Source organism: Dyella flava (assembly GCF_016904955.1).
Lineage (GTDB): Bacteria > Pseudomonadota > Gammaproteobacteria > Xanthomonadales > Rhodanobacteraceae > Dyella_B > Dyella_B flava.
The window spans coordinates 57,055-112,474 of record NZ_JADIKE010000030.1; the positions used below are offsets into that span (position 1 = coordinate 57,055).

Below are 55,420 nucleotides of genomic sequence, written 5' to 3' on the forward strand. Positions count from 1 at the left end.
GGATGCGCTTACGGGTTATACCAATCAATACGGCATTGGCCCGAGCGTTAGTTGGGACCTGAACAGGAAGGCAGTGCGCGCTCGCATTGCCGAGGCTAACGCCGAAAGCCGTGCAAGGCTCGGCATCTTTGACGAAACCGTGCTTGAGGCGCTTAAGGAGGTGGAAACCTCGCTCGACAACTACGCCGCAGACAGGGATCGCCGGACACAGCTGCAGGCCGCCCTGAATGGCGCAGTCAAGCGTGAGCAGGAAGTGGAAGAGCTATATGGGGGCGGGCGGATTGATGCCCTCACCATGCTGGCGGCCCAACGAGACAGTTGGACGGCTGAACTCGCGCTTGCCGATATCGAACGGACACTCAACCACGATCAGATCGACATCTTCCTCGCATTGGGAGGCGGATGGCAGGGAACCCCTAAGTCGTAAACGCCAGAAGGCGAGCTTGTGAGCTTGCGACTTCTTTCGGCCCACGTTTCGTCGTTATGTAGGAAATCAGACGCTACGCCAAGGCCGGCTCCAGCCGAGGAAGGACATCTCCACGGTTAGAACCAGCGTGTTGGGTCGAATAAGGCGATAGCGCGAGGACGGCGCTAGCCTCGATCTTGCACAAAGGTTGTCAGTCATTGCTGCATTCGGCAGCCACCATCTGACGTGGCCGATTGCACGATCGGGGCGCCGCGGAGATGTGTTTCGTTGGACCCAACAAAAAGGGCCCACTCTTGCAGAGATGGGCCCTTGTCCAAGATCAGCGGATGATTGGATTACGCTGCGCTAACCCAGCCTGCCGCGATCTGCGCGTTGACTAATCGAAAGCGTTCACGGAGCCTTCAGTGAAGAAGCCATCGCGCTGTCTTCGCTGCCCGCCATATTGGTGTGGATGATCTTCGCGATATTGGCATCGGCATTGGCCAGCTCCTTCTGGAATACATCGGTGCTGTAGCGAGGTGCGACTTGCGGTTGCTGGGCCAGCATGGCGCCGTTCTGATCGCGAAGGTTGACTGACGCGTCCATCGACATGCCGATGCGCAGCGGATGCTGGTCAAGCTGGTCCGGGTCGGTGAAGACGACACGCACCGGCATACGCTGCACGATCTTGATCCAGTTGCCCGTCGCATTCTGCGCCGGCAGCAGGGAGAACGCGGCACCGGTGCCCACGCCCAGCTCAAGGATCTTGCCCTTGTACTTCACGGAAGAACCATAGACATCGGAGGTGATTTCTACCGGCTGGCCGATGCGCATGTCGGTGAGCTGCGTTTCCTTGAAGTTCGCATCCACCCATATGTCATGCAGGGGCACCACGGCCATCATCGGCGTGCCCGTCTGCACGCGCTGGCCGACCTGCACCGTACGCATGGCGACATAACCGGTGACCGGCGCCACGATGGTGGTGCGCACATCGTCCAGATACGCGGCGCGGTAAGCGGCGGCGGCGGCCTTCACGTCCGGATGGGAAGCCACCACCGTGTCGTCAACCAGCACCTGGTTGGTCTGCAACTGTTGCTGCGCGTCGCTCAACGCGTTTTGCGCGGCGGTCAGTGCATCCAGGGCGTGGGACAGTTCTTCTGCCGAGATCGCACCGGTTTTGACCAGGTCGCGGCGGCGGTTGTAATCGAGTTGTGCCTTTTCCACCGCCACGCGACGCACAGCCACGATCGCCTGCGCGCCGGACACCGTGGTGTAGAGGCCGCGTACGCGGCGCACGGTGTTGGCGAGATTGGCCGAGGCATGCTGCAGAGCCACGTCGGCGTCATTGCGATCCAGCGTGACCAGCACCTGGCCCTGCTTCACCAGATCGCCGTTGTCGGAGCTGATCGACACCACCGTGCCGGGAATCTGGGGCGTAACCTGCACCACGTTGCCATTGACGTAGGCGTCGTCGGTACCTTCATACCAGCGGCCATCGAGGAAATACCACGCGCCAAAGGCGATTACGCCTACCAGCGTGACGGCGCCGAAGAGCTTCATCATGACCGCGCGCTTCTTGCCGTTGCTCTGCTCTGCCGGGCGCTCGGCTTCAGTTGTCGTTTGAGTAGACATTGGGGGTGCCTCAGGAATGATTGATAAGAGAACGGGAATTTGCTTCGGCCGCGGACGCTGCTGCGTCCGGTGCGGCCTGGTTCGGGCGGTAGCCACCGCCAAGAGCCTGGATCAATTGAATGTCGGTATCCGCTTGCTGCGCGTGCAGTTCGGCCATGCGCTTTTGAGCAACCAGTAGCTCCTGACGCACGCTGAGTGCTTCCAGATAGCTGCCGATACCCGCCTGATAGCGTTGCTCGGCCAAGGTCCATGCGTCACTGGCGGCGTCTACCGCGCGCTGCTGCGCCCCGATCTGAATCCGGACCGAAGCCAGGGCGTCGTTGTCGTCGGAAACTTCGTTGACCGCGCGCACCAGCGTTTCGTTGTACTTGGCGACAGCAAGGTCGTATTCGGCGTCTTTGCTATCCAGGTTGGAGCGGCGGCGGCCGCCATCAAAGATCGGCAGGCTGAAAGCCGGGCCAGCGTCGTAGAAGGTCGACTTGCCCTGGAACAGATTGCCGCCACCCACCATCGCCATCCCTGCCAGCGCGCTGATGTTGACGTTCGGCAGGAACTGGGTCTTGGCGGACTTGATGTCCTTGGCGGAGGCCTCTACACGCCAGCGCGCAGCGACCAGGTCGGCGCGATGACCAAGCAGTTCCACCGGCAGATCAGCCGGAATATCCAGCGCATTCGGCGGCAGCAGGGTCGGACGGGCGATATCGATGCCGCGATCGGGGCCCTTGCCGAGCAGTACCGATAGTGCCGAGCGGGCGGCGTCGATCTCGCGATCGGCAAAAGCCTTCTCACCCTGCGCAGCGGCGACTTCCGAGACGCTCTGCTTGAGCTGCACATCATTGTCGATACCGGCATTCACCCGCTGCTGGGTCAGTGCAAGCACGTCGCTCGCGCGCTTCAGTTCCGCCGCGGAGACGTCCTGATCTTCATAGGCGTAGCCGAGCTGCACATAGGCACGCGCAACATTGGCCGACAGTTCGATCCGCGCCGCCTGGGCATCAACTTCGGTGGCGCGTTGCTGGCCCAGCGCCGCTTGCCATGCGGCACGCTCACCGCCCCACAGGTCGAGGTTCCAATTGAAACTGACATCGGCGTACTTGAAGGTTTCGTTGTGCCCGTTGCCAATTTTGGGAATGGTGGTGGGGATGCGCGCTTCCTGCACACTGCCGCCGACATTCACCGTCGGCTTGCGTGCCGAGTCGGCAATACCCGATTCGGCCTGCGCTTCGCGAGCGCGTGCATCGGCTTCGGCCAGGGTCGGATTGTCCTGCAAGGCTTCAGCGATCAGGCTGTTGAGCTGCGGATCGCCGAGCGACTTCCACCAATCGTTCTGTGGCCAGGCTGCCGGCGAAACCGTCACATTCGGCAGGCTTTGTTCGCTCTTGAGGGAGTTCGGATTGATCGGCGTGCCGTCCGGACGCAGGCCACCGCTGCTGGCGCAAGCCGCCAGTGCGAGGGTCATTCCGACCGCAGCCGCTAGGAGATGTACACGCATAAATTTCAATCTCTGGTAGTTAAAGGAATGAGTGGTTCGGTGAAGCACATCGGCGATGCGCTTCATGGTTGAAATAAATGTTGCGAGTGGTGCGTCTTGAGACCTGGCCTTACTCGCTGTCACCGATGAATTTGCCGAGCAGACGGATAAGCTCCTCAAATTCCTCCTTGGTGAAGTTCTTCAGCCGTGCATTGAGCACATGTGGCGAGATCTCGGGTATGCGATCGGCGATCGCGTTGCCTTTGGCGGTCAATTTGAGGTTGACCACGCGGCGGTCGTCGACGCTGCGGAACCGCTCCAGCAATTGCTTCGCTTCGAGCTTGTCCAGCAGGCGCGTCATCAGGCCGGTATCGATGCTCAGCAGCTTCGACAATTCAAACGGCGTCGAGGCCATGCCACTTTTCATGGAGAACAGCACGCCCATCTGCTGAGCGGTGATGTCGACTTCCTTGAACGCCGCGTCAATCTCGGTCACGACCAGGTTGCGGGCCTTGTTCAAGAGAAAGCCGACACTCTTGGTGAGTGCGAAATTTTTGCTGGTGTAGTGGTTCATGGGATGTCCTCGATGCTTTTGAATATCGGTTCGCGGGGATCAGTGACCGCCAGCCGTCGAAGCTTCGGCCATGGCGTCCTTGCTTGGATGGGTGATCCAGATCAACGGAATGATTACGACAAAGATGATCGCGGAAAGCCAGAAGATGTCATTCAGTCCAAGCATGGCCGCTTGTGCGGTCAGGCCTTGCTCGAAGAAGGCCAGCGCATTGGAGGTAGCGACATGCAGCGTCGACTGAACCTGGGCGATTCCGCTCGTGTAAATCGGGTTGTAGGGATTGGCCTGCTCGATGAGCCGGGCGTGATGCAGGATCGTGCGGTCGCTCCAGCCGGTGGTCAGCAGGGACGTACCCACCGCGCCGGCAAAGATGCGAACGAAGTTGGACAAACCGGCCGCAGCGGGGATCTTGTCGTGCGGAAGCCCCGAGAGAATGATCGCGGTCAGCGGCACGAAGAACAGCGCCATCGGAATGCCTTGCAGCAGCGTCGGCAGCACCAGTGTGTACTCGTCAATATTCGGTACATAGTTGGCGCGCATGAAGAACACGGCCGAGAAGCCCAGGAACGCCAGCGTGGCCAGTACGCGTGGGTCCGACTTGGGCATGATCTTGCCCATCACCGGGGCGAGGATCACCGCAAAAATACCCAGCGGCGCCGTCACCTTGCCTGCATCCATGGCGCGGTAGCCCAGGAATTCCTGAATCCACTGCGGCAGCAGCACCAGGTTCGCAAAGAACACGCCATAGGCCACGGAAATCGCCACGGTGCCACCGAGGAAGTTGCGACTTTCGAATAGACGCAGGTCCACGATCGGCTTTTCCGCGGTCAATTCCCAGATCAGGAAGAACACAAAACTGAGCAGGGCCACCACCGCCAGCGTGCAGATCACCGGCGAGTTGAACCAATCCAGATCCTTGCCCTTGTCCAGCATGACCTGCAACGAGCCGACCCAGCAGACCAGCGAGAGCAGGCCGACGGTGTCGATCGGCAGCTTGCGCGAGGGTGTTTCGCGGTCGCGATAAAGCGCCCACACCACCGCGGCGGTAAAGATACCGACTGGCACATTGATATAGAAAATCCATGACCAGCTGTAGCTATCGGTGATCCAGCCGCCAAGCCAGGGGCCGGCGATCGGGCCCACCGTGGCAGTCATCGCCCACAACGACAATGCACTCGCACTTTTGTTTTTGGGGAACGTGGTCAGCAGCAACGCTTGCGACAGCGGCACCAGCGGACCAGCCGCGGCACCTTGCAACACGCGCGCGAGCAGCAGCACCGGCAGGTTGGGGGCGATACCGCACATGGCCGAAGTAATCACGAACAACAGGATCGCCGCCACAAACAGCTTCACCTGACCCACGCGCTGCGTCAGCCAGCCGGTCAGCGGGATCGAGACCGCGTTGGCGGCGGAAAACATCGTGATCACCCAGGTGCCGTCGTCCACCGATACGCCCAGGTCGCCGGACAGGGTGGGGATAGCGACGTTGGCGATGGAGGAGTCCAGAACGTTCATGAAGGTGGCGAGCGCCACCGCGAACGCGCCCAACGCGAAACGCATGCCCGTCAGGGGAGCCGGTGCCGCGGGGGTGGTTACCGAGTTCATAGAGTGCCTACTGCGTCGATGGGGATGAGGGGTCGGGGGTTTCGACTATTTATCTGACATGTCAGATAAATAGCTAAAAAATAACGGCAAAACACATGGTTGGGCAAAGGAGGGTGGTCCTCGATTGACCGGTTGCCAGGGTGGGTTGCCGTATTGCTGACAAACACAATATCTGATTATGCAGATAAATGCAATAGCCCCTAATAAAAATTTTTGACCCGGGTGAGGGGCGGGTTCTGAGGCATCCGGGCGCCTCTGCTCGAAGCGTCCAACGGAATTAGGAAGCCATCCAAGTCAGCTGCGCCGCTTCAAACCACCTCACCGTCGTCCCGGCGCGCGCGGGGGCACATGGATGCGCCAGCTTTGAGGAGCGAGGAACACCGGGACCCAGTGACTTGGATGTAGCAAAGACACTAGGTCCCGGCCTTCGCCGGGACGACGAGCAGAGCGCGAAATGCGCTCCATGATGACTTCCACCACAAAGTCGTCTTTACGTGGGAAGTGATTGAGCGATGTCCCTCTCGCAAGACCAGCTTCTTTGGCGATGCCTTCGCTGATCGCTTTTGCTTTGGAGAAGGCGCTCGGTGATCTAAACAAAATGTTTACGAGCGCACGCATCAGCGCATGCGTGAACACCCGCTCAAATCAGTAATGGCCACGGAGCCCCCCTTTTCATCGGCCTCTTGATGATGGTACGGTAACGTACATTACCAATTCCCAATGGCCTCCCCAGCCATGACTCAACCCCCCAAAAAGCGCCAGACCAAGGCCGAACGACGCTCCGCCATTCTGCAAGCGGCCGGCGAAGCGTTCTTCCTGCAGGGCTACGCCGCGACCAGCATCGACTCGATCATCGAGCGCCTCGGCGGATCGAAACGCGCGATCTATCAAGAGTTCGGTAGCAAGGAAGGGCTGCTCGTCGCCTTCGTGTCGGAAGGCTCCAACCTGCTGCTGGCTTCGTTGGACGATGCGTACGTCGAACACCACGATCTGCGCGAGACCCTGATTGAATTCGGCTGCGCGATGACGAGCGCATTACTCGGCCCCGGCTTCATCGGTGCTTATCGATCCGTCCTCTCCGAAGCGTTGCGGTTTCCGGAGCTGGCCCAGGCGTATTACGTCAACGGACCGGGTAAAGCGCAACACCGCCTGGCGCAGGTTTTAAACAGCGCCAAAGATCGCGGCGAGATCCGCCTGGAAGACTGCGACGCCGCTGCGTGCCATCTGCTCGGCATGCTGCGCGACAACGTGCATCTGCGTGTTGTCCTTGGTCTTAGCCCGCGGCCCAGTCAAAAAGACATCCGCAAGCATGTGACGTCGGCCGTCGATCTCTTTCTGCACGGCGCCAGTGCCTCCGCGCCAGTGGTCGTACGTAAACCGCGCCCCGCAACGAAAACGGCGGAAAAGAAATGACACAGGCCAACCCGTACGCGCTGAATAGTATGAGTGCACCTTCTTCATTCTCCATGAGCTGCGCTCTCGTGCTGGAAGACGACCTGATGGTCGCGGCAGGGCTGTGCGATGTGATCGAGTCAGAGGGCTTGCCCACCCTGCTTGTTTCCGGCAATGACTCCATGGGCGCCGAGGCACTGATCCGGCACGGCCACTTGTTGGCGATCGCCGTGGTGGATGTGAGCCAACCACGCGACATGACCTACGCGCTGCTGGATTTGCTTCGCGGCCACGGAATACCGGCCGTATGCGTCTCCACGACGCCATCGATCGAGTTGCCGGCTCCATATGCGTCATTGCCGCTCTTTATCAAACCGTTTGACATGAACAGCTTTCGGCAGGTCTTGCGTGAAATGGCAGCCGAAGGGATCCATAGCACGCACGAGCGCGGGATCTGATTCGTATCTTCACGGATCCCACCACACCACCCATCGCAAAAAAAGCGTTTGATTGGAGTAACGATGATGACGCTATTACGAATCGCCGACCTTGCTTCTGACCAACCGCAAAGCCTGGCGCATCTTACAAGTCGGGCCAACATGGCCATCTGGTTGTTCATCACCCACCATACCGAAGCGCTCGGCGGCATCACCGGCATGCAGGCCAGTGTGCTCCAGCTGGTCACCAGCTGCAGGGGTGTTACGTCCATTGAAATCGCGCGGCTCTACAAGTTGCAGCCGAGCTCGATCACCGGACTGGTCGACCGCCTGGTCAAGAAGGGCCTGGTGCTGCGCGTTCCCAGCGACGACGACCGGCGTGTCGCTTATCTTCGCGCCACCAGTGAAGGCGAAGCCTTGGCGGCTCAATTGCAGGCTGTCTTTGATAAATCGATCGGGTCGCTGACCGATGGCATCAGTGACGGCGATCTGGCCATTTTTCGACATTGCTTGAAGCACATCGCTTTGAACGCACGCGCAGCCGAAGAGGCCGGCAGCCCAGGCGCGAATGATCTGGTCTATTGAAGCGCGCAACGTCATTCAAAAAAAGCGCCACATTTCAAACCGCCTCACCGTCGCCTCCGCGCGACGACAAGCGAGCAAACGCGTAGGTTGGGTAGGTTGGGTTAGCGCAGCGTAACCCAACGGAATCCGATCGAAGCGATGAACATCGTTGGGTTACGCGGAGCTAACCCAACCTACGCACTGCAGCATGTCACTCACTTTGGTGTGGCAACCGGCCGCCGGCCCCGCGATACGTGCCCTGCCATAAGCCGCTGAAAGATCAAGGCCAGCGCCAGAAAGTACAGCGTATGTGCTGCTGCAAACCATGCAACGCCGATAAAACCAAGGTGAGCCGTGCCGGCAAACCCCTCACCGGTTAGCGGCAGCACGACCACGGCGTTCAACAGCCAGACCACCAGCGCGTACCACAGCCCCTTCACCCAGGCCTTGGCACGCCACCACGGCTCGATCGCAAACGCATAGCCCAGTGCCATCAGCATGCCGATAAAAAAATGGAAGCCAACCTGAAAGTAGGGATCGGCAAGTAGATGCCACGGCTTCTGCAGCGACCCGCCAGACCGCTGCATCAATAAACCAAACCAGGACGTCAGCAGTCGAAGCAGCCCGCCATGCGCCGTGGCAATCGAAAAGCAATCCGCCAGCTTCAACGCGCCGGTATTCAGTGAAATTGCGATGAGCCCGGCGATCAGGGCGAATTTAAGCCTCGCCACGCCATGGTAGAAAGGCGAGCTCATCCCGGCGCCCACCACATTCAAATAACACGCTCCAGCGCTTGCGCCACCAGGCGCTTGTCCGTGCCATCAACGCGGCTGACCATCGCGTAGTTATACGACCGGTCAGAACCGTATTGCGCCAGCAGGTCTCCGTCAGCGCGTTGTCCGGAAGGTAGCAGATCGCGCATCGGTCCCGGTGGGCGCACGTAAAAACTGATCGCGTGCCCTTCCGCATCCTTGTACAGCACCATCGCCGCCGGTCCCTGATCCGTGGCGAACAACCGCCCACCAATCGGGTGATACCCGGCATCGTGCAGGTCGGGGAGACGTGCCGTGCGTTCGATGTGTTTGTCGAGCCACGCCTGCAACACGCTGTCTTCTTCCGATACCACATCGAGCGGAACGCTTTGATTCACCGCCACCATGCGATACGCCGCCATGGCGTCGCCCATCGGCGGCATCGCCCGTGCAAATCGCCAGCCATGGACTTGCCAGCCGCTGAGACCACCTACGCACAGGCTGAGTACCAGCATCGCGGCAATCGCCAGTCGTGCGCGGAAGCGCTGCCAGCGTCGCGCGCGGATATGCGCGGGATCCAGCGCCGGGTTATCCGCCATCGCGGGCAAGGCACCGTACAGCGCCCTCAGCCGCTGCGTATCACGCTGCCAGGCACGCACTTCTTCCGCGCGTTCCGGATGCTGCGCCAAATAGAATTCCACCGCCTGCCGGCGCGACTCATCAAGGCGGCCGTCGATGTAAGCGTGGATCTCGTATTCGCTGGGTATTGTTGTATTCATTTGAGCAACCGTAAGACAGGGGTGGTTGTTTCACCATCGTTGAGCCGACGCAGCGCCTGCCGTGCGCGCGACAGGCGAGACATCACCGTACCGATGGGCACATCGAGTATCTGCGCGACTTCCTCGTAGCTGAGACCTTCCACCGACACCCATAGCAGCAGGTTGCGCTGATCGGGCGGAAGACGCTCCAACGACCAGAGCACCGACTGCGCGATCACCTCGCGCTCCACCGACGGGTGCTCCTCCTCATCGCCGAAGCGAAAGCGCTCAAGCATCGACGCATAGCGTTTGGCACTGCGACGCGCGTCCAGAAACTGGCGGTACAGAATCGTAAACAGCCACGGGCGCAGCGCTGTGCTGTCGCGCCGGCTATCCCAGCGCGACAGCGCACGCTCCAGCGTGGACTGCACCAGATCGTCGGCGCTGGTCGCTTCGCGGGTCAGCCAAAGCGCAAAGCGCCGCAGGCGCGGCAGCAATTCGCGCAGTTGGGCGTCAATGGCGTGATAGGGCATGGTCGAAGCCTTTCAGGGACAGTCCTGCAGGAGGACGCCGCTCGGACCCAGATATTCCCTCCACCGGCGATGGAATAAAAGCCGCCACCACCCGTCTGCCAGCCACTAGACCACCTGTGGCCGCACGGCCAGGAGTTGCTTATGAACAATCCACCCTCGGCCATGGCGCCGGCTGATCACTTTGTCGCCTGGGCATTCATTGTCGGGCTAGTTGTCGTGGTGGCCTTCGCCTTTGGCTACGTCGGCGGCTGGCTGGCGCCGGATCGGCTCACCTCCGGACGCATCGTCAACCAGTTCCAGAAAAACGCCGGCGTCTTTCCAGGCTACCGTCGCAATCACGCCAAGGGCGTCTGCATCTCCGGCTACTTCCAGAGCAGCGGTGGGGCCGCGCCGTATTCGGTGGCCGAGGTCTTTGCCTCCGGCCAGCGCACCCCGGTGGTTGGCCGCTTTGCGATCCCCGGCAGCAACCCCTACGCGCCCGACAGCAGCGTGCCGATCCGCAGCATGGCGCTGCGCTTTGCCCAGGCCAACGGCCAGCAATGGCGTACCGGCATGAACGACACGCCGGTATTCGCAGTGTCGACCCCGCAGGCCTTCTTCGCGCAGCTGCAAGCCGGCCAGCCTGACCCGGCCACCGGCAAACCCGATCCGAAAAAGTTGGCCGCCTTCTTCGCCAGCCATCCGGAAACCGCCGCGTTCCGCGCGTGGGCGAAAACGGCACATCCCTCAGCCAGTTTCGTTGACCAAAATTATTACAGCCTCAACGCGTTCGAGTTCGTCGACGCCGCCGGCAAGCGTCATCCGGTGCGTTGGGAAATGATGTCGGAGACCACCGATGCCGACGGCACGCCCACGGCACCGGCCGGCAGTAAAAATTACCTCTCCCCCGATCTGGAACAACGCCTTGCACAAGGCCCTCTGCGCTGGAAATTGATGGTAACGCTCGCCAACCCGGGCGATCCCACCAATGACGCCACCAAGGCATGGCCTGCCGACCGCACCACCATCGACGCCGGTGAACTCGTCGTGGATAGCACCGAGCCACAGGCAAGCGGCCCCTGCCGCGACATCAATTACGACCCCACCGTGTTGCCCGACGGTATCGAGATTTCCGACGACCCGCTGCTTCCCGCGCGCTCGGCCGCCTACGCCACTTCCTATCTGCGCCGCACCAGTGAAGAAGCCCATCTGCCCGGCAGCGCCGAGGCGTCCGTGAAGAGCAAGTCGGAGATCAAGTCATGAAGCACACCCCCGTCATGAAGGAAAAAACCGGCGCCTTCAGCTTTGCCGCCCGCGTGCTGCACTGGCTGATGGCGGCCATGATCCTGGCCATGTTGTTCATCGGCGTGGCGATGGTGGCATCGGTATCCGCGCTGCACGAATGGCTATTGCATATCCATAAGCCACTCGGGATCGCGATTCTGATCCTGGCCATCGTGCGATTCGCCATACGTCTGCGCCGTCCGCCGCCGCCGTTGCCGGAGGACCTGCCGATGATTCAACAACTGGCGGCCCATGCATCCCACTGGGTGCTGTATGGCTTGATGATCGCGATGCCGCTGATCGGTTGGGCGATGCTGTCCGCCGGTGGTTTTCCCGTCATGCTGAGCGAATCGCTGCGCCTGCCGCCGATTGTTCCCGTCAATCCAATCGCCTTTGCGGTATTGCGTCAGCTGCACACCTACCTGGCCTTCCTGCTCTTCATCACCTTCCTGGCGCACATGGCCGCCGCGCTGTACCACGGCCTGATTCGCCGTGACGGCGTGCTCGCCAGCATGGTGAGCGGAAAAAGGGCGCCGACCTTTAGCTATCCCGCCATTGGCACGTCAGAAGCGGATCGTCACCGGTCAAAGCAAAAACAAGCTGTCCGCATCGGCAAATGATGAACTGGCGTGTGGCTTGGGTTACCCCGGACGTGATCCGGGGTAACCCAACAGAAGGTCCATTCGAATGCCATGTTGCATACCGTCGTCCCGGCGAGGGCCGGGCCCAAAAGTGCGAAGCAAAGCGACTTCCCCTCCCTGCGCTTTCGCTCCACCCCAGCCACTGGGCCCGGCCCTCCCCAGGACGACGGCAAGCGAGCACATGTGCCGGTTGGGTTAGCGCAGCGCAACCAATGAGCCCCACTCGTGCATAAAGCCACATCCTGGGTCCATGCACGATACGGTTGCGCTGCGCTAACCCAATCCACACGTCAGATGCGTAGGTTGGGTTGCCCCGGACTTGATCCGGGGTAACCCAGCAAAAGGGCGCATTCAACCACCACATTTCAACCGCCTCACCGTCGCCCCGGCGAAAGCCGGGGCCCAGTGACTTGGATGTAGCGATGAGGCTGGACCCCGGCTTTCGCCGGGGCGACGGAAAGCGAGCAAGTCAGGAAAAAAGAAGGCCCCGCAAGGGGCCTTCAGTGTCACCGAAAGACACTCAGTTCGAGGCAACTTCCACGCTCTTGGCAGCCTGTTCAATCAGCGCCGCAACCACCTTCGGGTTCGACACATAAATCGCGTGACTACCCTTGGTATTCATCACCGTCGCATGCGCACGCTTGGCCATCGCACGCTGCGCTTCCACTGGAATCATGTGATCGCCATCGACCACCAGATAGAAACTCGGCTTGGATTTCCACGCCGGTGTCGAGATCGTGCCGGCGAGCGCCGCCACATTCCACGGCACCTGCGAGTCCGCCATGAACTGCGCTTTCTTCGGCGGCACGTCGGCGGCAAACGAAGCCGCGAACTTCGCGTTATCCAGCAGCAACCAGCCATCCTGCGGCGGAAGGATCGGCGGCACCGGTGCACCCGGCGGCGGATCCTTGATCAAGGTCTGCACCGATTCACCGGCATCCGGCGCAAACGCCGTGATGTACACCAGTGCCTTCACATTGGGCGCATTACCCGCCTCGGTAATCACCGCACCGCCATACGAATGGCCAACCAGCACGACCGGGCCGCTCTGCTTTTCCAGCACGCGCTGGGTAAAGGCCACATCGTCCGCGAGTGAGCTGGTCGGATTCTGCACGATGCTCACCGCATAACCATCGTGCTTGAGGATGTCGTAGACACTCTGCCAGCCCGAGCCATCGACGAATCCACCGTGCACCAACACGACCGAGGGACGCGTACCGGCGGCGTGAGCCCCACCATTCGCCATCATCGCGCAACCGACGATACCCACCGCCAGATACTTACTTAGATTCATATGCCAAGCTCCCACAGCGCGACAAGATGCACGCGGCCAACGGCGCTGTTGCGCTGTCCGCATGTGGCCCATGAAAGGCGCCCCGTTACCCCTTGGCGTGAGCGCAAGCATGCGGGGCAGGGCGCTTGTGCGGCATCGGTCAAATATCCGATGCCGTCGCGCCGCGCACGCCCCATAGACTTTTCAGTTCCATTTCGTGGGGCTATAACCAGTTGAATGAGCACCCTATCCGCAGTGCCACTTCTTGATGCGATCCAGGCGATTGCCTTCGTGGGTGACCTGGCCATGGGTCAACCGACCGATCACTCCTTACGCACGGCATGGCTCGCCAGACGACTCGCCAGCGCGACCAAAGACGATGCGGAGCTATGCACCGAGGCATTTATCGTCGCCATGCTGCGCTGGTCCGGTTGCACCGCCAACGCCCACGAATTCGCACAGACCTTCGGCGACGACATCGCCCAGCGCAAATCGCTGCTGGCCATGCAGTCCTCCGAAAGCGGCTTCAGATACGCCAGCCGGGAAAAGGAGACCGCCTTCTTCTCGCTATCGCAGATTCACTGCGAAATAGCCGGTGACGTGGCTGGGCTGCTCGGCCTAAGCGCCGATGTGCAATTTGCATTGCGGCATCTCTTCGAGAGCTTCGATGGCAGCGGCGCACCCGATGGCCTCGCCGGCGACGCCGTCCCACCCTCCGTCTACCTCGCCACCCTCGCCAGCGACCTGGAAATCTTCACGCGCCTGTACGGCGTTGAGCGCGCCCGCGAATTACTGCGCCAACGCGCCCAACGCCAATATCCGTTGCACATGGTCGAGCAAGCCATCGCCCATGCACGCGCATGGTTCGAAGAACTCGAAGCCATGAAAATGGCCGAATGCATCGACAGCGTCAGCCGCATGGGCTTCGAACACACCGCGCCGCTGGAAATTCTCGCCGACGTCATCGACCTCAAAATGCCCTGGATGACCGGCCACTCCAGACTCGTCGCCACCCACGCCAGAAACGCCGCACGACAACTCGGCTTGGACAAACGCACGCAGGATCGCCTCTATCGCGCCGGCCTTATTCACGGCATCGGCCGCGCCGCCGTACCGAACATGATCTGGGACACCCCATCCACGCTCACCGAATCCGCCTGGGAACGCGTACGCCTGGTGCCCTACTGGACCAGCCGCGCCGGCCGACTGCTGCGTTCCCTCGAAAGCGAAGTCAGCCTCGCCTCACTCGCCTACGAACGGTGTGACGGTTCCGGCTATTACCGCGGCCTCACCGCCGACGAAACCCCACTCGAAGCACGCGTGTTAGCCGCAGCCATCACCAAAACCGCACTCTCGCGACATCGACCCTGGCGAGCCGCCATGAGTGATCACGACGTACGCGAGTTCATGTTTGAAGAAGCAAGAAAAGGACGCCTGGACAACACCGCCGTCCGCGCGCTCTTCCCGTTCGACGTGCGGCGCTGCGCAGTGCAAGCCAACACCGTCGTCACCAACGCCTGCCCCCTCACCGATCGCGAAAGAGACGTCCTACGCTGCATCAGCATGGGCGCAAGCAACAAAGCCGTCGCCCAACAACTAGCCATCAGCCCCAGCACCGTCCGCACCCACGTCGAAAGCGTCTTCCGCAAACTGGGCTGCACAACCCGCGCAGCTGCAACACTCAAAGCCGTGCAACTCGGCCTTCTGGATGCAACGGAATTTTCGTAGAGCTTGAAATCTAGCGTGAGCCCCAAGCTTTTCCTCCTCTCCCCTAGGGGGAGAGGACCGAGGTGAGGGGCCAGCCTCGCGGAGAACCAACAGAGAAACATCAATGCAGTTCTCAATCTCCCCACAAGCCCAGCCCCTCACCCCAGCCCCCAGATCAAGTCCGGCGCAGGCCTTCTCTCCCAGAGGGACTAGCTTTGCGTCACCCGGAAGGGAGAGCGAGCCAAAGCGGCGCAGGTAAATTGTGCGGCGCAAACACGGCAAATTTTCCGTTGCCAGAAATTTCGCATCCTTTCGCACCACCCAGGTCGTACATATGCGATCTTGGATGCGTTGAACGTGCCCATCCGGCAAGATGAAGCCGACACGTCCGACAGGAGTGAAACAGCGCGGATCGCCTGGGCGGCAACCCAAACGATCCGCTGGCCACAACCAACTACCAGAGAGTTAGCCATGGTTATCCCCGATCTTACGGCACGCACGCTCACGCGTGCCCCCGCCACGCCGACATTCAACCTGTTTCACCGCCGCTCACACTGCGCGGCGTCGGGCCCAAGTGGGTAATCGTTCGGTCAGAAGGACAGATTCCGACCAAGCGAGCAGGATTCTTCCTGCAGTCCCTTCGCCCGCGCGCAATGCGCGGGCGACCTAACCTGATGGAACAAGCCCATGAAAAAACCAACCCAAACCCCGACCGACGCCACCACCTACCTGCTATCCGCAGAGCACTACTACGAACTCCGCATGATCCGCGACCATCTCCTCCTGATGGCCCAACTCGCCGGCACCGCTGGCATGAACGGCGACAACGACGTCATCCATTTCGTCCGCCGCAGCCTGATCGGGCAGCTGTTTGGTGAGCTGAGTTTTCAGATTGCTGGTGTGGTGGATGCGGTGGCGCAGAGTGAAGCTTGTGTAGAGCGTGCACAGACGCATTGATGGTGGGGAAGTTTGGTGCCTTCGACGGCATGCTGACCACAAGAGCGCGCTGTCTTTTCAAGTCGCAAGCTAACCAAGCAGCTGGGTCACACTCGCACCCGTTTCATAAGTGATTCGAAGCGATATATTGCCGGACGACGTCCGGCCGCTTCGCGTACCACCTGCAGCAAACCTTCATGCAGCAAGACGCGAGTGAAACGTGCAGCGGTCTGCGGTGGAATGCCGGCACTTCGGGTAAAACGGCTATTACTAAACACCGGATTCGTAAACAAATAATCCAAGGCTGTAACCGCGTATTTAGACGCTAACAAATCAGTGAATCGTGGCTTCATCTCATCATAGAAGTCGCTGATGCTCTGAGCTGCGTCCAGGTTGCGGATGGCTTGCTTCTCAACGGCGACAAAGAAGAACTCGCACCAGCCATCCCAATCGTTCTGGGAAGAAACATGACGGAGGCGATCTAGATACTCGTCTTTGTTATCTTCGAAATAACGACTGATATAGAAATGTGGTGCGGCAATGGCCTTATCCTGCCACAGCATCAGGGTAATCAACATTCGGCCAACGCGACCATTGCCGTCCTCAAATGGATGTAGAGCCTCAAACTCAGCATGTGCTAGCGCGGTGCGTAGCAGCACTGGCATCGCGCCGTCGCCGACGAGTCGGAACAGTGCTTCCATGCCGCCTGAAAGGTGCTCGGGTGCTATGGGCACAAAGCTCACTTTGCGGCTTCCGCGCTCACCGATGTAGTTCTGTTCGTGCTTGTAAGCACCAGGCGACTTTCCAGCACCGCGCCCAAAAGAAAGCAATTGGCGATGAATGCTTTTGAGTAGCGACTCGGATAGGGATTGTCCCTGTTCCAATCGAGATTGCGCGGTGTTCAGCGCACGCCGATATAGCAGAGTTTCTATCGCATCGGAGCGGAACTCTAAAGACGCGCTCGCGTCGTCGTCGTCGTACTCAGCCTCCAATTGGAGGATCTCGTCCAAAGTGCTGATGGTGCCTTCCATACGTGAGGAAACCACCGCTTCCTGGCCACGCAAGGGGGCAAGAAAGAGTTCGCTGTTGTGCAGGCTGCGCAGCATCTGATCGTATCGGGCCAGCGCGGCCGTAGCGTTCAGCAGCCCCGGCATCAGCCGTCCCAAGTCCAGTTGGCCAGGGGGAAACTTACCGAGGTGGTAGTGGACGGCTTGGCTGGTGTCTAGGCTCATTGTTGAGCGTCCGTAAACATCTAAGTTTGTTGTTGTTAACAATATGCCATATCATTAACAACAAGCAAGCTTGTCGTTCATGGAACGAGGTCTAGCCGGCTTGTTATCAAGATTTCTCCATCGATGAAGGACGAACGGGTTTGTCGTTCATCCATAGCCACCTACCCAGTTTGTCGTTGAATTTTTCGGTTTTATTAACGACAAGCTAGGGCTGCCGGGGGTGCTATGAGGCAAACTTCCGAATCCAAATGACACATACGCCGTGGCTGACGTGTCTGTAGCTACCGAATACGGATCGCTCAAAGAGGCGAAAGAGGCGCGAGCTCGCTGCGACCTGTCGACAAGTTGGCGCAAGGCCACGCCAGAACCAGAAGCAGAGATGCAGGATTTCTAATTGTCCCGCCCGGGCCGTAGCAATCAGTGCGACGACGCGCTTTATTTACTTTCCACAACGGCGCTGCTGCCGTAGTTCTCGCGAAGTTGCTCCACATAGAGCTGCTTCCATTGTTCCTGGACGTCCGGGGTAAGTCCTTACCGAGCGAAGATCGGCTGAACCAATGCGTCCACCATCCTGTCAGTCTCGTGAAAAAGCGCCGATCCTGTTCCAGCTGGCGAAGGAGCGCGGTCACGTCACCCAACGCGACGTGGTCGATCTCTTCTCTAAAAAAGTGGTGCGCTAAATAACGCCGCCTTTGATTGGCTTCCTCCAATCGGGACTTTAACTCTGGCGAGATACCAGCGACTTTCTCCAACCGCGTAGACAACTCCCTCAGCGTCTCCGCAAATCTGCTCCTGTAATATGCATCGTATTCTTTGGGCGTCCAGCGCCCATTGGTTTTTTCAACAGATCAATCCACACCAGCGCATTCGCGATGCCATGTTCCAATACTTGAACAAAGTACATCGCGAGGCCGTACCTAGCGCATATACGTTTGAACGCAGGGTCTTCCTGATCCTCATATTCGACGCCCGCCGCTTCTTCCATTGACCCTCCGACTCAACTGATTGCACCGGCATGCAACGTTTAATTGTCGTCATCTAAATGGCCTATCGACGCTCCGCACTAAAAAACGACGGTGATTACGTCAAGTTAATGGCCACAGACAACTCATCGTGAGCGATTAGTCGTCCTTATTAAAAAGCCCCCCAAGCACCGACCCAATCACTCCCCCGGCAATCGCTCCACCGATCCCAGCCGAATCGCCTCCGATAGACGAACCCCGCGCATTCTCCTGCCCAAGATACGGATGCAACGCATGCGCCAGATTCGGCATGGTCAGCGTCTGCAACCACACCTGGCCCGGCCCGGTGAGATGGGCAATAAACAACCCATCCCCGCCGAAGAGTTTGTTCTTCAATCCGGGAAGCAGGGTGATCTCGAAGTTGACGCTGCCTTCGAACATGCCGATGTGCCCGGGATGCACTTGAAGCGTTTCGCCGGGTGCGAGGGTGTAGGTGACGATTTCGCCGCCCAGTTCCACCCAGGCGCGGGCGTTGCCGGCCAGCTTTTGCAGAATGAAGCCTTCGCCGCCAAAAATGCCTGCGCCGAGCGAGCGCTGAAAACCAATGCTTAGATCCACGCCTTCAGTGCCGCACATAAAACCGTGGCGATGGATGAAGTAGGTCTGACCGGGGTTCACTTGGACTTCGACGATCGAGCCCGGCACATTCGCCGCGAAGGCGACCATGCCCGGCGAGCCGGAGGTCTCGTATTCATTCATGAACAGGCCGCCGCCGGAAAGGGCGCGTCCTACGACGCCGAAGAAACCTTTCGCACCGGCTGTTTGCGCCGTCGTCTGCAACACGATGTTGCGGGTCATCCAGGAAAACCGGCCAGGCGCTGAAACAAGTTTGTCACCTTGTTCCAAACCCACTTCCAGGACCGGCAAGGTCGTTCCTACCAAACGCGTCTTCATGGCTTTGTTCCCCACATGTCTAGGTGTCGGCCGGCAAAGGGACCGGAGGGGATTATGCGGCAAAAAAGGGCGGGAGGTGATTGTGTCGAATGACCTATCTCCGGCTGCTTATCGCGCGAATATAAAACGAAGATGGACTTGCTTTTTGATGTGATAGCGCACGAGGTGATTGCATACGCGGCAAGCAATTTATTTTGCGCGCGTGCCGCATTTTGATGACTTCGAAGAACAGGCCGAAGCTCGTTGCGTGTAGTCAACTATCCCGGAAATTTTTCACATTGGACGCTTATCGCAACGACGCCGTCCGTAGCCACCTCGCGTACTCACATAGAAATCCCCTATCAACTCTATCGAGACAAACGATTAGACGGTTGCTGCACCAGCTGCGACATATATGCGCGCTCTCAGCCGCAACATCCAATAAGGGGACACCCGAGTGATAAAAAGAAAGCTGTCGACGTATACGTCAATCGCATTGCTATCCACCAGTCTCGCTACGGTCGCGTACGCGCAGAATGCACATCTCACCAACGACAACGGGACGCCTGTCGGCGATAACCAGAACTCGCAAACCGCCGGCCCGGAAGGCCCCGTCCTGTTGCAGGATTCGCATCTGATCGAAAAGCTGCAACGCTTTGATCGCGAACGCATTCCTGAGCGCGTCGTCCACGCACGTGGTACCGGTGCTTTTGGCGTGTTCCAGCCTACCGCCAACATTTCCGATCTTACCAAGGCGGTGGTCTTTACCCCGGGCACGCAAACGCCTGTTTTTGTGCGCTTTTCTACGGTGATGGGTTATCGCGGCTCGCCCGAGGAAGCGCGTGACCCGCGTGGTTTTGCAGTGAAGTTTTATACGCAGCAAGGTAACTGGGATATTGTCGGCATCAACTGGCCGATCTTCTTTATTCGCGACGCGATCAAGTTCCCCGACTTTGTGCACGCGAACAAACCGAGCGCAGTGACTGGCGTGCAGGATCCCAATCTGGCGTTTGACTTCTTCGCGCATTCGCCCGAAGCCACCAACATGCTGACCGAGCTGTATACGGATGAAGGCATGCCTGATTCCTATCGGCATATGGATGGCTATGGGGTGCACGCGTTCAAGTTTGTCAACGCAAACGGCCAGGTTCACTACGTCAAGTTCCATTGGAAGAGTGAGCAGGGCATTCACGGTATTCGACCGCAGGATATCGCTGCCGCCATCGGCAAGGACTGGAACCTCAACACCAACGATCTCTACGCCGCGATTCGCAAGGGCGACTATCCGAAGTGGGATCTGTATATCCAGGTGTTGGAGCCGCAGGACCTGGATAAATTCAATTTCGACGCGCTCGATGACACCAAGGTCTGGACCGGTGTGCCGGAACGCGAGATTGGTACGTTGACGCTCAATCGCGTTCCCGACAATTACTTCGAGACGACCGAAGAGGTGGCATTTGCGCCATCACGCCTGGTCCCTGGTATTGAGCCGTCGGAAGACCGGATGCTGCAAGGCCGTCTGTTTGCCTACGCCGACACCCAGATGTATCGCCTCGGCGCCAACTACCAAAGCCTGCCCATCAATCGCCCCTTGGTGTCGGTGACCAATGACAATCAGGACGGCAAGATGAATGGCGGCGACCGGAAAGGTGAGACCAACTACGAGCCCTCCGGTATTGATGAAGTGGCGGAAGATCCCGGCGCCAAGGCGGTGCGAACCACGCTGGTGGGAACCACGCAGCAGCAGGCTATCGCCAAGACGCGTGACTTTATGCAGGCCGGTGAGTACTACCGCTCACTTTCCGCGCAGGACAAGGCGGACCTGATACTGGCGCTGAGTACCGACCTCAACCGGGTCACGGACGAGAGCAACAAGTACACCATGGTGTCGTACTTCTATAAGGCCGATGCGGATTACGGGACGCGCCTCGCGGAGGCTACCCATACCGACGTGGGCCGCGTGAAGGCCATGGCTGCAAAGCTGGTGGATTGATCATGGTTTGCTGCCCCGGGATGTTCTCTCGGGGCGGCTCTTTTTTCGGCGCCTATTCATGCCTCAATACTCGCTATCCAGACCCGGCCTGATCTTTTCGGGTTTTGCCGCTCTCGTCGCGTTCGCCCTTGCCGCCTACGCATGCCTCCCTTCACTGCGTCTGGCCTTTCATCAGCGTGAAGTAAGCGGCATTTCACAGGCGCATTGGGTCAACGCGCATCAGTACGACCAGGATTGGTTTGATGCCGCGCGGGCAGGGCGAGTGGACATCCTTCGCGCCTTGTACGAAGCGCATTACCCGATCAATAGCCGCACCAGCCAGGGTTACACGGCGGTGATCCTCGCCGCCTACGACGAACAGCCGGCGGCGCTCGACTACCTGCTCAGTATCGGCGCCAACCCGTGCCTGGGTGATCGCAATGGCAATACCGCGCTGATGGGCGCGCTCTATAAAGGCAATACCGGCATCGCCAGGCGTTTGCTGGAGACGCATTGCCCGATTGATAGCGTGAACAATGCAGGCGAAACCGCGTTGTCGTTTGCGGCCCTGTTCGGTCGTTTGGAGTTTCTGTCGACGATCGCCGGGCAAGGTGCTGACCTTAATCACGCTGACTATAAGGGTGATACACCTATGGACATTGTGCTGAAGCAGGGTGATGGGAATGCGGCCATGGCGCTGCGCAAGCTTGGTGCCAGGGGCTGATCAGTCCCAAGTTGAGGACATTATTGAAAAGAGGGAGGCAAAATGTGCCTCAGCGTTTTCCGCTCGTCGTCCCGGCGGAGGCCGGGGCCCAGCGTCTTTGCGACATCCAGGCCACTAGGCCCCGGCCTTCGCCGGGGCGACGATGAGGCGGTTTGACAAGTCACGCAATGCCAGCGCGGCTTTCAATTTTTTATTGGAGTCGTCAAGAAAAAAACGGGATGCACTTAGAGGCAAAGTACTTTTTCAAACCAGAACCCGATTCTGCTCCCTCGCGTTCTATGCCCGCTTCACAAACGGCACCCTGTGCCCGTAAGTCAAATAACGCCACACCCATTCCAGCGGCCCCATCTCAAAGCGCGCCAGCCACAACGGCGACCAGATCAACTGAAGCACCCAAACACAAATCACGATGCCCCAAAGCGCCGGCCGATCCACTTCGCCCATCAGCGCACCACGGCCCCCGTAAAAAATGGACGTCATGAGCATCGACTGAGTCAGGTAGTTGGTAAATGCGATTCGCCCGGTGGCTGCAAACGGTGCAAGCAGGCGAGACGCATCACCTCGCAAGAGCAGAATGAGGCTGGCCGCATAGGCAAGTGAAACGAACGGCGTCACCAGCAGGCCAATGACGTGCCCCCAAACAGTGGGCGATTCCGCCACATCCGCCTGCCACGTGATCCAGGCGACCATGGCTAGCGCTACGGTTCCGATCACCATCACCGCCCGATACCTGCGGCGGGATGATCGTGCTGCAAAGAATCCAGACTTGAACAACGAAAGGCCAATCATCATCAGCCCCAGCGTGTCCGGGATACCCCTCCAACCCTTGCTCAACTGATGCAGATATTCACGGGCATTCTCCTGATACGCTCCGCGCCACGAGCGCTTGGCTTCGGCGAAATCAGCCGCTATCGCGATCTTCTTCTGCGCCGCCGCTGTGGCATCCGGAGCATGTTGCGGCACGGCGCGGCTGCTTGCATCGGGAGCCAGGCTTGGGATGGCGCCCGGCGGCATGTCTCGGGCGGTCGTTACGGCAAACAGAATGACCCCGATCAACAACAAGGTTTTGGGTGGCAGCGATCGGCAAAACAGCATGATGACGCCAGTCGCGGCATACAGGGACAGGATATCTTCCCACCAGATGCCGAAGCCATGCAGCATGGCAAACAGGAAGAGCGCGCCCAAACGACGCCAAAGTATGCGGCTGCGTCCCGGGTCCGACGTTCCCCTCCGACCAGATACAAGGAAATGCCGAACAGCATCGAAAACAGCGTCCTCGGCTGGTACGCAATCACTCTTGAACGGCATTGCTGATTTGATGCACAGCCATCCTGTCTGGTTTACACACGCCCTCAGCCGCAGGGCGTGCTGATATGTCTCGTTGCGGTGACTGGGCGCTACACCCCTACCGGGTTCGACGAATAGATAATCGTGGCAATACGCCAGCCGTTCTCGCCCTTCACCAGTTGCCAGGTTTCACTGCCCTTGTTGGTGGGTTTGCCGTCGACCATGAAGACGTAATCAAAATAGAGCGTCGCGATCGTGCCATCGCTTTGGATGGTGAGATGGTCGTGCTGCGGGTCCAGGTGTGACTTCGATTGCGAAACGTATTTGACGAAGTCCTGATAGCTGCTGACACGGATCTTGGTCGTGCCGGGTTTGACAACGCGCATATGTGCAAACGCCGGGTCCGAAAGGACATTCAACCAAGCGCCGCCCTGGGGAACGAACAGGCTCGCCAGCCGAGCGCCATCGTGCGTCTCGACGGCTTTGTGGTACGCATTCATGACATGCTGCACATCCACGGTGTCCTGGCTGAGCTGATCGGGTGCTGGCGCAGACGACTGTGCAATCGCGCCCAGGGGCAAGGTCATCAAGGCGACGGATAAGTACATCAACGCTTGTTTCATCGAGGTAACTCTCATGGGAAGGAGCCATCATTAGATCGCGCTTCCTGCAGGGTTTGGACGCTGGAACAGGGCCTATGCGTTCAACCGTGTGCTTTGTTCGACGAGTCGGTGTTAGATGAATACCGATCGATGGATAGAGCCGTGCTACCGTTATCGCCGCCGCGTCACACAAAAAGTGCGCATCGTGGCGATGGAGAAAAAGCGTGACGGCGTTTGACGTTTCCACCTGCTTTGTTGCTCGTCGTCCTGGCGAAAGGGAGCCGCCTCCAGGCGGCTCGCGGGGCCTCAGACCTGGCCGATGCCACCGTCGGCCATCAAATCCGAACCCGTCACGTAGGAACTTTGATCGGACGCCAGGAACAGCGCGGCGTTGGCAATCTCCTCAGCCCGGGCGAGTCGACCGATCGGCACCATGCCTTGATACATGCTGACCAGATCTTCGCGTGGCGCCGATTGAGCGTCGAGAATCGGAGTGTCGGTAACGCCCGGGCTCAGCATGTTCACGCGAATACCGCGATCCTTGAACTCCGCCGCCCAGGTGCGCGCATAGGAACGCAACGCCGCCTTGGTCGCCGCGTAGGCGGTGTGGCCGGGAATGCCCATGATGTGCATGGCCGAGGAAACCAGGATGATCGATCCACTACCCGTCATCAGCGGCAGCAGCTTCTGCACCAGGAAGACCGGGCCGCGCGCCATGAGGTTGAATGCTTTATCAAAATGCTCAGGCGTGAGGGTGTCGATCGAAGCCTGCTCGGTATAGCCTGCATTCGACACGATGATGTCGACGACACCCTTTTCGGCCTTTACCGCCGCCGCGACACGGTCGAGATCATCGAGGTTCGCGGCGTCGGCCTGGATCGCGGTGACGTTGCGTCCGATCAGTTTGGCGGCCTCGTCGAGCTGGGCTTGCCGACGGCCGAAGATAAATACGTGAGCGCCTTCGGCGACAAATCGCTGGGCGGTCGCCAAACCGATACCGGTCGTTCCGCCGCTGATGACGGCAATCTTGCCTGCGAGAGTGGACATGGGAAACTTCAATCTGTTCGTGGGGGGAACCATGAAGATAATGTCCGTTACCCATGATGATAATTGGCAGATCGTTCATAAGGCTTATGCTGCAAGAGAATGGGTCGAATGACCTATCAAGCTCACGCCATCGCGCGTGATGAATTCTGCGGAAGACGACCATGGATCGATTTCACGAACTGAATGCTTTCATCGCCGTGGTTGAAGCGGGTGGTTTTTCCCCGGCGGCGCGTCGAACCGGCGAATCACAATCGGCCATCAGCAAGGCCATTGGTGCACTGGAGAAACGCCTCGGCGCAGTGCTGTTCAATCGCAGCACACGCAGCGTGACCCTCACGGACCAGGGGCAGCGATACTACGAGCGGATAAAACCGCTGCTCGACGACATGAATGAAGCCGACAGCGAACTGGCGACCAGCACAGTCAATGTTCCGGGCTTGATCAGAATCGCCGCTGCCTCCACCTTCGGCCGCCTGCATGTGCTGCCGCTCATACCCGAGCTGTTATCGCTCAATCCCGGCCTTCAGGTCGATCTGGTTCTATCGGACGCCATGCGGGACATGGTGGAAGATCGCATTGATCTGGCGATCCGCCTGGGCCCGGTCAATGATCCCGACGCGATCGTCAGGCGCGTGGCCAGCACGCCGCTCGTATGCGTCGGATCGCGTCGCTACTTTGAGCAACACGGCATACCCAAGACCCCGGCCGAGTTGGTTGATCACAATTGCCTTTTATATGGTGGCCTGATGGAGTCGGTGAATTGGCCGTTTGTCGGGCCGGAAGGTCGATTCAGCGTGACGGTGCGCGGCAATCTTTCGTCCAACAGCGTCGAAACGATCCGGGCCGGCGTGCTGGCCGGCGTTGGCATTGGCCTGTTTGCCAAGGTCTCGCTTGCCGATGAACTGCGGCATCCGGACGTGATCACCGTTCTCGATGAATTTATCGGCGATGCCCGAGACATCAGCCTCATCTGGCCGAAACGCCGGTATGTGCCGGCGCGAGTGCGCCGCGTGACGGATTATTTTGTAGCGGCCCTGCCCAAGCGTATCGATATGTCCGGCTAGCAACACCGTTGGTCCGCTTCGCAACATTTCACTTAGTGAACCGGAACCCCGCATCTAGAGTCGGCGGCGGATCGATCAGATCCCTGACGGGGCTAAAGCCGGTGACGGTGAACAGAACGAACCCGATGGCACGGCGCCGTATGGCCGCGATGCTATGTCTTGGCATGGCGAGCGCAGCGATGGCCGACGTACCGACGGCCATCCCACTGACGGCATCGCGCTGGCAAGTGACCGGCGATGTGAGCTTCGTGCAGAAGGAGGCTTTCCCGCAGGGCATGATGGTGATGAAGGCAGGTAAGGGGAATGACGACGCCTACGCACGGCTCAAGGACGTGGCGTTCGAGAATGGCAGCATCGAGTTCGACGTCAAGCCGCTCAACGACGAGTGGCCCACTGTGCGCTTTCGCGAGCACGATAGCGGCAATGCCGAAGAGTTCTACATCCGTCCGGGGCCGGACTGCGCGGTGGCGATCGACTGCCTGCAATATGCGCCGAAAATCCGTGGTCGCATGCTGTGGGATAGCAACTACCAATACCAGTGCGCGGCGCCGTTCCGCGATAACGAGTGGAATCACGTCAAGCTGGTGATCTCGGGCCAGCGCATGAATGTGTATATCAACCATGCGATGCAACCCACGCTCGCGGTCGATCAACTGGAAGGCGCGGGCGGCGCCGGCAGCATCGAACTGCAAGGGCCGGCGGTCTTCGCCAACGTGGTGATCGCACCGGGGGAAACCGATGGCTTGTCGCCCAGGCCGCTGCCCGATCCCACCGCTGGCGATCGTGGCTACGTACGACGTTGGCAAATGGTCGGGCCGCTGCCGTTGGCTAGGCATCCTGAGCCGGGCATCGACGATTTGCCGGACACGCATGCCGCCTGGTCGCCGATCCAGGCCGAGCGCCTGGGATTGGTGAACCTCGCGCGCCGCGTTGATCCGATCAGCGACCGCACCACGCCGAACTACGCTTGGTTGAAGGCCAACGTGCAGTCCCCGCGCGATCAGGTAAAACAGGTTTCGCTGGCTTACCTGCGCATGGTGACGGTCTTCGTAAACGGGCAACGCGTCTTCAGCGGGGACAACCTCTACAACACGCCGAGCGAGCGCAAGCCCCCGGATGGGCGTTTGGGTCTGGAAAACGGCCATTTCGAGCTGCCGCTGAAAAAGGGTGACAACCAGATCGTCGTGGCGCTGCGCAGCAATACACCGGAGATGGGCGACCATTATGGTTACGGCTTCCGTTTCCATATCGATGATGCCAGCGGGTTAAGCGGCGGTGACTGAGCCCCCGTAACTTTCGGCCGATAAGCGGCTGAGTGCGGCGTCGTAACATCGACAGCCATGGATGGCCGCCGCCAACCTATCCTCTACCGGTATCCGCCCCGTTGTTCCCGACCGTGACCCGCATCGACGCCGACCCCTACGAACCTCGCCCACCCGGTTGGCGCATGGCGCTCGTGTTGGCCGGTTTCTGGACCGCGGTGGCGTTGGTCTTCGTGCTGCCACACCTGTCAGGCAGCGCAACGTGGCGAAGTCTGTTACCGGCGGCGCTGGCGCAATGGTGGGCGTGGGGTCTGCTGACGCCGATCATTCTGGCGGTGAATGCGCGACTGCCGTTTTCCAGCCGGCAGTGGTTGTGGCGCATCGCCGCGCAACTGTTGCTCGGCGCGGTCTGCACCTTGTTGTATGCGCTGCTGGAGGCTTGCCTGGCCGCATTGCTGCGTGCCGATGCATGGTCGCGCATCGTGGATCCGGCGATGTGGCTGGATGCCATGCATGGCATGTTCTGGAGCCTGCTGGTGTACGGCCTGATCGTCGGCGTGGGTGAGGCGCAGCGTTACCAGCGGCATTACGCCCAGGCCGAGCTGCACATGGCGCGGATCGAGCGCAGTTTTACCGATGCCCGTCTGCATAACCTGCGCGCCCAGCTCGATCCGCATTTTCTGTTCAACGCGCTCAACACCATTTCCTCCCAGGCCGAGCGCGAGCCGAAGCTGGCGCGCAAGATGATCGAGCACCTCGGTGACCTGCTGCGCATGTCACTGTCCTCACAGCAACGGCAAACGACTGCTTTGGCAGAAGAACTCAGCTTCCTGGAGCATTACCTGGCGATCCAGAAAATCCGCTTTGGTGACGATCTGCGCGTACACATCAGTGTTGAGCCGGGATTGGAACGCGCGCTGGTGCCAAGCCTGATGATCCAGCCGCTGGTGGAGAACGCTATTCGCCACGGATTGTCACCGCGTGCTGGCCTGGGGCAGGTGTGGCTGGATGTCGTGCGCGTCGGTGAGGCGATGCGCATCAGCGTGCGTGACGATGGCGTCGGCCTGCCCGCGAACGGCGGGGAGAAGCGCGGTGGCCTGGGCCTGGCCACTACCCGTGAGCGCCTCGCCGGCCTGTATGCGCAACAGGCGCACATGACCGTGCGTGCGCTCGCGCAGGGCGGCGCCGAAGTCGAGATCCTGTTGCCGTTGCATTGGAGCGAGGCCGCGCATGCTTGAGCGATCCGACGAACGGATCCGTGTGTTGGTGGTCGATGACGAAGCGCCTGCCCGTCAGCGGCTGATCGACCTGTTGCGCGAGGATGCGCAGATCGCTTCAATCGGCGAAGCCAGTAACGGTGTGGCGGCGGTAACAGCGATCGAAAGCGATCCGCCGGACCTGGTATTCCTCGACGTGCAAATGCCTGAACTGGATGGGCTCGGTGTGGTGGAGGCCATTGGTGCGGCCCAGATGCCATTGACCGTGTTCGTCACCGCCTACGACCAGCACGCGCTACGCGCATTCGAATCCAACGCGATGGATTACCTGCTGAAACCGTTCAGCGACGAACGGCTGCACGCCACGCTGGAACGTGCCAAGACGCGCCTGCGCGAGCGACGCGGCAGCCACATTGCGGACAACATGATGCGCATGATGTCCGCAATGCCACGTGCGCAAACCCATGTGGAGCGGCTACCGCTGCGATCGCCGGGCAACATCAAACTGGTCAACGTGGCCGAGATCGACTGGATCGAAGGCGCCGGCGTTTACGTCAACCTGCATGTGGCCGGCAAGGCATGGCTTTATCGCAGTTCGCTCAATCGCCTGGAAGAACAGCTCGACCCGCAGCGCTTCGTGCGCATCCACCGTTCGGCCATCGTCAATATCGACAGTGTGATCCGGCTGGAAGCTTTGTCTCACGGGGAATTCACCGTGATCCTCAAAGGTGGTGGAAAAGCACGCGCAAGTCGCAGTTATCGCAGCACACTGGAGAAGCTGTTGGGGCAAGCGCTTTGAATGGTAGCTGGTGATCAGTGCACGTCATGCGCGCACAGATGAAGCATCCCCACATTTTCCGAGCCGTCATTCCCGCGAAGGCGGGAATCCATTGTGCTCTTGCTCTTAGAGCAACATGGATTCCCGCCTTCGCGGGAATGACGGCCACGCAAGATTGATCTTTTTTGCAATACATATCCCTTTGTTTGAGCGCCAAAAAGCTGGGATACCTCAGCCACAGAGCACTTTCCCTCAGCAAAAGCCCACTCTGCCCCTCACCCCCATTGAACCAAACCACCCCGCCGCGGTATGAACAGCCAGACACCATGCGTGAGGAACGGCCATGCGCAAGCAGCGGGCGGGTCCGGCCGGGGGCGGCGTCTCCGAAGACGAGGAGACCGCCTTGCTGGAGCGCGTGGCGGCCGAGGAAAAGGACGCCTTTGACACGCTGTATCGCCTGTATCGACCGCGCCTGCAGCGGTTTTTGCGCGGGTTGACCAAGCAGCCGGGGTCGGTGGGGGAGATCCTCGACGACACCATGATGGTGGTGTGGCGCAAGGCTTACACCTTCAACCACCTCTCGAAAGTATCCACCTGGATTTTCGCCATCGCGTACCGGCAATCGCTGAAGGCACTCCGGCGCCTGGGTGAGCCGGAAGAGCCCGAGTCCGGCGAGCGCGCCGATCTGCTGGCGCCTGGCCCGGATGATGTCCTGCAACATCAGGAACTGCGCAAGCATCTGGACGACGCGCTCGGCACGCTCTCGCCCGAACAGCGCGCGGTGATCGAGCTGACCTATTACTTCGGCTACGCCTGCAGCGAAATCGCGCAGATCATGGCGTGTCCGGTCGACACGGTGAAAACGCGCATGTTCTATGCGCGACGCAAACTCAAGGCATCGCTGGCATCGTGCCGGGAGGCCATATGAATGGTCGAATCATCAAGTTCGAAGGCTCGGTGCATGCGGAAGCTGATCGGCTGCTGCCGTGGTACGTCAACGGCACGCTCGACGAAGGCGAGCGCGTGCAGGTGGAACAGCACCTGGCCGAATGCGCGGCCTGCCGGCGCGAGGTGGAGTGGTTGCGCACCTTGCAGGAGGGCTTCGTCGAACAGACGCAGCAGGATGAGCTCTCGCCGGCAGCACATCCGCCGCGCCACGCAGCCATGCGGCGCAGCGCATCACCCGTCCGCAGACGCCGCGAACGCTGGCTGATCGGGCTGGCCGCGATACAGGCCGTCGTTATCCTGGCGCTGAGCGTCTTCACGTTCCGCGCGCAGCTTGCCCCGTATCGCACATTGAGCGCACCGGGCGATAACGATGCGCTGCTGGTCGTGACGTTCGATCCGCGTACACCCGAATCACAACTGCGTCAGTTGGTGCGCGCCTACGACGCGCACTTCGTAGGTGGGCCCACCGAAGGCGGCGTCTACATCCTGCGCGTACCCAATGGACGCGCGGCTGCCATGCGCAAGGCTCTGCACGGATCACGGCAAGTGATGCTGGTCGAAGACCTCGGTTCGGGCGGCAATCCATGAAGTATCTGCGTGCCATCGCCGCCGCACTGTGCGTGGTCGGATGCTTGGCCGCCCACGCGCAAACGCAGGCACCACCGCAAGTGCTGGTGATGCTGCGCGTCGCCGCACCGCATCTGCGCGCGGCAGATGGCTATGACGCCGGCTACACTGCTGCCCCGGACGAAACCGCGCGCCTGCGCATCGCGCGCCAACTCGCCCATCAATACGGCCTGCAGCTTGTCGACAATTGGCCAATGCCCGCGCTCGGCGTGGATTGCTTTGTCATGCGCATCGCCTCCGGCCAGTCCACCGGCGACATCACCCGTGCACTGTCGAACGATGCGCGGGTGGAATCGGCCGAGCCCAGGCAGGCGTTCCACACCTTGGGCGGTGATCCACTTTACGCACTGCAACCGACCGCCACCCGCTGGCATCTCGCCGAGCTGCATGCGCTGACCACCGGGCGCAACATCACCGTGGCGGAGATCGACAGTGGCGTCGACACCGCCAATCCCGATCTGACCGGCCAGGTTGTCGAACGACAGAACTTCGTCGACGATGGTGGCTACCGCCCCGAACTGCACGGCACCGAAGTCGCCGGCATCATCGTCGCGCGCGAAGGCAACGGTGTAGGGATTGCCGGTGTCGCACCGCAAGCACGCCTGCTCGCATTGCGTGCCTGCTGGCAGCTGGCGGATGGCGACGCCGCGTCTGCGTGTGACAGCTTTACGCTGGCTAAGGCCCTGCAATACGCACTCGAAAAGCGCGTACAGATCATCAACCTCAGCCTTAGCGGACCATCCGATCATTTGTTGCAGCGTCTGCTCGACGTGGCGCTGAGCCGCCACGTCACCGTCGTCGGCGCGGTGGATGCCAGCGTGGCTGACGGCGGTTTTCCGGCTTCGTACCCCGGCACGCTGGCGGTTGCCGGTGAGCATGCCCAGGCCCACGGCACCGATGCATGGATCGCACCCGACGAGGACATCCCCACCACCTTGCCCGGCGCGCGCTGGAACATGGTCAACGGCACCTCGTTTGCGGCGGCGGAAGTCAGCGGGCTGGTCGCCCTGCTCAGGGCACTGTCACCTGACATGACACCTACCACGCTGCACGACGCCTTGGCCGCGCGGACTGCGCTAGGCTTGGCCTCGATGCGGCCGATGGCGATCGACGCATGCGCGGCCGTGGCGCAGGTGAGCCGGCGTTGCACCTGTGACTGCGTGACAGCGCATGCCTCCCTGGGAGTGCCGCGCCGATGAGTACGCCTCGTGTTCCGGATCGTGGTGGTCGCTCTGGTCGTGTTGTTCGCCGCGCAGGCCCACGCGCAAATGACGGGCAGTGCCACGCTCGCTTCCGATTACCGTTTTCGCGGCACCTCCCTCAGCAACGATCAACCATCTGCACAATTGGCCTTGGATTACGACTGGCCGAGCAGCGGCTGGTACGCCGGAGGCATGATGGCTAGCGTCCGACTCGATCCTGAAAACGCGGCGCAGCTGCTCGTCTACGGTGGTTATGTGCACCGCTTCAGTACGGATTTCAGCGTGGAAGGTGGCGTGCGCTACACGCGCTTCACCGGTAGCGAGTCCTACGCGTACGCGGAAACCTATGCCGGCTTTGCGTATCGGCAGTTGGTCGGCCGCGTGTATTACGCGCCCAATTACTTCAGCAACGGTTATCCCGTGTGGTACGCCGAACTCAACGACAGCCACACCTTGAGCGGTCACTGGTATGCATTCGCGCACGCCGGTTATCTGCGGCGCAGCGGTGACGTGAGCGATTATCACGTCAGTCGTTTTCGTTCCGATTTTCAGGTCGGCATCGGTCTTTCCCTGCAACCGTGCAACGTCCGGCTGAGCTGGAATACCTCGCACGGTGCACCCGATGCCGTGGTTGGCTATCCATCCGCTGCGGGCGCGACGCGCAACGCCTGGGTCTTGAGCATCTCGTATGCATGGTGATGTCTTTGACGCTTACGTCGCTTTGATCTGAATCCGCTGCACACGTTTCACACACTTCCCACGTGCTTGGTGGGGAGCGGGAGCTTTTGCGCCTTCAACTTGCATCGTCACGTCCCTGAAGGAGGGATTTGCTATGACACCCACGCCGCTCACAAAGAAGCTTGTCCACGTCACCGCCCTCGCACTCGCCATCGCCGGCATTGTGAGCGGCGCCTTGTACGCCCGCGCCGCCGTCGCCCAGGACAGCGGACCGATGCTGATTTCCGACCAGTTCAACAACCGCGTGATCGAGGTGGATCCCGCCACGCATAAAGTGCTGTGGCAATTCGGCAATGGTTCGGACATACCCGGTCCGCACAGCGTGGTGGGGGTCAATGATGCGGAACGCTTCGGATCGCTGACGCTGATTTCCGGCACCGGCACGCCACCCGGTCTGCCTGGCTGCTCGAACACAGTGAACGGTTGCCCTGATAACCGTGTATTTATCGTCGATCCGGCCGGCGGCATCATCTGGCAATACGGCCAGGCCGGCGTCACCGGTGCAGGCCCGGATCAATTGAATACACCGGTGCAATCGCTGTTCCTGGTCAGCTTTCCCGGTCATTTCGGGCCCAACGTGCTGATTACCGACCAAGGCAACCAGCGCATCATCCTGGTCAATCTCAATCACCAGATCCTGTGGCAATACGGCACCACCGGCGTCAGCGGCGACGGACCGAATCAGCTCAACAGCCCCAACAGCGCGGAAGTGCTGAGCAATGGACACATTCTGATCGCCGACGAAAACAATAATCGCGCGATCGAAATCAAATCCAACGGGCAACTCGTCATGCAATTCACCGCCGGCGGCACGCTCAGCGGCGTGGCCTTTGCCAGCCGCCTGTCCAACGGCGACACCTTGATCACCGACTCCAACAACAACCGCATTGTGGAAGTAAACGGCAGCGATCAAATCGTCTGGCAATACTTCACCAACACGCAGGCGGGCAGCAATCCCGACCCGTTGCCGACACGCGCGGTACGTTTACAAAACGGCGATACCTTGATCAGCGACCAATTCAATAATCGCGTCATCGAAATCACCAAGGCGGGCAAGATCGTCTTCCAGCAGGGCGAACTCAACGTCCCCGGCGACGGCTTCAATCAACTCGATGGACCGTATGACGCCAAAGAGATCGGCGACTTCACCGGTCTGACACCGCCGTTCTGATGTGCGCTGATTCGTAGGGCGGGTCAGGGACGGCGCCGGTTTCCGACGTCGTCCCCAGTAGCTGGCGCGATCGTGCGTACAGCAAGTGTCATCAAAATCCTACATGACACTTGCAGCCGCACTCGATAAAGTGATCGGGCCATCAACGCAGTTCGCGGAACAGCAAACGCCAATGGCCCAGGCAGCAATGCTTGGAGAGACGCGGATCGTGAGAGTTAACGGCTCCCACGACCCGCTAAACCACAAACAACTTGAAAGGAGTTGCCCATGGTCTCCCAAGATCATACGTCACCGCCGTGCCCTCCGGATCGCAACGATCCATCACGGGTACCCACCTTAAACCTCGATGGCACGCTCCCACCGCGGAGTTTGGGTCGGGAAATGCGGCAAATCCCCACATCCAGGCAGGCTGACATTGCGCTAGCGGTGCTGGTGATGGAACGGCCGGACAATGCCTTCACCTCCCATCGCACTGGCGACCGCAACGGCCTGCGCGCCGCCCCTCACTTCCTGCATCACCTCGTCGACACGCACACCCCAGCGTAGGGTGGATCAACGCGTGTACGTATGAGGGCGGCCATGCTGGCTAGCTGGGTTAGGACAGTGCGCCATTTTCGGCACGTTGGTTGGCGACAACGTGCCCTTTTTCGCGGTTTGGCGGGGATTTTCTGGGTTACGCGTTGCTAACCCAGCCTACGATGCTGTGGCAGCTCCTATTGCGCGATCGCGTTCGTATTTCGCGATGGCGATCTTTCTTGGCACGGCATAAATGGCACTGATGAGCAGCAACAGTTGAAAGGACTCAAATAAGAGGAACTGTTTATCGTCATTAAGCTCGGCATCTTCCAGTTGCGCGATCGCTTTGGATATGGCGCTTTGCCTGGTGATCCCCGGGTCACGCATGACCCGAAACTGCAAACCACGTAGTGCGTCGTCGATGGCCCTGCGGGCACTCCTTTCATCGCCTAGCACCAGACCCGCGGCGGCATCCGACAAATCTTTTTGCATTTTTTGGCACAAGTATTTTCTAAATAGGAAACTTCCGGTCGGATTGCAGTATGTATCGGTCATTTGGGAGTTCATCGACGCTCGTGCCGAAGCGATATGTTGCAGGCGCGCATCAAGGTTGCGCGCGTCCATGTCGTAACCGATATGAAAATACAGGCCGATGAACGATAGAACCGCAAAGGCTGATGCGATTTCTATCTCAAACTTTTTCTTCGCGATAAGTTTTTTGATGTCATCGCCATTCGCACTACGCAATGACGAATATTGGCGGAAATACGCGAGAACGCCTGCCGCGATGGCAAGAAGCGCGAGGACCAATTCGAACAAGCGTGCGTAGCCAACACTATCGACATACCATTCCGCCGCCACGCCTATTGAAATCCCGGCCAGGCCGGCTGCGTGTAGCAGCAAGGTTTTCGCCTTGATCATGTGCTGTCTCCCTGTCTATGTGACCGTCATTTCGGCATCAGGGAGAACAACTTAAGGCCGTACCGTACGTAGGTTGGGTTAGCGCAGCGTAACCCAACGGTGTTTCGCTGCTTCGATGAAGATCCGTTGGGTTACGCTGCGCTAACCCAACCTACGCCGCTGGCGTGGGCGCCGAGCTTCTTGCCATCACCCATCGTTTCGGCCTAACCTATAACACGTTATATAAATACACATGTATTTGTCGCCATGACCGAAGACGTCGTCAAGCAACTGGGTTATTTGACCCTTGGTACGCGATTCAAGCGCATCGGCGAGCGCCTGCAGGCGCAGACGCAAGCGGTGCTGGAAGCCACCGGCATCGATCTTCCTTCCTCCCACTTCCCACTGATCGGCGCCCTGGACCGGCTTGGTCCGCTGAGTGTGGGGGATCTCACGCAAGCCGTTGGCGTAAGCCAGCCGGGCGTCACGCGTATGGTGGGCAAGCTGGAAGCTTTGGGTCTGGTGCGAGCGCAACAGCCTTCGGAAGACTTGCGGGTGAAAACCATCGCGCTGACTCCAGCGGGCCGTCGGCTGGTTGAAAACGCCAAGAACATCGCGTGGCCGCAGGTGGAAGCGGCGGTCGCGCATGCCTGCAAAGAACTTTCAGGACCTTTGCTCGCCCAACTGGAAGCACTCGAAAACGCCTTGGAAGCCGCCCCGTTGCTATCACGCGTGGGCAGCACTGCTGGAGAACGTAAACGTGTCCGTACTTGATCGGCCGATCTGGCACAGCCTCACGACTAGCCAGGCGCCATTGTCAGAAGGTGGGGCGCTGGCCAAGCGCTATCGGCGCCATATCAACGTATTTGCCGCGACGGGAGATGACCGGCCCGAATCCCTGGCCGCGTTGGCAGCGCTGGTATCGCCGGGCGAAAGCGTCTACGTGTTGCAGATACCGGAAATCGTTGTTCCGCCCGGTTTGCGCCTGGTGAAAGCCGCCAAAGGCGTGCAGATGGTCGCGACGCGCCCTATCCATCACAAACCAGGCAACGAAGAAATCCTCGCGCTGACCGATGCCGATGCCGCCGACATGCTGGCCTTGGCCACGCTCACCGAGCCGGGCCCGTTTTTGACCCGCACGCATGAAATGGGCGCTTTCATCGGCATCCGCATCCATGGTCAATTGGTCGCGATGGCCGGGGAACGCATGCGCATGCCCGGCTACACGGAAGTCAGTGCCGTGTGCACCCATCCGGACTTCCGTGGCCGCGGGTTCGCGCGCATGCTTTCCGCTCTCGTGGCCGAAAGTATTCAGGCCAGGGGCGAACAGCCGTTTTTGCATGCGTGGAAAAACAACCTGCCGGCCATTGCGCTCTACGAGCAGCTTGGATTTCGTCTGCGGACGGAAGGCGATGTCGCGGTGCTGGCGCGAGCTGGCTAAGAGGGTTGGAAGAACCGCCCCCATTTGGAATTTCCCTGAGCTGGTCCTGTTTCTGCGCAGTAATTGCCTTGTCAGTCAAAAAAGCCTCCCCCGAAAAGAGGGGGAGGCTTTGCACTATCCATGGTGGCTGTCGATTACTTAAGCGGCGAGATAACGTTATTGGACTGCGTCACATCCGTCGCCGTGCTGGCGATGGTGACATCACGCAGATTCCAGCCTTCCGAGAGGATCGACACGTTGTGCGCGTAGAACCACGTGTCGCCATTCCATTCGATGGTGTTGCCCGTGATCTGTACATTGCTGCTATTGCCGCCGATATCCACGCCGAACAGGTAGTTCTCACTCAGGTTGCTATGGGTGATGGTGACGCCGCTCGGGCCGTCGGTGAATACGCCATAGCCGTGGTTGTTCTCCGCCGTGACGCCGTTGAGCGCCAGGATAGACACGTTTTCATGCACTTCCAGGCCGTTGCCGGCGTTGTTGGACAGCGTGGTGTTTTCCAGGCGTACCTGCTGGGTGTCGCCCTGCGTCTGCGGTTCGATGTCGATACCGGACTGGGGTGCCGTGCCGTTCGAACCGGTGAAGCTGCTGTTCACCACATACACCTGCGTCGCCGGTGCGATCGTCAGGCCCTGGCGGCGATTGTTGGTGGAGGTGACGCGGTTGAGCGTCACGCCGGTCGACACCACCACCGTGTTGCCGGATCCGGTGCCGCCGACCAGAATGCCGTCACCCCAGGAGTTCGACAGCGTGGTGTCGTGGACGTAGACGTTGCTCGATCCCTCGATGTTGATGTCATAACCCCACTGGCCAGTGCTGCCTTGGTGCTGGGTGCGATCGCCGACGAAGTAGCCGCCTTCGATCTCGACGTTGTTGACGTTCCACGCCTTGACGATCCAGTAGCGCTCGGCGTTATTGGGAATGGCCTTGAGGTACGCACCACCCCACAGCGACAGGCGCGTATGCGAGCGCAGGTTGATGCCCTGCAGCGCATTGATCATGTAGTTGCCATTGGGCACCACGATCGTGCCGCCGGAGGACGGCAGTGCATCGATGGCGGCCTGGAAGGCAGCCGTGTCATCCGATACGCCATTACCCATGGCGCCGAAGTTGCGGACATCGAGAACCGTGGAGCCGATCGACACGGTCGGCGTCGTCGTCCACCAGTTGGTTGCGGAAGCCGGGCGGGCCACTGCGGCGAGCGCCAGGGTGGCGGCGGCGATAAGAAGCTTACGACGAAGATTCAGGTTGGAAACCTGAGCGTTGTTCGTGTACTGCATGTTGGACCCCTGTAACGCTAATGCGTCGACTACACATGGAAGAAAAGCCGTCTATTTTTTTGGGATCAACGGCGTGTGTACGATGGGTCACCAACACGTGAAGCGGCAAATGTGAATTGATGATTTACCTCACAGAAAATACGCGGCGCGGACAGGCCGATTGACGGCCTGTGAAGTGCATTGTGAAAACTGAACTTGTTGGGACAAAATGACGCCTATGTCGGCATGCGCTTACCCGTAGACGCGGCTTTTCAAGCGCTGAGCGCGTATGAAGGTGATTCCGGCCAGGCAGGGGAAAGGTCTTTCGGTTCTAGGCTTCAGCGCACCCGACAGCATCACACGCTCAATCTGGCGAGGTTGTTATGCGGACGATCATGGCGAAGCTGGAAACATGGCTGGATCGCATCGATCCAGGCACGCATCGCCGTATCAAGGGTCTTCGGCTGGTCACCGCTTACGGCATCGCGCTGGCGCTTGGCGCGCTCAGGGATGTTTCCGGCGACATTCCATCGACGCTGACACTCGGTGCGCTCGCCGGAAATTTCGCCCTGTGGGCCAGCGTGTCTGAAGCGCGCTCCACGCGTTACACATCGAGTCGCGATCTGACCGTTCTCTGCATCGCGGCCGCCGTGGGCGCGTCGAGTTATGCGTTATGCGCACCGTGGTTGCAGCCCTACGGGCATGCGTGGCCGGAAATCATTCTGGTCGTGGGCGCATTTATGGCGGGATACCTCAAACGCTACGGCATCACCGGTGCGGGCATCGGCTCGCAGATCTATATCGGACAGCTGTTGGCATACGGCGGAAAACTCACGCCGATGGATATGCAAGCCATTGGCATCGCGATGTGCATTGCCATCGTTTCATCCGTGGTACCTCGCTTGCTCAGCGGGCCGGCCGAACAGCCGATACTTCAATCGCCGCTGGTGTCGGTGATGGCGCCGCGTTATCGCACCTTGACGGCCGAGATCGTCATGGGACTTCAGGCCGCCGTGGCTGCGCTCGTCGTGGTGATCTTGAACGGCACGTTCGGACTGCTCGAATCGGAATGGGCGATCACGGCGTGCGTCTATGTCATTGCCGGCACCTCCAGCGGCACGATGGAGCGTGTCCGGCGCCGCATCATCGGCACGCTTATCGGAGTGCCGCTTGGATTGGTGTGCCTTCCGCTTGCGGCCAATGTGCCGTTGTTGCTGTGGGGTGCCGCCTCGCTCGCCATGATTATTTACGCGATGGCGCTGCCTGAGCGTTACGACGTCGCCTGCGGTGCATTCGCATTCGTGCTGATGGTGACGCTTGCTGTTTCCGGTGAACATTCGACGTCCGTCCTGTTTGCAAGAGCGTGGGAGACGGTTTTGGGCGGTGTATTGGGCCTGACTGCCGCGTCCTTTCTGTTTCCGCTGCGTGCGGCCAAGGAGAGGGATACTCCTGTTTTGTAACCGCGCAATGCTTGGGTGACCTGCATTCCCGGCTAAAGAAAGAAGGTTCAGAGTCAGTTTCCAATTTGGAAAAGTACTCCGTCCCTTTTTTGTATGTCGAATTTATCTCCCTTGGAGGCATCCTTGACGAGCATGAGCACGCCCGCCCAAACTAACCCGGGAAACGAGGGGGAAATGGAATGAGCGATACGAATCTTGACCCGGCGCAAGAGCGTCGCCGGCTACGCGCAGCTCTTGAAAGCATGAAGCAGAAAAGGAATTTGGCGGTAGGCGGTTTCGTAGCTGCCATGGGCTGTCTATATATGTCAGCGCGTATGGAGGATCTGCCCGATGCAGTACGTTGGGCGATGCGCGTAGCGGCACCTCTAATCTTTGTGCCTCTTGCATTACCTTTTCTGCGTTCGCCGTGCCCACAATGCAGGAAGCCTTATCACTCCGTGAAGAGCTTGTTTCGACATCCCGATCGGACGTTGCCGTGCAAATGCTGTGGCTTCCAGATCGACAAACATGTGTCGATGTATTGATCCGTGTGGCTAGAGAATGGTGATCGATGCGGGGTGTGTGCTTCAGTCATTTTTCATTTGTTGAGCGAGTGAGTGGCGTCAACTTTCGATCCGAAGCAAGCCTTATTCAGTTGCATTTGTAAATGCTATTTTTGGGGCGGAGAAGGAGCGCAGCTTGTATGAAACCACATGCGTGGCTGTTGGTGTTGTCACTCGTATGCTCAGCGGTGTTTGTCCAAGGCGCGGAGGCTTCTCAGCCTCCAAACCTCCAGTGCCTTGTCGGTCCGATAACCAAACAATACGGAAATACACCCTGGCTGGTGTATAGCTGCGACGACCACATGTCGGTGGTCATCGTTACCGCACCCAATAGTCCCGCGACACCCTTTTACTTTTTCTTCTACCGCTCCGATGGCGGATACAACCTGCGCGGAGAAGGGACGGGGGACAAGCACCTGACGGATGCAGCTTATGCCGAATTAAAGCTACTGACCGATGCCCAGATCATGTCGCTCGTGGCTGAAACGCAAAAGCTATCGGCCAAGAAGTAACGATCATTCTGGCAATGCCTTCTGGGCGCGACGGTGAATCAGAAGCGCTCGCCGACCATCTCCTCGCTCCTGGCCCAAAGCACCCCGGCGCGCTCCGGATCGACGGCGTAAGGCATGACACCAGGACTCATCGAGTTGACTGGTAGATTCACGACCGGCGACACCTGGCAGTCCTCGCAGAAGCGGCCGCCGATCTCGTCGGCGCGGGCAACGAAAGCGGCCCAGACCGAGGTCGCGGCGCGGTGGGAGATTGTCCGGTATTGGAAGGGCGCGCGCCCCTCGGCGGCCAACTGCGTGTTGATCTGTTCCAGCGCCTTGTCCAGTTCTTCAGGACTCATGCGCTGCTCGAGCTTGGACTTGATGACGCCCGGATGCAGCGCTGTTGCGCGTACCCCACGCGTGCGATGACGGCGATCGAACTCCACCGCGAACAGGATGTTGGCGGTCTTGGAGCGGGCATAGGCGATCATCGGGTCGTAGGGCTGGCGCTCGAAATTCGGATTGTCGAGATCGACATCGGAGGCGCGATGGCCAATCGATGCAACGACCACCAGCCGCCCGCCGGGCGCGATCAAAGAGGCGATGCGATTCACCAGGACAAAATGCCCGAGATGATTTATTCCGAACTGTGTCTCAAAGCCATCGGTGGTGTGTCCGAACGGCGCCTGGACCGCGCCGGCATTGGCGATCACCACATCGAAGGGCTGTGCCTCCGCAATCAACGCATCGGCGCAACGGCGCACACTTTCGAGCGAGGCGAGATCCAGGTTGATCAGCGTCAACCCGCCACCACGCGATGCGTGCGGTTGAATGCCAGCCTCTGCCTGCTCCGCTTCGAAGGGAGTGCGTGCGGTCCCGACTACATAGGCCCCATGGGCTACCAGGACACGCGCCGTCTCCACTCCAAGGCCGGCTGAAACGCCGGTGATGAGCACGCGCTTTCCGCGGAGATCTTTGCCTGAAAGAACGTCGTCTGCGGTGGACGTCGCTCCGAATGAGTTTGTCATATCACTGTTTCCCTCCATGGACACGCTGTTCTCGTCACAACCACGTAGCGTGTCGCGATGATCTTTGGTCCGTCCACATGTCGTGGCCTGGCTCGCGTTATTCAAGCATTCGTGCAGGTTGACCGGGGATTCCCTATCCATCACCAAGTGTCGTTGATCGCCTTGAACTCGATCTTTGCAAAAATCGTAAAGTAGCTTTGTGAATCGGCGTCTACAGACTGCGTGTCGTGCGAGATAGCATTTTTCGCTGGACGCACGCCATGAATGCATGTCCCCTATCGCTTGCCGCTGGCGCAGGCGTCCTGTACGCAACGCTCAAGGTCAGATTCCCGTAGCTGCCGCTTATCGCCAAGGTGGGCTTGTTCGGCGTGGTGCTCGCAGCACGTGCTGATGGGATGGGCGTTGCGCGCCGCCAATAACCTCGTCTCAAGATCACGCCAGCATGTTCGCATCGAAAATATTTCCGCGCGTAGCGCTTTACGCCGGCCGCGACCGCTTTTCCGCTCGCAGCCTGAGTGCTGTAGCGATGACCATGGTCGCGGCGGCTGCAATCGGTTCGCCGCCAGCCCGGGCAGCAACGCCCATAGCACTTCCCGCAGCGGATCTTGGCGAGACCAATATCCTTGATGGTGAAGCCGGGCCAGGAGCCATGTTCGAGGTGATCGGCTACGGGGCAGCGGCCAATACCCTCAAGGATGCATCGGGAAATAGCGTCAACGGAAGGAATCACCAGCAGATCTCTTCGTTGATTCTGCATCCGGTGTATATCGCGAACACGCAAATCGCCGGCGCCTATCCGGGTGTTGAGGTGCTGATTCCTTTTGCACATGTGCAAAATAATTTTGCAGTGCCGGGGACCGGTTCCGATACCGGCGCGGGAGATATCACCATTGCGCCCTTTCTGCAGTGGATGCCGCAAAACCCCGGCAAGGGATCGATTTCCGTTCGCGCGGCGATTCAGTTCACCATGCCAACGGGTGACTATCGAGCAAACGAGGCGGTCAACGCCGGTTACGGTGGATGGCAGGTTTCCCCGTATGTCGCCGCGACCTGGCGCGTGACAGACAAGTGGGAAGTGAGCAGCCGATTCATCGATGACTGGAGCAGCCCGGTGAATGGTCTTAACGCGGATGACGTGCCCGCGCGGCTGCGCGCCGGAAACTTCATGGTGCTCAATGCATCCGCGTCGTATGCGGTGACGCCGCAAGCCCGGCTTGGCATCGGCGGATACATGTTGCGCCAGATTTCGGATTCGACCGTGGATGGAGCGGCTGTCCCGGGTTCGCTTCAACGCGTCAACGCCCTCGGGCCGGTGACGCGCTGGAGCGGGGGACGATGGAATCTGCTGTTTGCCGCCTACAAGGAGTTTGGAGCCCAGAATCGACCCGAAGGCTTCAGCACTAATGTTCGTTTTCAGTGGTTTTTCTAAGGTGCCGAACCACGCCGTAGCAGTCTTAGCCCCCGTTCAAGGCTGCGGCGATGAAGTCGATGAAGACGCGCATGCGCGGCGGCATATGCAGCCGGGTGGCGAAAACGGCGTATAGCGCTATCTCGTCGCACTCGTAAGGCGCCAGGCATTCCACCAGGCGGCCATCACGCAGATCTTCCTTGATGTCCCAGCTGGCCTTCAGTGCGATGCCGCGGCCGTCCAAAACCCAGCCGTACATCACCTCGCCGCTGGTGGTCGACAAGGTGCCGCTGACTTGCAGCTCGCGCCGTTGACCGTCTTCCTCGAAAATCCACCGGTCAAACATGTGGCGGCCGCGTACCAACCGGATGCAGTTGTGCGCGAGCAAATCTTCCGGAACCTGCGGCGTGCCGTGCCGTTTCAGATAGTCGGGTGTGGCGCACACCACGCGTCGGCCGCCCAGCAACTTCCTGGCGATGACATTCTGCTCATTGGGCATGCCGATCCGTATCGCGATATCCAGTTCGTCTTCGAGCACTTCCTGACCCGAGTCGGAAATCACCAGGTGAATATTGATATCCGGATATTTATCAGCGAAATGGGTGATCATCGAAGCGATACGCCGGCGTCCGATCTGCGAAGGCGCACCTATCCGCAGGCCGCCTTTGGGAGAGCCTGCATTGGAAGAGGCTTCGGCTTCCGCTTCGGCAATATCCACCAGGATTTTCAAGGCCCGCTCGTGCAGCAAGGCGCCTTCATCGGTGAGCGTGAAGCGGCGTGAGGTTCGGCTGATCAGCCTTACGCCCAGCCTTGCCTCCATGGCGGAAAGGCGACGGCTCATCTGGGGCGTCGAGGTGTTCCAGCGCCTTGCCGCTTCGGAAAGGCTGCCGGCCGCCGCCAGGTGCACCAGGAGGCGAAGATCGCTGACTTCGTCTTGCATGGGCGTATCCGTCTTTTCGCTGGATGAAAAGATGCTAGCAAATTCGGCCGGTGGCTTTCCGGCGATGGTGGGCAACGTGCCGTTCCTGATGAAGGGCCTGGTACTGCGGGCGGTATTGATGTACCCATTGAAAGAAGACGTGGTTGGCGCGCTGGCCTGCGAGGCCGACAGGGCTTGAGCCTGGATCGCGCTGAGGGCCGGGGAGTGCAAAGCTCCCCGGTCGCAAATACATCACCGGGCGCATGAATTCCTGCGAGGAATGAGAGCTATGTGTACCCCGTGGGTTCTCCCAAGTGCGGCTTGTGTAGACCATAGCGTCAACCCACAAGAGCGCTAAACCACCATGTCTCTTCAAGCAGCCCTAGACGCTTTCAAAGCGGATTTCCGCGCAGGCAAGCCGCCGTACAACACACCGCCCGAGATGCTTACCATCATGGACCGTGCCACCGACGAGCTGATTGCTTCGGGCCAGACCACCCGGGCAGCCAAGGTGGGTGACAAGGCAGCTTCTTTTGTGTTGCAAGATCGCCACGGTCACGCGGTTTCTTCCCGGGAGCTGCTGGCCAAGGGGCCCCTGGTCGTGAGCTTTTATCGCGGCGTGTGGTGCCCGTACTGCAATCTCGAGTTGCAGGCGCTGCAGGCCGCGCTGCCGATGATTCAACAAGCCGGCGCGAACCTTGTGGCGATTTCGCCACAGCTGGCGGTTAACAGCCAGAAGTCGGAGCGCATCAATCAGCTCACCTTCCCCATTCTCAGCGATCCGAACAATCAGGTGGCTGACAGTTTCGGTCTGCGCTATGCGCTGCCGGATTACCTCGTCGAACTCTACAAGCAGAAGAAAAACAATCTTCCAGCCTTCAATGGCGACGACAGCTGGACACTTCCGATTCCGGCGCGCTATGTGATCGCCCCTGATGGCACCATCGTGTACGCGGAGGTCAATCCCGATTACACGCAACGCCCCGAGCCGGAAGACTTGCTCCCGGTGCTGAGCCGGTACAGCGGCAGCTGATGGCTGTGGAATAGCGTTATCGCGGTACGGGTCGATTCCGGCCGTAATTTCCGGACATTCCTCGGCTTTTTGCACGGGGAATGCCACCGGTTGAGTGAGGGCGTTCGCGCCCATTCGCACATTTCGCACAATGGCGCCGTCTTTGTTCAAGAGCCGGGAGCTGCCATTGCGTAAGCTGAATCACGTCGAATAAGCCCACGCCTGTCACGCGTGACGATAAGCCGATGCGTCGAAGCGTGCGGCGGCGTCATGAACTCAATGACGAAATGGTTCAGCGCAACGAACGATTTCGGCAGCTTGAGCGTCCCTTTCCGGCAACACCAGATGGAAGGAACAGAGATGTCACCGATAAGGACGCTCCAGCCGAAGAAGCCAGTTACGAATGTGCCGCTCTCTGAACCCCCCTATCCCCGCAGAAGCGGTACGTTCAGCGAGAGGCCTATCCCTACGCAAGCGGGGATAGGCCTCCGCACCTTGCACCATCAACAGATCATCGAGCGACGGAGCGCTGGCGCATGGCTCGAAGTCCATCCCGAAAGCTACCTGGATCGCGGTGCGCTATCCGATGATCTGGAAAAAATTCGCCAGGAGTACGCGCTTTCCTTTCACTGTGAAGGGCTATCACTGGGGTCGTCGGCGGGACTGAATCCATCTTACCTTTCGGCGCTGTCGGGGCTCATCGACCGCTTCAGGCCGACGTTGATATCGGCTCACTTGTCAGGCAATCAGTTCGGCGGGCTGCATGGACCGAACCTGGCTCGACTTTCGAATATCAAGCGCGCGCTCGACGTTGTCGCGGCCGATATCACGCGATGCCAGGACATCCTGGGAAATCAGCTGCTGCTGGAAAACCCTCCGATGTGCTTGAATGCCTCGGAATCTTCGGCGTCCGAGCCGCAATTCCTGGCAGAGCTTGTTCGCCGGACCGGATGTGGCGTCCTGCTCGATATCAATAACATCTACGTCAATGCGCGAAACAGGGGGCAGGCCCCCGCGAAAACGCTTGCGCACTATCTGGCTTGCATCCCGGCGGGATCCATTCTCGAAATCCACCTTTCCGGACACTCTGTTTACACGGCACAGTCAGGCGCCAGGGTTTATGTGAGTGATCACGGATCTCCCGTTGCGCCACAAGTGTGGCGATTGTTCGAGCAGACCGTCGCGGCGTTGGGTCAACGGCCGACGTTGATCGAATGGGACATCAACATTCCACCCTTGGGACTGCTTGAGATCGAAGCGGCGACCGCGCAATTTGTGCTCGATCGCGAGCATTTCAAAAATTTGCATCAGGACCCATCGGTTCCTACTGAAGCGAACGCTTCTCGACGGAATCCTGTTTGGTAAGTGGCCTGACCGGCGCCATCTCGTCATCGCTCTTCGGGGATGCCCACGTGGGTTGAGCGCGTGGCGGGCTTCTCTCCGTGCCGCCGGGTTTTGCCCGTGGAGGCAAAGCATTGGCCACACCACCCGCCACTCAAAAAGTGAGCGGGTTCAGTGACGCGGGCGCTTCCCCGGGCTCTCCACGGGCGTCATTGCTTGATGATACTTTCAAGCATAAAAGCAAGATTTCTTAGTATTAAAAGAATCACCCCAGAATCCTAAAGTGACTCCACCTCAACACAACCCTGGAGTCACCCATGTCACGCATTACCACCCCGGCCGTCGAAGCGGCCACTGGCGCCACCGCCGAAGTCTTCGAGCAGATCCGCAAGGCCGCAGGCAGTGTGCCCAATACCTTCGCCGCCATCGGCGCACTGAATCCGACCGCACTGAAGGCCGTGCTGAACGCCGACGGCGTGTTGGCCGCCGGCAGCCTGAGCAAGCAGGATCAGGAAACCATCAAGGTGATCGTCAGCGTCGTCGGCGGTTGCGACTACTGTGTCGCCGCACACTCGCTGCTCGGCAAGATGACCGGCCTCAAGCCCGACGTATTGGCCAACATCCGCGCCGGACAGCCGACCGGTGATGCAAAGCGTGATGCGCTTGCTCACTTCGTCCGCATCCTGACCCAGACCAGCGGCACGATCGCCAAGGAAGAGTTCGACGCGATCAAGCGCGCCGGCTACACCGACGTACAACTGGCGGATATCAGCCTGGCCATTGCGATCACCGTCTTCACCAACGTGTTCAATCGCATCAACGACACGGACATCGACTTTCCGCTGGTGAAGTAAGTGCGTTAGCCCGAGAGGGGAGCGCAAACATCGCAGCGCTCCCTCTCCCTGTGATCGTTCCCGAATTTCATCTGAGGTACTCAACCATGAGCAACGTCAATCTACAAAAGGCCGGCCCCACTCGGCTCGCCGCAACGCAAGCAAAACCCGAAGCCGCTGGACTGTTGGACGAAGCCGTTGTTCGTCTCTCGAACACATCGTTGCTTCGCGGCAACGTCGGCTATCACATCGTTCGCGCGGCGATGGTCTTTACGTTCCTGATCTTCGGTTATCAAAAGTGGTTCAATTTCGAGGTTCACCAGATCGAACCGCTTATCCAGCATAGCCCCGTAGTCTTCTGGCTGATTCCAGCCTTTGGCCTGCGCGGTGCGGGTTTCTTCCTTGGCACCACCGAATGGCTGTTCGGCTCGCTGATTTTCCTTGGATTCTGGAGCCGCAGGGCGGGCATCCTGGGAGCGCTCGGTTCCATCGTCACCTTTATCGGCACCGTCACCATCATCCCGTTCCTGCCGGATGCGTGGGCAACCGAAGCCGGTGGTTTTCCGCTGATGCATCTGCCGGTCGCCTTCCTGATGAAAGACATCCTTTACCTCGCCGTATCGTTCTATCTGTTCCAGCAAGATCTGAAGCGCGAAGCCAGTGTGGTAGCTCCGCGCATCCGCCGGCAGCAGATCGTGTCGATTGAAGATCGGAAGAGCTGAGAGCAGCAAGCGGTTGCCGATGCGCGATCTCACATGGTCGGATCGCGCTGGTTTATCGGCTCATACCGATGTTCGAACCATGGCTTTGAATGACGCACCACGTGAACGACAGAGAGCATCACCGGTACTTCCACCAGCACACCGACCACGGTGGCGAGTGCGGCGCCGGAGCGTAGGCCGAACAGGCTGATCGCCGTGGCCACGGCCAGTTCAAAAAAATTGCTGGCCCCGATCAATGCAGCGGGGCCGGCCACGCAATGCGGCACCTTGGCCCAGCGGCTCAAGCCATAAGCGATTCCCGCATTGAGATACACCTGCACGATGATCGGCACCGCCAGCAGCGCAATCACCAGCGGCTTGGCCACGATCGCCTCGCCCTGGAAGCCGAACAGCAATACCAAAGTTGCCAGCAGTGCTCCCATCGACCACGGATCGAGCCTCTGCAAGCTGCGATCCAATCGTGCCTGACCACCCGAACGCAGCAAGGCGCTTCGCCAAACCTGCGCAAGCACTACCGGCACCACGATGTACAGCAGCACCGACAGCAGCAACGTGGCCCACGGCACCGTGATCGATGCCACCCCCAGCAGCAAGGCCACGATGGGCGCAAAGGCCACCACCATGATCGTGTCATTGAGCGCCACCTGGGCCAGCGTAAAGTTGGGTTCGCCATCGCACAGCCGCGACCACACGAACACCATCGCCGTACAGGGCGCCGCCGCCAACAGGATCAGGCCGGCGATATAGGCATCATGTTCTTCGGCCGGCAGCCAGGTCCCGAAGACATGCCTTACAAACAGCCAACCCAGGAAGGCCATCGTGAACGGCTTGATGGCCCAGTTCACCAGCAGCGTGATGCCGATGCCGCGTACTTGCCGGCGTACGCCGGCAAGTTGCGCGAAGTCCACCTTGAGCAGCATCGGCACGATCATCAGCCACACCAGGCCCGCGACCGGCAGATTGATCTGTTGAATCGCCACGCTCGCCAAGGTCTGGAACAGCGCGGGAAATGCATGCCCGAGAACGATCCCCGCCACGATGCACAAAGCCACCCACAGCGTCAGGTAGCGCGCGAACAAACCCATGCCCGATGCAGGCGCTGCTACAACCAACTCAGCGTTCATGTTGTCCCTGCTGACCGATACCGCGCAGCTCGCCCTGGATGGCGATGCGATCCAGCTTTTCCACCGGAAGCGAAACCAATAGTTCGACGCGTTGACGCAACGTCGCCCACGCTGACTGAAAAGCATGCCGCCGCGCGGCTTCCGATTCCGTCACGGCAGCCGGATCGGGGACACCCCAATGCGCGGTGATCGGTAGACCGGGCCAGATCGGGCAGACTTCGCCCGCGGCGTTGTCGCAGACGGTGATGATGAAATCCATGTGCGGCGCACCGGGCGTCGCGAATTCGTCCCAGCTCTTGCTGCGCAACGCTTCGTGATAGCCCGCTTCCCGGGCCAGTTCGGCCGCGATCGGTTGCACCTGGCCGCTGGGAAAGCTGCCCGCGCTATAGGCTTTGAATCGCCCCTTGCCCAGCACATTGAGCAGCGCTTCGGCCATCACGCTGCGCGCGGAATTGCCGGTGCAGAGAAACAGAACGTTGTACGGTTGAGTGTGCATATCAGCAGCACGCTCCGGCCGCACCAGGACCACAGCAGCTATTCGCCGGTGCGGCAGCCTCCGAGCTCACTTTCGTATACGTCGTTGCTTCACCGAAGGTATGGAAGGTTTCCCAGTGCACGCCTTGCGGATCTTCCGCCCAAAACTTGTCGGACTGCGCATAACAACAGGTCGTGCCCTTTTCGGCGAGCGCCACGGCGCCGGCCGCGTGCAGCCGCGCACCGATGACCGCGAGTTCACGTTCATCGTCCGCCTGCACGCCGAGGTGATCGACGCCGGCAGGACGACCGCGTTGCGAGATGGCGAAATTCACGCGTGGATCGTCCAGCATCCACTTCGCATAGTCGGGATTGACCACGTCGGGCGCGACGCCGAACAGCGTGGTGTAGAAGCAGATACTGTCGTCGAGCTGGTCGACATTCAGGTGCACATGGAAGCGTTTCATGGCGTTTTCCGGGTGGGCTTGCAGGAGGAAGCCGGCTTGCAGTTTTTGCCGGGTGAACCGGTACAGCAGTTCTCGGTGAGAAAGCCGAGCAGGGCATCCATTTGCGTGTAATCGGCGCGGCACTGGATCACCCGGCCACGTCGCTCATCCGTGACCATGCCGGCGCGACGCAGGATGTTCAGATGATTGGTCAGCGTCGCTCCGGCCAGTCCGGTGGCTTCGACCAATTCACCCACCGCCATGCCTTCATCGCCGGCTTGCACCAGCAAGCGGAACAGATTGAGGCGGTGTTCGTGGGCTAGGGCGCTGAGGCACTCAAGGGCGATCTTTGATTTCATATTTCCAGAATAGTCGAAATATATGGTGCTGGCAAATCCGGCGAAATTAAGGCTCCGCAAAAGGCTTCAAGAACAGGGCCGGGTTCAGATGTTCCGTTTTCCGTCGTCCCGGCCTGCGCGCCGCGCCTCACTTCCTGCATCACCTCGTCGACACGCACACCCCGGCGTAGGGTGGATTACGCGTGTACGTATGAGGGCGGCCATGCTGGCTCGCTGGGAAGAGGACAGTGCGCTATTTCCGGCACGTTGGCGGGAAACAATGTGCCGTTTTTTCGCAACAACAAACCGCTACGCACGCGATGCGTGGGTTGGGTAGGTTGGGTTAGCTCCGCGTAACCCAACGATGGTTATCGCTTCGATGTAATTCCGTTGGGTTACGCGGAGCTAACCCAACCTACCCAACCTACGATGCTGCGCGCCGCCTCTCACTTCCTGCATCACCATCAAGCTCCGCTCGACCCGCTCGCTTATACCGACATCTATGCAGGAATATCGCGCACCACCTCGGTCAATTTGCCGGTACTGATTTCGTAGAAGAAGCCATAAAGCTTGACGTGCTTGGGCACCGCCGGGCTTGAGCGAAGCAACGCGACATCATGCTTGAGCGACGCCTCGTAATCCATGATGGCAAGGCTGTCGTGATCAAACATCGTCGCGATATCAGCGTGATAGTGATCACGGAACTCACCGATCAGCAGCTCGGGCGTCAGAGTCGTCGTGCCGCAGAACGAGTGGTGAACCACGACGACATTCTGGACGCTGAATAGATAGTCCATGGCCGCCACCGACTCCAGCGCGAAGGCGGCGCGTCCACCCGCGTTGGTCTCGGAAAATAGTGTCCGTGTGTGGCCAATCCGATTGCCCGCTTCGTCGAGAATGTTTTCGCCCGGATAGACCTCGTCCCCAAAATACTCGGCGACGGCCTTTGGGATTTCGACTGCCCGAGGGTCAAAGCAGTGGATCACCAGCGTCTTCATCGGGATGGCTTCATTCGCGCCATGGAAGGCGTTCATGTCGAACCCCGGTTGTTTCCTGTACTCGTAAGCGCTGAACAAGCTCATGTTCTTTCTCCACAGGAGTGAGACTGCACACAGATCCCCCTGCTCGGCGATGTGCCGATCGTCCAAAGGTACGCCGATTCCGCACTGGGTGTGCAGGCAATCCGAAGGCGGTGCCAGGAAAGGCTCGCCAGGCGTAAGACGCGACATCGCGCTATGCAGTTCTGTCCATTGAACAACCTTTTAAGAACTGGCCCGCACTCACCTACAGGAGGAATTCACAAGGTGGTCGGTGACGTGCATACGGGTGAGCAATACCACGCAATCATTCAGGCCTCGCCGCGCGATCGGCGGGTGCGCGAACGGTTTCAGAACATGGCACTGAACCTGCTTGCCGAAGGGGCGCAGGTGCTCGATCTCGGTGCGGGCACCGGTATCGATGCCAAAGTCTATGCCGCTAACGGCCATCCCACCTTCGTCTATGAACCGATGGCGGCGATGCGCGACTACCTGGCGCTGTATTGCTGCGACGAAATCGCCAACAACACCGTGATCAAGCTTGCCTCGCCCCGCTACTGCAAGGTGCAGGCGGTCACGGCAAACTTTGCCGTGCTCAACCATTTCGCCGATCACACCGCACTGTTTGAAGACTTGTCGCTGGTGGTCCAGCAAGGCGGTTTTGTACTCGCCTGCATGCTCAATCCCTTTTACCTCGGTGACGCACGCTATGGCTGGTGGCGCCATAACCTGGTGAATCTCGTGCGGCGTGGCCGTTACGCCATCACCAGCGAAAGCGGTATCCATCGTTTTGTGCCGCGCGTGGTAGCGCAGGCCGCCGCGCCGCACTTCCGGCTGGAACGCCTCACGCCGAGCGGTTTTGGCTGGGCCACCCAGCTTTATATGTTCCTGCTCTTGCGGAGGGTCTGAGATGTGGAGGGATTGGGTCAGGCCGATCGTGCGCCCGCTGCCGCAATGGTCCACCGTTGCGATCGCGCCGTCGTCGCAAGGGGTTACCGCCACCCTGCATTGGGACGGCAAGTCAGCCGATGTCACGCAGGACCACACCGTGGCGTCGCTCAAGCCGCTGCTGATCGCCACCAGTGTCGATGCCGGTCACCACGCCGTGCTCGAATACTGCGACAGCGTGACGGGAACAACGCTCGGCGTATTGCGCCTGGTGCGGGCGACCTTCATCGCGGTGGAAGGAACGCCACTTTTCCTTTATCGCATTGCGGCAGGTCAACATCGCTGCCTGCACTGGCCGCGCCGCGCGTGGAATGCATGGCTGCAGAATCGGCTCATGCTGAAAAGCCGCGCGCCGCACCATCTGGCGATGGAGCCGGCCGCAGTACAGCAGCTGATGATTGCCTATCTGTGTCCACGGCCGGTCGTGCTCGTCTCGGTCGGCGCACCCGATCACCAGAATATCTTCCCGATGGATTTGATTGGGCCGCTGGGACGAAGCGGGCTGTTTTCGCTCGCGCTACGCAGCACCAACGTGTCCCAGCCGGTGATGCGCGATGTGCGCCGAGTGGTGCTGTCGAGTGTCCCAGCCGCAATGAAGTCGGTGGTGTACAAGCTTAGCGAGCATCACAAGCAGGCGCTCATGGACTGGAGTGCACTGTCGCTGCCGGTGCGGCTATCGCAACAGTTTGGTATTCCTGCCGTGGCTGAAGCCTTGCGCATTCAGGAGTTGCGCATCGTGCAAAGTCAGGAGATCGGTTCGCACACCTTTTTTCTGTGCCGAATTGTTTCGGATGAGAATTTGGCGACTGGAACGCAGTTGCATCACACGGCGGGGTTTTATCAAGCGTATCGACGGCGGCGGAATAGGGCGTTTGCGGAGGTGTGAGGCGGCCTTACATTCTCGTCTTCCCCCTCGCCGTGACCTTCACGCTTCTCCGCCGTCATCCCCACGAAAGCGGGGACCCATTTTGCTCTGGCTCTTAAAGCAGCATGGATCCCCGCGTTCGCGGGGATGACGGCCAAGAGGTGCGGAGATGCCGGCCACGCAAGTCAGAGCATCCTTGCGGTGTTCGCCCATGCTGCTCCGAATCCCCGCCAGTAACCACTTCACGCAGCGGCGAAGTCACCCTTGCTCACATATGCCACCGCGTCATGAGGATGCAGGCTCTCCTGATGCTCCAAACGCACATGGAAGCCGGCAATGCTGTCATCGGCATCGAGCACACGCTGGATGCGACGCGCGGCATCTTCGCAGAACATCAGGTTGCCGCCATTGGCCAGCGCGAAAGCTTGCTCATCTTCACGCTTCACCGCCGTCTGCACCGGCGTGCCCAGCGCGTGCTCCACCCGATCAAGCAGGCCGATCAGATTCAACCGTGCGCCGTCGACAAAGCGCACCCGCACCCGCGCCACACTGCGCTGCGCATGCGGCGTCGCCACGATGCCTTGCTCGCTGCCCAGCCACGCCAGCACCGCCGCGTGATCCAGCGGCTGGCCGGCGTCGAAATCCTGCGTGAACTGCTGCTGGATCAGCTGGCGCGACAACGCCGCCGAGGCAGGGCAGGTGGAGGAGTACACCACTTCCGTACCCAGCTCGATGCGAAAGCCGTCGGCACCCAGGTTGGCCTCGATCGAAACCGGATACGTACGCCAGCCGCTGTGTTCGCTGCGCAGCGCGCCGCGACGCACCAGGTGCTGAAAGCGGATGTTGATGCGTGCGCGATCGGCCAGGTCCTGGTGCGAGACCAGAAAGGCGCGCAACAAGGTTTCGAGCATCGCCGCGTCGACCGTACAGGTGCTCAGGTACTGATCCACCAGCAGGTACAGGCGCGACATATGGATGCCACGACGGTCCGGCCGGGTGAGATTGACGAAGGCGCCGACCTGGGCAGGGCTACGCTGTACTGCGCCATCGCCTGCATCGAAATGCACCGGCGCTTCGATACCGTTCATGCCCACCCAATCCAGCGTGCCGGCCAGATGCAGTTGCGACTGTATGGCGACGTCCGGCATCAGGCCGACGGTGTAGGCGATGTTTTTCACGAGGTGATTCCGGATGGATGGCGCGACAGCTCAACGATTGGTTTTTTGCATATGGCCCAGCGCTGTCACCGCCGCCGCCGCGTTCACCTGCAGCACGCCATGCGACGTTTTGCTGCTGCGTAACAGCAGATCGTGCACGGTGCGGGCATCGAGTCTGGGCGAAAGCGACAGCAATAACGCGGCAATGCCGCTCACGTGAGCGGCAGCCATGGACGAGCCGGAGGTGAAGTCGTAACCGCCGCCGGGTTGGGTGGTGAGAATGTCGTTGCCCGGCGCGCTCAAGACCCCGGGCGGTGCCGGCGATGCGCTGCTCGTGCGCACTACAATCACACCCGGTGCGTTGTCGGGAAATCCATCGACCGCTCCGCTCGGCGGCAGCGCCGCCACCACGATGCGGCCCTGGCTCAGCAAGTGATCGAGCAGTTTGCCGAGCAGCGGGTCGGCCGGTCCGCCCAGGCTCAGATTGATGATGCGTGCATTCGTGTCGATGATCGCCGCCAACGCCTTGGCCAGCGTGAACGAATTGCAGCGCGCACCGCTGTTGGGCAGCTGCGAATACCAGCACGCCTTGTAGATGCTGACGATCGATTGCGGCGCGATGCCGACGATGCCCCGGTGGTTGTCGCCATCGGCGGCAATGATGCCGGCGACTTCCGTGCCATGGCTGTCGCGGTTGAACGACGACGCGTTGTCATCGACCTCGTTATGCGTATCGCTGATGCGGCCCCGCAGATCCGGATGCATCGTATCCGCGCCGGTATCGACAATCGCGATATGCACGCCCGCGCCCTGGCTGGTGTTCTGGGCGATCGCGGCATCGGTTTCCACGAAACCGCGTTGCAGGTTGACGTAGGGATCGTTGTACGGATGCGCGTCCTGGGCGTTGTCCGAGTAGACGGCGTAATCCTGCAGCGGCTGCACCAGTTGTACGCGATCGTCCTTGGCCAGCGCCTTGATCACGCTGTCACGCGCGACGCCGGCCGGCGGCTCCAGCACTACGCAATAAACCTGCAACGCCTTGATCGGCCAGCCCGCGACTTCGTGCAAACCATACTGTTGCTTCAGCGCCGCCAGATTGGAGACAGCACGTTCGCCCGCACCGTAAAGCGCGTGCGGGGTATAGCCCAGCAGACTGGAACCGGCGTGGGTCGACGGCGGTTCGATCGGGTTGGCCACTGCCAGCACGATGTCGCGCTGCGGATCCATGGCCGATATGTCGGGGGCCGATGCATGGCCGACATCGCTGGGCGGATCCTGCGGCGCTTCGGACGGCGAGTGCGCGCACGCGCTCAACAAGGCTGCGAGAGCGATGGAAAGGAAGAAGCCGTGTTTCATGGTGTGCTGACGATGGGCTCCGCCAATCGGATGCCTCGCACGGCACGCAGCTGTTGCAAGGCCTGTTGCGTCGTTACCGTGGAACTGGTCGGCGCG

At 60.0% G+C, this 55,420-nt stretch carries 60 protein-coding genes (2 of these 60 running past the window's edge); 33 read left to right on the forward strand and 27 right to left on the reverse strand.

Annotated elements, in window-relative coordinates; genetic code table 11:
- On the forward strand, positions 1–427 hold the 3' portion of the coding sequence (locus ISP19_RS06030) for an efflux transporter outer membrane subunit (RefSeq protein WP_204680458.1). Its footprint begins 998 nt before the window's first position; 427 of the gene's 1,425 nt are visible here — the last part of the coding sequence; its start codon lies beyond the left edge, outside the window; it ends in the stop codon at positions 425–427.
- 390 nt (positions 428–817) lie between these two features.
- On the opposite strand, the gene ISP19_RS06035 is transcribed toward ISP19_RS06030, so the two are convergent.
- The 5 genes from ISP19_RS06035 to ISP19_RS06055 form a co-directional block, all read right to left on the reverse strand.
- The gene (locus ISP19_RS06035; protein WP_204680459.1) at positions 818–2,038 is read right to left on the reverse strand and encodes an HlyD/EmrA/EmrK family protein; all 1,221 of its coding nucleotides are present in this window, start codon (positions 2,036–2,038) and stop codon (positions 818–820) included.
- A gap of 10 nt (positions 2,039–2,048) precedes the next feature.
- On the reverse strand, positions 2,049–3,530 hold the full coding sequence (locus tag ISP19_RS06040) for an efflux transporter outer membrane subunit (RefSeq protein ID WP_204680460.1): 1,482 nt from the start codon (positions 3,528–3,530) through the stop codon (positions 2,049–2,051).
- 109 nt (positions 3,531–3,639) lie between these two features.
- Positions 3,640–4,083, reverse strand: coding sequence for a MarR family winged helix-turn-helix transcriptional regulator (locus ISP19_RS06045; protein ID WP_204680461.1), 444 nt, complete (start codon positions 4,081–4,083; stop codon positions 3,640–3,642).
- Positions 4,084–4,122: 39 nt separating this feature from the next.
- Positions 4,123–5,685, reverse strand: coding sequence for a DHA2 family efflux MFS transporter permease subunit (locus ISP19_RS06050; RefSeq protein ID WP_204680462.1), 1,563 nt, complete (start codon positions 5,683–5,685; stop codon positions 4,123–4,125).
- Between the two features lie 318 nt (positions 5,686–6,003).
- The gene (locus tag ISP19_RS06055) at positions 6,004–6,303 is read right to left on the reverse strand and encodes a hypothetical protein (protein ID WP_204680463.1); all 300 of its coding nucleotides are present in this window, start codon (positions 6,301–6,303) and stop codon (positions 6,004–6,006) included.
- Between the two features lie 102 nt (positions 6,304–6,405).
- Between ISP19_RS06055 and ISP19_RS06060 the strand changes: the two genes are divergently transcribed.
- The 3 genes from ISP19_RS06060 (at position 6,406) to ISP19_RS06070 (ending at position 8,099) form a co-directional block, all read left to right on the forward strand.
- Entirely contained in the window at positions 6,406–7,098 is a 693-nt protein-coding gene (locus ISP19_RS06060) for a TetR/AcrR family transcriptional regulator (RefSeq protein WP_204680464.1), read from the forward strand.
- Positions 7,095–7,535 carry a response regulator gene (locus tag ISP19_RS06065; protein ID WP_204680465.1) on the forward strand — a complete coding sequence of 147 codons (441 nt, stop codon included), beginning with the start codon at positions 7,095–7,097 and terminating at the stop codon, positions 7,533–7,535. Before ISP19_RS06060 ends, ISP19_RS06065 begins: the two co-directional genes overlap by 4 nt.
- A 63-nt stretch (positions 7,536–7,598) precedes the next feature.
- Complete coding sequence (locus ISP19_RS06070) at positions 7,599–8,099, forward strand: MarR family winged helix-turn-helix transcriptional regulator (protein WP_204680466.1); 501 nt, start codon at positions 7,599–7,601, stop codon at positions 8,097–8,099.
- Between the two features lie 194 nt (positions 8,100–8,293).
- Here the strand turns inward: ISP19_RS06070 and ISP19_RS06075 are convergent, their stop codons facing one another.
- Genes ISP19_RS06075 through ISP19_RS06085 form a run of 3 tightly spaced genes read right to left on the reverse strand, consistent with a single transcriptional unit; the run spans position 8,294 to position 10,121 of the window.
- A complete protein-coding gene (locus ISP19_RS06075) occupies positions 8,294–8,854 on the reverse strand; it encodes a hypothetical protein (protein ID WP_204680467.1) in 561 nt (186 codons plus the stop codon).
- On the reverse strand, positions 8,851–9,609 hold the full coding sequence (locus ISP19_RS06080; RefSeq protein WP_204680468.1) for an anti-sigma factor family protein: 759 nt from the start codon (positions 9,607–9,609) through the stop codon (positions 8,851–8,853). Before ISP19_RS06080 ends, ISP19_RS06075 begins: the two co-directional genes overlap by 4 nt.
- Complete coding sequence (locus ISP19_RS06085; RefSeq protein WP_204680469.1) at positions 9,606–10,121, reverse strand: RNA polymerase sigma factor; 516 nt, start codon at positions 10,119–10,121, stop codon at positions 9,606–9,608. Before ISP19_RS06085 ends, ISP19_RS06080 begins: the two co-directional genes overlap by 4 nt.
- A gap of 141 nt (positions 10,122–10,262) precedes the next feature.
- Between ISP19_RS06085 and ISP19_RS06090 the strand changes: the two genes are divergently transcribed.
- Together ISP19_RS06090 and ISP19_RS06095 are read left to right on the forward strand one after the other, a co-directional pair.
- Entirely contained in the window at positions 10,263–11,363 is a 1,101-nt protein-coding gene (locus ISP19_RS06090) for a catalase family peroxidase (protein WP_204680470.1), read from the forward strand.
- The gene (locus ISP19_RS06095; protein ID WP_275577105.1) at positions 11,360–12,004 is read left to right on the forward strand and encodes a cytochrome b; all 645 of its coding nucleotides are present in this window, start codon (positions 11,360–11,362) and stop codon (positions 12,002–12,004) included. Before ISP19_RS06090 ends, ISP19_RS06095 begins: the two co-directional genes overlap by 4 nt.
- 541 nt (positions 12,005–12,545) lie before the next feature.
- Here ISP19_RS06095 and ISP19_RS06100 read toward each other — a convergent pair.
- A complete protein-coding gene (locus ISP19_RS06100) occupies positions 12,546–13,319 on the reverse strand; it encodes an alpha/beta fold hydrolase (protein WP_204680471.1) in 774 nt (257 codons plus the stop codon).
- A gap of 216 nt (positions 13,320–13,535) precedes the next feature.
- Between ISP19_RS06100 and ISP19_RS06105 the strand changes: the two genes are divergently transcribed.
- Positions 13,536–15,026 carry an HD domain-containing phosphohydrolase gene (locus ISP19_RS06105; RefSeq protein ID WP_204680472.1) on the forward strand — a complete coding sequence of 497 codons (1,491 nt, stop codon included), beginning with the start codon at positions 13,536–13,538 and terminating at the stop codon, positions 15,024–15,026.
- A gap of 666 nt (positions 15,027–15,692) precedes the next feature.
- Positions 15,693–15,962 carry an XAC0095 family protein gene (locus tag ISP19_RS06110; RefSeq protein ID WP_204680473.1) on the forward strand — a complete coding sequence of 90 codons (270 nt, stop codon included), beginning with the start codon at positions 15,693–15,695 and terminating at the stop codon, positions 15,960–15,962.
- 86 nt (positions 15,963–16,048) lie between these two features.
- Here the strand turns inward: ISP19_RS06110 and ISP19_RS06115 are convergent, their stop codons facing one another.
- The gene (locus ISP19_RS06115; RefSeq protein ID WP_204680474.1) at positions 16,049–17,173 is read right to left on the reverse strand and encodes a Fic family protein; all 1,125 of its coding nucleotides are present in this window, start codon (positions 17,171–17,173) and stop codon (positions 16,049–16,051) included.
- Positions 17,174–17,730: 557 nt separating this feature from the next.
- Here ISP19_RS06115 and ISP19_RS21390 point away from each other — a divergent pair.
- Positions 17,731–17,853: a hypothetical protein gene (locus ISP19_RS21390; protein ID WP_275577106.1), complete on the forward strand. Its 123-nt coding sequence runs from the start codon at positions 17,731–17,733 to the stop codon at positions 17,851–17,853.
- A gap of 89 nt (positions 17,854–17,942) precedes the next feature.
- Here ISP19_RS21390 and ISP19_RS06120 read toward each other — a convergent pair whose 3' ends face one another.
- Together ISP19_RS06120 and ISP19_RS06125 are read right to left on the reverse strand one after the other, a co-directional pair.
- Complete coding sequence (locus ISP19_RS06120; RefSeq protein WP_204680475.1) at positions 17,943–18,158, reverse strand: hypothetical protein; 216 nt, start codon at positions 18,156–18,158, stop codon at positions 17,943–17,945.
- Positions 18,159–18,294: 136 nt separating this feature from the next.
- Positions 18,295–19,089 (reverse strand): AIM24 family protein, encoded by a 795-nt coding sequence (locus ISP19_RS06125; RefSeq protein ID WP_204680476.1) that lies wholly within the window; start codon positions 19,087–19,089, stop codon positions 18,295–18,297.
- A gap of 436 nt (positions 19,090–19,525) precedes the next feature.
- Between ISP19_RS06125 and ISP19_RS06130 the strand changes: the two genes are divergently transcribed.
- Both ISP19_RS06130 and ISP19_RS06135 read left to right on the forward strand, forming a co-directional pair.
- A complete protein-coding gene (locus ISP19_RS06130) occupies positions 19,526–21,061 on the forward strand; it encodes a catalase (protein ID WP_284384702.1) in 1,536 nt (511 codons plus the stop codon).
- Positions 21,062–21,119: 58 nt separating this feature from the next.
- On the forward strand, positions 21,120–21,764 hold the full coding sequence (locus ISP19_RS06135) for an ankyrin repeat domain-containing protein (RefSeq protein WP_204680477.1): 645 nt from the start codon (positions 21,120–21,122) through the stop codon (positions 21,762–21,764).
- Between the two features lie 276 nt (positions 21,765–22,040).
- Here ISP19_RS06135 and ISP19_RS06140 read toward each other — a convergent pair whose 3' ends face one another.
- From ISP19_RS06140 to ISP19_RS06150, 3 genes are all read right to left on the reverse strand, one after another.
- A complete protein-coding gene (locus tag ISP19_RS06140) occupies positions 22,041–22,778 on the reverse strand; it encodes a DUF418 domain-containing protein (protein ID WP_204680478.1) in 738 nt (245 codons plus the stop codon).
- Positions 22,779–23,161: 383 nt separating this feature from the next.
- The gene (locus ISP19_RS06145) at positions 23,162–23,674 is read right to left on the reverse strand and encodes a Cif family virulence factor (protein WP_204680479.1); all 513 of its coding nucleotides are present in this window, start codon (positions 23,672–23,674) and stop codon (positions 23,162–23,164) included.
- Positions 23,675–23,959: 285 nt separating this feature from the next.
- Complete coding sequence (locus tag ISP19_RS06150; RefSeq protein WP_204680480.1) at positions 23,960–24,700, reverse strand: SDR family NAD(P)-dependent oxidoreductase; 741 nt, start codon at positions 24,698–24,700, stop codon at positions 23,960–23,962.
- Positions 24,701–24,861: 161 nt separating this feature from the next.
- Here ISP19_RS06150 and ISP19_RS06155 point away from each other — a divergent pair, with 161 nt between their 5' ends.
- The 10 genes from ISP19_RS06155 to ISP19_RS06200 all read left to right on the forward strand — a co-directional run bounded on the left by ISP19_RS06155 (position 24,862) and on the right by ISP19_RS06200 (position 34,253).
- Positions 24,862–25,764 (forward strand): LysR family transcriptional regulator, encoded by a 903-nt coding sequence (locus ISP19_RS06155; protein ID WP_204680481.1) that lies wholly within the window; start codon positions 24,862–24,864, stop codon positions 25,762–25,764.
- Between the two features lie 125 nt (positions 25,765–25,889).
- Complete coding sequence (locus tag ISP19_RS06160; RefSeq protein ID WP_204680482.1) at positions 25,890–27,047, forward strand: LamG domain-containing protein; 1,158 nt, start codon at positions 25,890–25,892, stop codon at positions 27,045–27,047.
- Between the two features lie 32 nt (positions 27,048–27,079).
- Positions 27,080–28,264, forward strand: a complete 1,185-nt coding sequence (locus tag ISP19_RS21475; protein ID WP_204680483.1) for a sensor histidine kinase — start codon at positions 27,080–27,082, stop codon at positions 28,262–28,264.
- Complete coding sequence (locus tag ISP19_RS06170) at positions 28,257–29,042, forward strand: LytR/AlgR family response regulator transcription factor (RefSeq protein ID WP_204680484.1); 786 nt, start codon at positions 28,257–28,259, stop codon at positions 29,040–29,042. Before ISP19_RS21475 ends, ISP19_RS06170 begins: the two co-directional genes overlap by 8 nt.
- A 322-nt stretch (positions 29,043–29,364) precedes the next feature.
- Positions 29,365–29,949, forward strand: a complete 585-nt coding sequence (locus ISP19_RS06175; RefSeq protein ID WP_204680485.1) for an RNA polymerase sigma factor — start codon at positions 29,365–29,367, stop codon at positions 29,947–29,949.
- Entirely contained in the window at positions 29,946–30,557 is a 612-nt protein-coding gene (locus ISP19_RS06180; protein ID WP_204680486.1) for a zf-HC2 domain-containing protein, read from the forward strand. Before ISP19_RS06175 ends, ISP19_RS06180 begins: the two co-directional genes overlap by 4 nt.
- Positions 30,554–31,795, forward strand: a complete 1,242-nt coding sequence (locus tag ISP19_RS06185) for a S8 family peptidase (RefSeq protein ID WP_204680487.1) — start codon at positions 30,554–30,556, stop codon at positions 31,793–31,795. The genes ISP19_RS06180 and ISP19_RS06185 overlap by 4 nt, the downstream gene beginning before the upstream one ends.
- Before the next feature lie 9 nt (positions 31,796–31,804).
- Positions 31,805–32,497, forward strand: coding sequence for a TorF family putative porin (locus ISP19_RS06190; protein ID WP_204680488.1), 693 nt, complete (start codon positions 31,805–31,807; stop codon positions 32,495–32,497).
- A 133-nt stretch (positions 32,498–32,630) separates the two neighbouring features.
- A complete protein-coding gene (locus tag ISP19_RS06195; protein WP_204680489.1) occupies positions 32,631–33,707 on the forward strand; it encodes an NHL repeat-containing protein in 1,077 nt (358 codons plus the stop codon).
- 381 nt (positions 33,708–34,088) lie between these two features.
- On the forward strand, positions 34,089–34,253 hold the full coding sequence (locus ISP19_RS06200; protein WP_204680490.1) for a hypothetical protein: 165 nt from the start codon (positions 34,089–34,091) through the stop codon (positions 34,251–34,253).
- Between the two features lie 147 nt (positions 34,254–34,400).
- Here ISP19_RS06200 and ISP19_RS06205 read toward each other — a convergent pair whose 3' ends face one another.
- A complete protein-coding gene (locus ISP19_RS06205) occupies positions 34,401–35,144 on the reverse strand; it encodes a hypothetical protein (RefSeq protein ID WP_204680491.1) in 744 nt (247 codons plus the stop codon).
- A 246-nt stretch (positions 35,145–35,390) separates the two neighbouring features.
- On the opposite strand from ISP19_RS06205, the gene ISP19_RS06210 reads away from it, so the two are divergent.
- Positions 35,391–35,897, forward strand: coding sequence for a MarR family winged helix-turn-helix transcriptional regulator (locus tag ISP19_RS06210; RefSeq protein WP_204680492.1), 507 nt, complete (start codon positions 35,391–35,393; stop codon positions 35,895–35,897).
- The gene (locus ISP19_RS06215) at positions 35,884–36,564 is read left to right on the forward strand and encodes a GNAT family N-acetyltransferase (protein ID WP_204680493.1); all 681 of its coding nucleotides are present in this window, start codon (positions 35,884–35,886) and stop codon (positions 36,562–36,564) included. The genes ISP19_RS06210 and ISP19_RS06215 overlap by 14 nt, the downstream gene beginning before the upstream one ends.
- Before the next feature lie 134 nt (positions 36,565–36,698).
- Here the strand turns inward: ISP19_RS06215 and ISP19_RS06220 are convergent, their stop codons facing one another.
- Positions 36,699–37,844, reverse strand: a complete 1,146-nt coding sequence (locus ISP19_RS06220) for a right-handed parallel beta-helix repeat-containing protein (RefSeq protein ID WP_204680494.1) — start codon at positions 37,842–37,844, stop codon at positions 36,699–36,701.
- 362 nt (positions 37,845–38,206) lie between these two features.
- Here ISP19_RS06220 and ISP19_RS06225 point away from each other — a divergent pair, with 362 nt between their 5' ends.
- On the forward strand, positions 38,207–39,283 hold the full coding sequence (locus tag ISP19_RS06225; protein ID WP_204680495.1) for an FUSC family protein: 1,077 nt from the start codon (positions 38,207–38,209) through the stop codon (positions 39,281–39,283).
- Positions 39,284–39,965: 682 nt separating this feature from the next.
- Complete coding sequence (locus ISP19_RS06230) at positions 39,966–40,337, forward strand: hypothetical protein (protein WP_204680496.1); 372 nt, start codon at positions 39,966–39,968, stop codon at positions 40,335–40,337.
- A 38-nt stretch (positions 40,338–40,375) separates the two neighbouring features.
- Here the strand turns inward: ISP19_RS06230 and ISP19_RS06235 are convergent, their stop codons facing one another.
- A complete protein-coding gene (locus ISP19_RS06235; RefSeq protein WP_204680497.1) occupies positions 40,376–41,485 on the reverse strand; it encodes an SDR family NAD(P)-dependent oxidoreductase in 1,110 nt (369 codons plus the stop codon).
- Positions 41,486–41,870: 385 nt separating this feature from the next.
- Between ISP19_RS06235 and ISP19_RS06240 the strand changes: the two genes are divergently transcribed.
- The gene (locus tag ISP19_RS06240) at positions 41,871–42,773 is read left to right on the forward strand and encodes a SphA family protein (RefSeq protein WP_204680498.1); all 903 of its coding nucleotides are present in this window, start codon (positions 41,871–41,873) and stop codon (positions 42,771–42,773) included.
- Positions 42,774–42,798: 25 nt separating this feature from the next.
- Here the strand turns inward: ISP19_RS06240 and ISP19_RS06245 are convergent, their stop codons facing one another.
- Positions 42,799–43,692, reverse strand: coding sequence for a LysR family transcriptional regulator (locus ISP19_RS06245; protein WP_204680499.1), 894 nt, complete (start codon positions 43,690–43,692; stop codon positions 42,799–42,801).
- A 31-nt stretch (positions 43,693–43,723) separates the two neighbouring features.
- Here ISP19_RS06245 and ISP19_RS06250 point away from each other — a divergent pair, with 31 nt between their 5' ends.
- The 5 genes from ISP19_RS06250 to ISP19_RS06270 all read left to right on the forward strand — a co-directional run bounded on the left by ISP19_RS06250 (position 43,724) and on the right by ISP19_RS06270 (position 47,579).
- Complete coding sequence (locus ISP19_RS06250) at positions 43,724–43,870, forward strand: hypothetical protein (protein ID WP_204680500.1); 147 nt, start codon at positions 43,724–43,726, stop codon at positions 43,868–43,870.
- Positions 43,871–44,035: 165 nt separating this feature from the next.
- Positions 44,036–44,704 carry a peroxiredoxin-like family protein gene (locus ISP19_RS06255; protein WP_204680501.1) on the forward strand — a complete coding sequence of 223 codons (669 nt, stop codon included), beginning with the start codon at positions 44,036–44,038 and terminating at the stop codon, positions 44,702–44,704.
- 249 nt (positions 44,705–44,953) lie between these two features.
- Positions 44,954–46,048, forward strand: a complete 1,095-nt coding sequence (locus tag ISP19_RS06260) for an MbnB/TglH/ChrH family RiPP precursor modification enzyme (protein WP_204680502.1) — start codon at positions 44,954–44,956, stop codon at positions 46,046–46,048.
- A gap of 293 nt (positions 46,049–46,341) precedes the next feature.
- A complete protein-coding gene (locus tag ISP19_RS06265; RefSeq protein WP_204680503.1) occupies positions 46,342–46,878 on the forward strand; it encodes a carboxymuconolactone decarboxylase family protein in 537 nt (178 codons plus the stop codon).
- An 86-nt stretch (positions 46,879–46,964) separates the two neighbouring features.
- Positions 46,965–47,579 (forward strand): YkgB family protein, encoded by a 615-nt coding sequence (locus ISP19_RS06270; protein WP_204680504.1) that lies wholly within the window; start codon positions 46,965–46,967, stop codon positions 47,577–47,579.
- A 29-nt stretch (positions 47,580–47,608) separates the two neighbouring features.
- Here the strand turns inward: ISP19_RS06270 and arsB are convergent, their stop codons facing one another.
- The 5 genes from arsB to ISP19_RS06295 form a co-directional block, all read right to left on the reverse strand.
- A complete protein-coding gene (gene arsB / locus ISP19_RS06275) occupies positions 47,609–48,703 on the reverse strand; it encodes an ACR3 family arsenite efflux transporter (RefSeq protein ID WP_204680505.1) in 1,095 nt (364 codons plus the stop codon).
- A complete protein-coding gene (locus ISP19_RS06280) occupies positions 48,693–49,199 on the reverse strand; it encodes an arsenate reductase ArsC (RefSeq protein ID WP_204680506.1) in 507 nt (168 codons plus the stop codon). The genes arsB and ISP19_RS06280 overlap by 11 nt, the downstream gene beginning before the upstream one ends.
- Position 49,200: 1 nt before the next feature.
- Positions 49,201–49,644, reverse strand: a complete 444-nt coding sequence (locus ISP19_RS06285; protein ID WP_204680507.1) for an ArsI/CadI family heavy metal resistance metalloenzyme — start codon at positions 49,642–49,644, stop codon at positions 49,201–49,203.
- Complete coding sequence (locus tag ISP19_RS06290) at positions 49,641–49,982, reverse strand: ArsR/SmtB family transcription factor (protein WP_204680508.1); 342 nt, start codon at positions 49,980–49,982, stop codon at positions 49,641–49,643. Before ISP19_RS06290 ends, ISP19_RS06285 begins: the two co-directional genes overlap by 4 nt.
- Before the next feature lie 479 nt (positions 49,983–50,461).
- On the reverse strand, positions 50,462–51,043 hold the full coding sequence (locus ISP19_RS06295; protein ID WP_204680509.1) for a carbonic anhydrase: 582 nt from the start codon (positions 51,041–51,043) through the stop codon (positions 50,462–50,464).
- Positions 51,044–51,265: 222 nt separating this feature from the next.
- Here ISP19_RS06295 and ISP19_RS06300 point away from each other — a divergent pair, with 222 nt between their 5' ends.
- Together ISP19_RS06300 and ISP19_RS06305 are read left to right on the forward strand one after the other, a co-directional pair.
- Positions 51,266–51,907 carry a methyltransferase domain-containing protein gene (locus ISP19_RS06300; protein WP_284384704.1) on the forward strand — a complete coding sequence of 214 codons (642 nt, stop codon included), beginning with the start codon at positions 51,266–51,268 and terminating at the stop codon, positions 51,905–51,907.
- Between the two features lie 139 nt (positions 51,908–52,046).
- The gene (locus ISP19_RS06305; protein WP_284384705.1) at positions 52,047–52,832 is read left to right on the forward strand and encodes a flavin reductase; all 786 of its coding nucleotides are present in this window, start codon (positions 52,047–52,049) and stop codon (positions 52,830–52,832) included.
- Positions 52,833–53,053: 221 nt separating this feature from the next.
- Here ISP19_RS06305 and folE2 read toward each other — a convergent pair whose 3' ends face one another.
- The 3 genes in view from folE2 to ISP19_RS06320 are tightly spaced (at most 60 nt apart) and all read right to left on the reverse strand, a layout consistent with a single transcriptional unit that may run on beyond the window.
- Positions 53,054–53,959, reverse strand: coding sequence for a GTP cyclohydrolase FolE2 (gene folE2, locus ISP19_RS06310; protein WP_204680569.1), 906 nt, complete (start codon positions 53,957–53,959; stop codon positions 53,054–53,056).
- A 60-nt stretch (positions 53,960–54,019) separates the two neighbouring features.
- Complete coding sequence (locus tag ISP19_RS06315) at positions 54,020–55,324, reverse strand: S8 family serine peptidase (RefSeq protein WP_204680511.1); 1,305 nt, start codon at positions 55,322–55,324, stop codon at positions 54,020–54,022.
- Positions 55,321–55,420: the 3' portion of an anti-sigma factor family protein gene (locus tag ISP19_RS06320; RefSeq protein WP_204680512.1), read on the reverse strand. Its footprint extends 536 nt past the window's final position; the window shows 100 of its 636 coding nt (coding positions 537–636); its start codon lies off the right edge, out of view; the stop codon is at positions 55,321–55,323. The genes ISP19_RS06315 and ISP19_RS06320 overlap by 4 nt, the downstream gene beginning before the upstream one ends.

Excerpts from the sequence above, each read along its gene's own strand:
- ISP19_RS06035 (WP_204680459.1), bottom strand. The coding sequence starts at position 2,038 with ATGTCTACTCAAACGACAACTGAAGCCGAGCGCCCGGCAGAGCAGAGC.
- ISP19_RS06040 (WP_204680460.1), bottom strand. The coding sequence starts at position 3,530 with ATGCGTGTACATCTCCTAGCGGCTGCGGTCGGAATGACCCTCGCACTG.
- ISP19_RS06045 (WP_204680461.1), bottom strand. The coding sequence starts at position 4,083 with ATGAACCACTACACCAGCAAAAATTTCGCACTCACCAAGAGTGTCGGC.
- ISP19_RS06050 (WP_204680462.1), bottom strand. The coding sequence starts at position 5,685 with ATGAACTCGGTAACCACCCCCGCGGCACCGGCTCCCCTGACGGGCATG.
- ISP19_RS06055 (WP_204680463.1), bottom strand. The coding sequence starts at position 6,303 with ATGCGTGCGCTCGTAAACATTTTGTTTAGATCACCGAGCGCCTTCTCC.
- ISP19_RS06060 (WP_204680464.1), top strand. The coding sequence starts at position 6,406 with ATGGCCTCCCCAGCCATGACTCAACCCCCCAAAAAGCGCCAGACCAAG.
- ISP19_RS06065 (WP_204680465.1), top strand. The coding sequence starts at position 7,095 with ATGACACAGGCCAACCCGTACGCGCTGAATAGTATGAGTGCACCTTCT.
- ISP19_RS06070 (WP_204680466.1), top strand. The coding sequence starts at position 7,599 with ATGATGACGCTATTACGAATCGCCGACCTTGCTTCTGACCAACCGCAA.
- ISP19_RS06080 (WP_204680468.1), bottom strand. The coding sequence starts at position 9,609 with ATGAATACAACAATACCCAGCGAATACGAGATCCACGCTTACATCGAC.
- ISP19_RS06085 (WP_204680469.1), bottom strand. The coding sequence starts at position 10,121 with ATGCCCTATCACGCCATTGACGCCCAACTGCGCGAATTGCTGCCGCGC.
- ISP19_RS06090 (WP_204680470.1), top strand. The coding sequence starts at position 10,263 with ATGAACAATCCACCCTCGGCCATGGCGCCGGCTGATCACTTTGTCGCC.
- ISP19_RS06095 (WP_275577105.1), top strand. The coding sequence starts at position 11,360 with ATGAAGCACACCCCCGTCATGAAGGAAAAAACCGGCGCCTTCAGCTTT.
- ISP19_RS06100 (WP_204680471.1), bottom strand. The coding sequence starts at position 13,319 with ATGAATCTAAGTAAGTATCTGGCGGTGGGTATCGTCGGTTGCGCGATG.
- ISP19_RS06105 (WP_204680472.1), top strand. The coding sequence starts at position 13,536 with ATGAGCACCCTATCCGCAGTGCCACTTCTTGATGCGATCCAGGCGATT.
- ISP19_RS06110 (WP_204680473.1), top strand. The coding sequence starts at position 15,693 with ATGAAAAAACCAACCCAAACCCCGACCGACGCCACCACCTACCTGCTA.
- ISP19_RS06115 (WP_204680474.1), bottom strand. The coding sequence starts at position 17,173 with ATGAGCCTAGACACCAGCCAAGCCGTCCACTACCACCTCGGTAAGTTT.
- ISP19_RS21390 (WP_275577106.1), top strand. The coding sequence starts at position 17,731 with ATGCGTCCACCATCCTGTCAGTCTCGTGAAAAAGCGCCGATCCTGTTC.
- ISP19_RS06120 (WP_204680475.1), bottom strand. The coding sequence starts at position 18,158 with ATGGAAGAAGCGGCGGGCGTCGAATATGAGGATCAGGAAGACCCTGCG.
- ISP19_RS06125 (WP_204680476.1), bottom strand. The coding sequence starts at position 19,089 with ATGAAGACGCGTTTGGTAGGAACGACCTTGCCGGTCCTGGAAGTGGGT.
- ISP19_RS06135 (WP_204680477.1), top strand. The coding sequence starts at position 21,120 with ATGCCTCAATACTCGCTATCCAGACCCGGCCTGATCTTTTCGGGTTTT.
- ISP19_RS06140 (WP_204680478.1), bottom strand. The coding sequence starts at position 22,778 with ATGCCGCCGGGCGCCATCCCAAGCCTGGCTCCCGATGCAAGCAGCCGC.
- ISP19_RS06145 (WP_204680479.1), bottom strand. The coding sequence starts at position 23,674 with ATGAAACAAGCGTTGATGTACTTATCCGTCGCCTTGATGACCTTGCCC.
- ISP19_RS06150 (WP_204680480.1), bottom strand. The coding sequence starts at position 24,700 with ATGTCCACTCTCGCAGGCAAGATTGCCGTCATCAGCGGCGGAACGACC.
- ISP19_RS06155 (WP_204680481.1), top strand. The coding sequence starts at position 24,862 with ATGGATCGATTTCACGAACTGAATGCTTTCATCGCCGTGGTTGAAGCG.
- ISP19_RS06160 (WP_204680482.1), top strand. The coding sequence starts at position 25,890 with ATGGCACGGCGCCGTATGGCCGCGATGCTATGTCTTGGCATGGCGAGC.
- ISP19_RS06170 (WP_204680484.1), top strand. The coding sequence starts at position 28,257 with ATGCTTGAGCGATCCGACGAACGGATCCGTGTGTTGGTGGTCGATGAC.
- ISP19_RS06175 (WP_204680485.1), top strand. The coding sequence starts at position 29,365 with ATGCGCAAGCAGCGGGCGGGTCCGGCCGGGGGCGGCGTCTCCGAAGAC.
- ISP19_RS06180 (WP_204680486.1), top strand. The coding sequence starts at position 29,946 with ATGAATGGTCGAATCATCAAGTTCGAAGGCTCGGTGCATGCGGAAGCT.
- ISP19_RS06185 (WP_204680487.1), top strand. The coding sequence starts at position 30,554 with ATGAAGTATCTGCGTGCCATCGCCGCCGCACTGTGCGTGGTCGGATGC.
- ISP19_RS06195 (WP_204680489.1), top strand. The coding sequence starts at position 32,631 with ATGACACCCACGCCGCTCACAAAGAAGCTTGTCCACGTCACCGCCCTC.
- ISP19_RS06200 (WP_204680490.1), top strand. The coding sequence starts at position 34,089 with ATGCGGCAAATCCCCACATCCAGGCAGGCTGACATTGCGCTAGCGGTG.
- ISP19_RS06205 (WP_204680491.1), bottom strand. The coding sequence starts at position 35,144 with ATGATCAAGGCGAAAACCTTGCTGCTACACGCAGCCGGCCTGGCCGGG.
- ISP19_RS06210 (WP_204680492.1), top strand. The coding sequence starts at position 35,391 with ATGACCGAAGACGTCGTCAAGCAACTGGGTTATTTGACCCTTGGTACG.
- ISP19_RS06220 (WP_204680494.1), bottom strand. The coding sequence starts at position 37,844 with ATGCAGTACACGAACAACGCTCAGGTTTCCAACCTGAATCTTCGTCGT.
- ISP19_RS06225 (WP_204680495.1), top strand. The coding sequence starts at position 38,207 with ATGCGGACGATCATGGCGAAGCTGGAAACATGGCTGGATCGCATCGAT.
- ISP19_RS06230 (WP_204680496.1), top strand. The coding sequence starts at position 39,966 with ATGAAACCACATGCGTGGCTGTTGGTGTTGTCACTCGTATGCTCAGCG.
- ISP19_RS06235 (WP_204680497.1), bottom strand. The coding sequence starts at position 41,485 with ATGGATAGGGAATCCCCGGTCAACCTGCACGAATGCTTGAATAACGCG.
- ISP19_RS06240 (WP_204680498.1), top strand. The coding sequence starts at position 41,871 with ATGACCATGGTCGCGGCGGCTGCAATCGGTTCGCCGCCAGCCCGGGCA.
- ISP19_RS06245 (WP_204680499.1), bottom strand. The coding sequence starts at position 43,692 with ATGCAAGACGAAGTCAGCGATCTTCGCCTCCTGGTGCACCTGGCGGCG.
- ISP19_RS06250 (WP_204680500.1), top strand. The coding sequence starts at position 43,724 with ATGCTAGCAAATTCGGCCGGTGGCTTTCCGGCGATGGTGGGCAACGTG.
- ISP19_RS06255 (WP_204680501.1), top strand. The coding sequence starts at position 44,036 with ATGTCTCTTCAAGCAGCCCTAGACGCTTTCAAAGCGGATTTCCGCGCA.
- ISP19_RS06260 (WP_204680502.1), top strand. The coding sequence starts at position 44,954 with ATGAACTCAATGACGAAATGGTTCAGCGCAACGAACGATTTCGGCAGC.
- ISP19_RS06265 (WP_204680503.1), top strand. The coding sequence starts at position 46,342 with ATGTCACGCATTACCACCCCGGCCGTCGAAGCGGCCACTGGCGCCACC.
- ISP19_RS06270 (WP_204680504.1), top strand. The coding sequence starts at position 46,965 with ATGAGCAACGTCAATCTACAAAAGGCCGGCCCCACTCGGCTCGCCGCA.
- arsB (WP_204680505.1), bottom strand. The coding sequence starts at position 48,703 with ATGAACGCTGAGTTGGTTGTAGCAGCGCCTGCATCGGGCATGGGTTTG.
- ISP19_RS06280 (WP_204680506.1), bottom strand. The coding sequence starts at position 49,199 with ATGCACACTCAACCGTACAACGTTCTGTTTCTCTGCACCGGCAATTCC.
- ISP19_RS06285 (WP_204680507.1), bottom strand. The coding sequence starts at position 49,644 with ATGAAACGCTTCCATGTGCACCTGAATGTCGACCAGCTCGACGACAGT.
- ISP19_RS06290 (WP_204680508.1), bottom strand. The coding sequence starts at position 49,982 with ATGAAATCAAAGATCGCCCTTGAGTGCCTCAGCGCCCTAGCCCACGAA.
- ISP19_RS06295 (WP_204680509.1), bottom strand. The coding sequence starts at position 51,043 with ATGAGCTTGTTCAGCGCTTACGAGTACAGGAAACAACCGGGGTTCGAC.
- folE2 (WP_204680569.1), bottom strand. The coding sequence starts at position 53,959 with ATGCCGGACGTCGCCATACAGTCGCAACTGCATCTGGCCGGCACGCTG.
- ISP19_RS06315 (WP_204680511.1), bottom strand. The coding sequence starts at position 55,324 with ATGAAACACGGCTTCTTCCTTTCCATCGCTCTCGCAGCCTTGTTGAGC.